The 57,671-nt window shown below is 43.9% G+C and carries 59 protein-coding genes and 1 tRNA gene (2 of these 60 cut by a window edge); 11 read left to right on the top strand and 49 right to left on the bottom strand.

The features are described from left to right. The 33 genes from H729_RS02200 to H729_RS02040 all read right to left on the bottom strand — a co-directional run. Nucleotides 1-1,096, bottom strand: partial view of a hydantoinase/oxoprolinase family protein gene (locus tag H729_RS02200; protein WP_020448369.1) — the 5' portion only. 914 nt of this gene lie to the left of the window's left edge; only the first 1,096 of its 2,010 coding nucleotides appear in the window; it begins with the start codon at nucleotides 1,094-1,096; its stop codon lies off the left edge, out of view. 7 nt (nucleotides 1,097-1,103) lie between these two features. Beyond that, on the bottom strand, nucleotides 1,104-1,418 hold the full coding sequence (locus H729_RS02195) for a hypothetical protein (RefSeq protein ID WP_020448368.1): 315 nt from the start codon (nucleotides 1,416-1,418) through the stop codon (nucleotides 1,104-1,106). A 49-nt stretch (nucleotides 1,419-1,467) separates the two neighbouring features. Next, on the bottom strand, nucleotides 1,468-2,553 hold the full coding sequence (locus H729_RS02190; protein WP_020448367.1) for a uroporphyrinogen decarboxylase family protein: 1,086 nt from the start codon (nucleotides 2,551-2,553) through the stop codon (nucleotides 1,468-1,470). A 1-nt stretch (nucleotide 2,554) separates the two neighbouring features. Beyond that, nucleotides 2,555-3,205, bottom strand: a complete 651-nt coding sequence (locus H729_RS02185) for a cobalamin B12-binding domain-containing protein (protein ID WP_048134245.1) — start codon at nucleotides 3,203-3,205, stop codon at nucleotides 2,555-2,557. Between the two features lie 379 nt (nucleotides 3,206-3,584). Further along, nucleotides 3,585-4,541 carry an RNA-guided pseudouridylation complex pseudouridine synthase subunit Cbf5 gene (locus H729_RS02180; protein WP_020448365.1) on the bottom strand — a complete coding sequence of 319 codons (957 nt, stop codon included), beginning with the start codon at nucleotides 4,539-4,541 and terminating at the stop codon, nucleotides 3,585-3,587. 2 nt (nucleotides 4,542-4,543) lie between these two features. Next, nucleotides 4,544-5,068 carry a (d)CMP kinase gene (cmk, locus tag H729_RS02175; RefSeq protein WP_020448364.1) on the bottom strand — a complete coding sequence of 175 codons (525 nt, stop codon included), beginning with the start codon at nucleotides 5,066-5,068 and terminating at the stop codon, nucleotides 4,544-4,546. Beyond that, a complete protein-coding gene (locus tag H729_RS02170) occupies nucleotides 5,065-5,700 on the bottom strand; it encodes a DUF106 domain-containing protein (RefSeq protein WP_020448363.1) in 636 nt (211 codons plus the stop codon). Before H729_RS02170 ends, cmk begins: the two co-directional genes overlap by 4 nt. Before the next feature lie 71 nt (nucleotides 5,701-5,771). Beyond that, nucleotides 5,772-7,349, bottom strand: coding sequence for a preprotein translocase subunit SecY (secY, locus tag H729_RS02165; protein WP_048133814.1), 1,578 nt, complete (start codon nucleotides 7,347-7,349; stop codon nucleotides 5,772-5,774). A gap of 16 nt (nucleotides 7,350-7,365) precedes the next feature. Further along, nucleotides 7,366-7,794, bottom strand: a complete 429-nt coding sequence (locus tag H729_RS02160) for an uL15m family ribosomal protein (protein ID WP_020448361.1) — start codon at nucleotides 7,792-7,794, stop codon at nucleotides 7,366-7,368. A 10-nt stretch (nucleotides 7,795-7,804) separates the two neighbouring features. After that, on the bottom strand, nucleotides 7,805-8,269 hold the full coding sequence (locus H729_RS02155; RefSeq protein ID WP_020448360.1) for a 50S ribosomal protein L30: 465 nt from the start codon (nucleotides 8,267-8,269) through the stop codon (nucleotides 7,805-7,807). A gap of 5 nt (nucleotides 8,270-8,274) precedes the next feature. Then, nucleotides 8,275-8,964, bottom strand: coding sequence for a 30S ribosomal protein S5 (locus H729_RS02150; RefSeq protein WP_020448359.1), 690 nt, complete (start codon nucleotides 8,962-8,964; stop codon nucleotides 8,275-8,277). Between the two features lies 1 nt (nucleotide 8,965). Further along, entirely contained in the window at nucleotides 8,966-9,466 is a 501-nt protein-coding gene (locus H729_RS02145; protein ID WP_020448358.1) for a 50S ribosomal protein L18, read from the bottom strand. After that, complete coding sequence (locus tag H729_RS02140) at nucleotides 9,467-9,925, bottom strand: 50S ribosomal protein L19e (RefSeq protein WP_020448357.1); 459 nt, start codon at nucleotides 9,923-9,925, stop codon at nucleotides 9,467-9,469. 2 nt (nucleotides 9,926-9,927) lie between these two features. Then, nucleotides 9,928-10,410 (bottom strand): 50S ribosomal protein L32e, encoded by a 483-nt coding sequence (locus H729_RS02135; protein WP_020448356.1) that lies wholly within the window; start codon nucleotides 10,408-10,410, stop codon nucleotides 9,928-9,930. Beyond that, the gene (locus tag H729_RS02130) at nucleotides 10,407-10,961 is read right to left on the bottom strand and encodes a 50S ribosomal protein L6 (RefSeq protein WP_020448355.1); all 555 of its coding nucleotides are present in this window, start codon (nucleotides 10,959-10,961) and stop codon (nucleotides 10,407-10,409) included. Before H729_RS02130 ends, H729_RS02135 begins: the two co-directional genes overlap by 4 nt. A 9-nt stretch (nucleotides 10,962-10,970) precedes the next feature. Next, a complete protein-coding gene (locus H729_RS02125) occupies nucleotides 10,971-11,360 on the bottom strand; it encodes a 30S ribosomal protein S8 (protein WP_020448354.1) in 390 nt (129 codons plus the stop codon). Nucleotides 11,361-11,370: 10 nt separating this feature from the next. Then, the gene (locus H729_RS02120) at nucleotides 11,371-11,517 is read right to left on the bottom strand and encodes a 30S ribosomal protein S14 (RefSeq protein WP_020448353.1); all 147 of its coding nucleotides are present in this window, start codon (nucleotides 11,515-11,517) and stop codon (nucleotides 11,371-11,373) included. Next, entirely contained in the window at nucleotides 11,514-12,029 is a 516-nt protein-coding gene (locus H729_RS02115; protein WP_020448352.1) for a 50S ribosomal protein L5, read from the bottom strand. The genes H729_RS02120 and H729_RS02115 overlap by 4 nt, the downstream gene beginning before the upstream one ends. Then, a complete protein-coding gene (locus H729_RS02110) occupies nucleotides 12,026-12,736 on the bottom strand; it encodes a 30S ribosomal protein S4e (RefSeq protein ID WP_020448351.1) in 711 nt (236 codons plus the stop codon). The genes H729_RS02115 and H729_RS02110 overlap by 4 nt, the downstream gene beginning before the upstream one ends. Further along, nucleotides 12,733-13,107, bottom strand: coding sequence for a 50S ribosomal protein L24 (gene rplX, locus H729_RS02105; RefSeq protein WP_020448350.1), 375 nt, complete (start codon nucleotides 13,105-13,107; stop codon nucleotides 12,733-12,735). Before rplX ends, H729_RS02110 begins: the two co-directional genes overlap by 4 nt. Nucleotides 13,108-13,116: 9 nt before the next feature. Beyond that, nucleotides 13,117-13,515: a 50S ribosomal protein L14 gene (locus tag H729_RS02100; RefSeq protein ID WP_048134242.1), complete on the bottom strand. Its 399-nt coding sequence runs from the start codon at nucleotides 13,513-13,515 to the stop codon at nucleotides 13,117-13,119. 5 nt (nucleotides 13,516-13,520) lie between these two features. Beyond that, nucleotides 13,521-13,850: a 30S ribosomal protein S17 gene (locus tag H729_RS02095; RefSeq protein ID WP_020448348.1), complete on the bottom strand. Its 330-nt coding sequence runs from the start codon at nucleotides 13,848-13,850 to the stop codon at nucleotides 13,521-13,523. Nucleotides 13,851-13,855: 5 nt separating this feature from the next. Continuing rightward, on the bottom strand, nucleotides 13,856-14,092 hold the full coding sequence (locus tag H729_RS02090; protein WP_236608647.1) for a ribonuclease P component 1 family protein: 237 nt from the start codon (nucleotides 14,090-14,092) through the stop codon (nucleotides 13,856-13,858). A 20-nt stretch (nucleotides 14,093-14,112) separates the two neighbouring features. Next, nucleotides 14,113-14,412, bottom strand: a complete 300-nt coding sequence (gene yciH, locus H729_RS02085) for a stress response translation initiation inhibitor YciH (RefSeq protein WP_020448346.1) — start codon at nucleotides 14,410-14,412, stop codon at nucleotides 14,113-14,115. Beyond that, nucleotides 14,412-14,615 carry a 50S ribosomal protein L29 gene (gene rpmC / locus H729_RS02080; protein ID WP_020448345.1) on the bottom strand — a complete coding sequence of 68 codons (204 nt, stop codon included), beginning with the start codon at nucleotides 14,613-14,615 and terminating at the stop codon, nucleotides 14,412-14,414. The genes yciH and rpmC overlap by 1 nt, the downstream gene beginning before the upstream one ends. Beyond that, nucleotides 14,615-15,406: a 30S ribosomal protein S3 gene (locus H729_RS02075; RefSeq protein ID WP_020448344.1), complete on the bottom strand. Its 792-nt coding sequence runs from the start codon at nucleotides 15,404-15,406 to the stop codon at nucleotides 14,615-14,617. The genes rpmC and H729_RS02075 overlap by 1 nt, the downstream gene beginning before the upstream one ends. Nucleotides 15,407-15,408: 2 nt before the next feature. Then, nucleotides 15,409-15,855 carry a 50S ribosomal protein L22 gene (locus H729_RS02070; RefSeq protein WP_020448343.1) on the bottom strand — a complete coding sequence of 149 codons (447 nt, stop codon included), beginning with the start codon at nucleotides 15,853-15,855 and terminating at the stop codon, nucleotides 15,409-15,411. 10 nt (nucleotides 15,856-15,865) lie between these two features. Continuing rightward, nucleotides 15,866-16,330, bottom strand: a complete 465-nt coding sequence (locus H729_RS02065; protein WP_020448342.1) for a 30S ribosomal protein S19 — start codon at nucleotides 16,328-16,330, stop codon at nucleotides 15,866-15,868. Between the two features lie 4 nt (nucleotides 16,331-16,334). Beyond that, a complete protein-coding gene (locus H729_RS02060; RefSeq protein ID WP_048133810.1) occupies nucleotides 16,335-17,033 on the bottom strand; it encodes a 50S ribosomal protein L2 in 699 nt (232 codons plus the stop codon). Between the two features lie 8 nt (nucleotides 17,034-17,041). Next, nucleotides 17,042-17,323: a 50S ribosomal protein L23 gene (locus H729_RS02055; RefSeq protein ID WP_020448340.1), complete on the bottom strand. Its 282-nt coding sequence runs from the start codon at nucleotides 17,321-17,323 to the stop codon at nucleotides 17,042-17,044. 2 nt (nucleotides 17,324-17,325) lie between these two features. After that, entirely contained in the window at nucleotides 17,326-18,090 is a 765-nt protein-coding gene (gene rpl4p / locus H729_RS02050; protein WP_020448339.1) for a 50S ribosomal protein L4, read from the bottom strand. Between the two features lie 5 nt (nucleotides 18,091-18,095). Then, nucleotides 18,096-19,094, bottom strand: a complete 999-nt coding sequence (locus tag H729_RS02045; protein ID WP_020448338.1) for a 50S ribosomal protein L3 — start codon at nucleotides 19,092-19,094, stop codon at nucleotides 18,096-18,098. A 288-nt stretch (nucleotides 19,095-19,382) separates the two neighbouring features. Further along, nucleotides 19,383-19,703 carry a DUF5611 family protein gene (locus H729_RS02040; protein ID WP_020448337.1) on the bottom strand — a complete coding sequence of 107 codons (321 nt, stop codon included), beginning with the start codon at nucleotides 19,701-19,703 and terminating at the stop codon, nucleotides 19,383-19,385. Nucleotides 19,704-19,917: 214 nt separating this feature from the next. Between H729_RS02040 and H729_RS10200 the strand changes: the two genes are divergently transcribed. Both H729_RS10200 and H729_RS02035 read left to right on the top strand, forming a co-directional pair. Further along, the gene (locus tag H729_RS10200; protein ID WP_256365363.1) at nucleotides 19,918-20,052 is read left to right on the top strand and encodes a hypothetical protein; all 135 of its coding nucleotides are present in this window, start codon (nucleotides 19,918-19,920) and stop codon (nucleotides 20,050-20,052) included. Between the two features lie 49 nt (nucleotides 20,053-20,101). Further along, entirely contained in the window at nucleotides 20,102-20,521 is a 420-nt protein-coding gene (locus H729_RS02035) for a hypothetical protein (RefSeq protein WP_020448336.1), read from the top strand. A gap of 246 nt (nucleotides 20,522-20,767) precedes the next feature. Here the strand turns inward: H729_RS02035 and H729_RS02030 are convergent, their stop codons facing one another. Next, complete coding sequence (locus H729_RS02030; protein ID WP_020448335.1) at nucleotides 20,768-21,763, bottom strand: archaeosine biosynthesis radical SAM protein RaSEA; 996 nt, start codon at nucleotides 21,761-21,763, stop codon at nucleotides 20,768-20,770. Nucleotides 21,764-21,867: 104 nt separating this feature from the next. Between H729_RS02030 and H729_RS02025 the strand changes: the two genes are divergently transcribed. The 6 genes from H729_RS02025 to H729_RS02000 all read left to right on the top strand — a co-directional run bounded on the left by H729_RS02025 (nucleotide 21,868) and on the right by H729_RS02000 (nucleotide 27,890). Then, a complete protein-coding gene (locus tag H729_RS02025; RefSeq protein ID WP_020448334.1) occupies nucleotides 21,868-23,217 on the top strand; it encodes an FAD-dependent oxidoreductase in 1,350 nt (449 codons plus the stop codon). Next, nucleotides 23,218-23,499, top strand: a complete 282-nt coding sequence (locus H729_RS02020; protein ID WP_020448333.1) for a MoaD family protein — start codon at nucleotides 23,218-23,220, stop codon at nucleotides 23,497-23,499. Between the two features lie 334 nt (nucleotides 23,500-23,833). Then, nucleotides 23,834-26,080 carry a vitamin B12-dependent ribonucleotide reductase gene (locus H729_RS02015; RefSeq protein WP_020448332.1) on the top strand — a complete coding sequence of 749 codons (2,247 nt, stop codon included), beginning with the start codon at nucleotides 23,834-23,836 and terminating at the stop codon, nucleotides 26,078-26,080. A 10-nt stretch (nucleotides 26,081-26,090) separates the two neighbouring features. Beyond that, a complete protein-coding gene (locus tag H729_RS02010; RefSeq protein ID WP_197736782.1) occupies nucleotides 26,091-26,315 on the top strand; it encodes a hypothetical protein in 225 nt (74 codons plus the stop codon). Continuing rightward, nucleotides 26,296-26,607, top strand: coding sequence for a YbjQ family protein (locus H729_RS02005; RefSeq protein WP_020448330.1), 312 nt, complete (start codon nucleotides 26,296-26,298; stop codon nucleotides 26,605-26,607). The genes H729_RS02010 and H729_RS02005 overlap by 20 nt, the downstream gene beginning before the upstream one ends. 233 nt (nucleotides 26,608-26,840) lie before the next feature. Next, nucleotides 26,841-27,890 (top strand): tyrosine--tRNA ligase, encoded by a 1,050-nt coding sequence (locus H729_RS02000; RefSeq protein WP_020448329.1) that lies wholly within the window; start codon nucleotides 26,841-26,843, stop codon nucleotides 27,888-27,890. 102 nt (nucleotides 27,891-27,992) lie between these two features. Here H729_RS02000 and H729_RS01995 read toward each other — a convergent pair whose 3' ends face one another. Together H729_RS01995 and H729_RS01990 are read right to left on the bottom strand one after the other, a co-directional pair. After that, nucleotides 27,993-28,283 (bottom strand): hypothetical protein, encoded by a 291-nt coding sequence (locus H729_RS01995; protein WP_020448328.1) that lies wholly within the window; start codon nucleotides 28,281-28,283, stop codon nucleotides 27,993-27,995. Nucleotides 28,284-28,298: 15 nt separating this feature from the next. Next, nucleotides 28,299-28,787 carry a hypothetical protein gene (locus H729_RS01990; protein WP_020448327.1) on the bottom strand — a complete coding sequence of 163 codons (489 nt, stop codon included), beginning with the start codon at nucleotides 28,785-28,787 and terminating at the stop codon, nucleotides 28,299-28,301. A gap of 222 nt (nucleotides 28,788-29,009) precedes the next feature. On the opposite strand from H729_RS01990, the gene H729_RS01985 reads away from it, so the two are divergent. Continuing rightward, nucleotides 29,010-29,816 (top strand): C15orf41 family protein, encoded by an 807-nt coding sequence (locus H729_RS01985; protein ID WP_020448326.1) that lies wholly within the window; start codon nucleotides 29,010-29,012, stop codon nucleotides 29,814-29,816. Here the strand turns inward: H729_RS01985 and glmS are convergent. From glmS to H729_RS09875, 3 genes are all read right to left on the bottom strand, one after another. Next, nucleotides 29,813-31,606, bottom strand: coding sequence for a glutamine--fructose-6-phosphate transaminase (isomerizing) (gene glmS, locus H729_RS01980; RefSeq protein ID WP_020448325.1), 1,794 nt, complete (start codon nucleotides 31,604-31,606; stop codon nucleotides 29,813-29,815). The two genes, H729_RS01985 and glmS, sit on opposite strands and share 4 nt — an antisense overlap. After that, the gene (gene glmU / locus H729_RS01975; protein WP_081633085.1) at nucleotides 31,606-32,781 is read right to left on the bottom strand and encodes a bifunctional sugar-1-phosphate nucleotidylyltransferase/acetyltransferase; all 1,176 of its coding nucleotides are present in this window, start codon (nucleotides 32,779-32,781) and stop codon (nucleotides 31,606-31,608) included. Before glmU ends, glmS begins: the two co-directional genes overlap by 1 nt. An 86-nt stretch (nucleotides 32,782-32,867) precedes the next feature. After that, nucleotides 32,868-33,080: a hypothetical protein gene (locus H729_RS09875; RefSeq protein ID WP_147554365.1), complete on the bottom strand. Its 213-nt coding sequence runs from the start codon at nucleotides 33,078-33,080 to the stop codon at nucleotides 32,868-32,870. 127 nt (nucleotides 33,081-33,207) lie between these two features. Between H729_RS09875 and H729_RS09870 the strand changes: the two genes are divergently transcribed. Further along, nucleotides 33,208-33,429 (top strand): hypothetical protein, encoded by a 222-nt coding sequence (locus H729_RS09870; protein ID WP_147554364.1) that lies wholly within the window; start codon nucleotides 33,208-33,210, stop codon nucleotides 33,427-33,429. Nucleotides 33,430-33,432: 3 nt separating this feature from the next. On the opposite strand, the gene H729_RS01965 is transcribed toward H729_RS09870, so the two are convergent. The 5 genes from H729_RS01965 to H729_RS01945 all read right to left on the bottom strand — a co-directional run bounded on the left by H729_RS01965 (nucleotide 33,433) and on the right by H729_RS01945 (nucleotide 53,687). Continuing rightward, the gene (locus H729_RS01965; protein ID WP_020448322.1) at nucleotides 33,433-34,410 is read right to left on the bottom strand and encodes a (Fe-S)-binding protein; all 978 of its coding nucleotides are present in this window, start codon (nucleotides 34,408-34,410) and stop codon (nucleotides 33,433-33,435) included. Continuing rightward, a complete protein-coding gene (locus H729_RS01960) occupies nucleotides 34,407-35,408 on the bottom strand; it encodes an FAD-dependent oxidoreductase (RefSeq protein WP_020448321.1) in 1,002 nt (333 codons plus the stop codon). The genes H729_RS01965 and H729_RS01960 overlap by 4 nt, the downstream gene beginning before the upstream one ends. Before the next feature lie 2 nt (nucleotides 35,409-35,410). Further along, nucleotides 35,411-36,871, bottom strand: a complete 1,461-nt coding sequence (locus tag H729_RS01955) for an FAD-dependent oxidoreductase (RefSeq protein ID WP_020448320.1) — start codon at nucleotides 36,869-36,871, stop codon at nucleotides 35,411-35,413. 79 nt (nucleotides 36,872-36,950) lie between these two features. Next, nucleotides 36,951-37,025 (bottom strand) — tRNA-Met (locus H729_RS01950). Nucleotides 37,026-37,193: 168 nt separating this feature from the next. Further along, complete coding sequence (locus tag H729_RS01945) at nucleotides 37,194-53,687, bottom strand: InlB B-repeat-containing protein (RefSeq protein ID WP_020448319.1); 16,494 nt, start codon at nucleotides 53,685-53,687, stop codon at nucleotides 37,194-37,196. 684 nt (nucleotides 53,688-54,371) lie between these two features. Between H729_RS01945 and H729_RS01940 the strand changes: the two genes are divergently transcribed. Continuing rightward, complete coding sequence (locus H729_RS01940; RefSeq protein WP_020448318.1) at nucleotides 54,372-54,632, top strand: hypothetical protein; 261 nt, start codon at nucleotides 54,372-54,374, stop codon at nucleotides 54,630-54,632. 74 nt (nucleotides 54,633-54,706) lie between these two features. Here the strand turns inward: H729_RS01940 and H729_RS01935 are convergent, their stop codons facing one another. From H729_RS01935 to H729_RS01920, 5 genes are all read right to left on the bottom strand, one after another. Continuing rightward, a complete protein-coding gene (locus tag H729_RS01935; RefSeq protein WP_020448317.1) occupies nucleotides 54,707-54,946 on the bottom strand; it encodes a hypothetical protein in 240 nt (79 codons plus the stop codon). 1 nt (nucleotide 54,947) lies between these two features. Next, nucleotides 54,948-55,082 (bottom strand): hypothetical protein, encoded by a 135-nt coding sequence (locus H729_RS10195; protein ID WP_256365362.1) that lies wholly within the window; start codon nucleotides 55,080-55,082, stop codon nucleotides 54,948-54,950. Nucleotides 55,083-56,320: 1,238 nt separating this feature from the next. After that, complete coding sequence (locus tag H729_RS01930; RefSeq protein WP_020448316.1) at nucleotides 56,321-56,653, bottom strand: SCP2 sterol-binding domain-containing protein; 333 nt, start codon at nucleotides 56,651-56,653, stop codon at nucleotides 56,321-56,323. Between the two features lies 1 nt (nucleotide 56,654). Next, nucleotides 56,655-57,302: a ribonuclease HII gene (gene rnhB / locus H729_RS01925; protein WP_020448315.1), complete on the bottom strand. Its 648-nt coding sequence runs from the start codon at nucleotides 57,300-57,302 to the stop codon at nucleotides 56,655-56,657. 74 nt (nucleotides 57,303-57,376) lie between these two features. Further along, nucleotides 57,377-57,671: the end of an InlB B-repeat-containing protein gene (locus tag H729_RS01920; RefSeq protein ID WP_020448314.1), read on the bottom strand. Its footprint extends 3,794 nt past the window's final position; 295 of the gene's 4,089 nt are visible here — the last part of the coding sequence; the start codon falls outside the window, past its right edge — the gene reads right to left on this strand; it ends in the stop codon at nucleotides 57,377-57,379.

Below are 57,671 nucleotides of genomic sequence, written 5' to 3'. Positions count from 1 at the left end.
CAAAAAATTCAATATCCTGTACAATATTATTTACATTTATACTTTCTAAATTGAAGAAAAAACACCTTTTTGAGATCTCTTCCAATCGTGGAAACAGCTGCGGCCATTTAGTCGTGGCTATGCAAAGCGGCATTACTCTGAGAGGAGTTAAAGAGAATTTATTTCCTTTTACAACAATTCTGCTGTCTCCGCCTATACCAGAGGTATATATTTCAGCGGCCAGAACTCTTGTTCTCTTCCCTCCAATCATAGCACCTTCTTTTTCAAGTCTTGGCTGCCCGTTTCTCAGTATTCCTATGTCTGTAGTAGTGCCACCCATGTCCATGACGATTGCATCGTTGAGACCTGTAAGGGTCTTTGCGCCAATCATACTCGCGGCAGGTCCTGAAAGTACGGTTTCTACAGGTCTTTCTACAGCGATTTCGTCATTCATAAGAGAGCCGTCACCTTTTACAATCATAAGAGGCGCGTTAATATCATATTCCACCATCGCGCTTTTCATAGAATTGATTAATTCTTTTATAATTGGAATTAATCTTGCATTCATCACAGATGTAATGGTCCGTTCATTAAATCCAAGACTTGATGAAAGTTCATGACCGCAAACCACTGGAAGATTCAATATTTTTGATGCTAGATCTTTCAATATGAGCTCATGTTCAGGATTTCTGACACTTAAGTAACTAGTTATCGCTATGCTGTCTACTTTGCTTTTTATAGAATTCATAAATTTTTCAGCAGAGTCTATGTCAAGAGGATTTAGCTCCGCACCATTAAGATCGTGTCCTCCAGAGATCGTTATAGATTCATCGGCGACTATCGAGCTGTCAAAATCTCGCCCTACTGAGATCACGCCTACGCGGCAGCCTTTCCCTTCCACGACCGAATTTGTTGCCAAGGTCGAAGAAAGAGATACCATGCTTACTTTTTTCAGCAAGGATCTGTCAAACAGTTTCATAGAATTTCTTATGCCGACTGAGAGATCGTCCCTCGTAGTCAACGCTTTTGCCTTTGAGATTATACTGTTTGATTCAAGATCTATTAAAACTGCATCAGTATATGTTCCACCAGTGTCTATCCCTAGCCCAAGCTCCATTTACAAATCACCGATTATGCACATATCCCATATCATCATTATATTTCTTTACAATACCAGAGATGTGTTGAGCTAAATCACGCTGCTGATAATCATTGTATACATTAGGCATTTCTTTGATCCAGAATTCTGTATCACATTTGGCACACCTTACTTTTGGACAACTCTTATTTGCTTCTGAGCAGCCCTGACAAGCAAACGTTCTTGCGTAAACTAATGAGAATTCAAATCCACAATATGGACACTTGAACTTTCTAACTGAACTTGTTGTGTTGTAAGAGAAACCTTTTGCCCTCATTGCCTCATAGAAACCATTGGTCATTATGATCACCTGCCCGAATGAATAAAAATAAAAAAAGGGTTTTTGGCATTTACATGCGGCCTTCGACTTTTGCTGTATCTACCATTGCCTGAATGTTCTCTAACCTGCAGTTAATATCTGGAGGAATCTCACAACCACTTGATATGCAGTATGTAGAGTTTAGACCGCGTTTGCAGAGGGCAGTTTTAACTTCCTGACATAAATTCGAAGTTATTTTTGCCACATCTTCTGCTGAAGATCTAATGAATACCTGAGGATCGATCTGACCTGCAATCAGACAGTTGTCTGCATATCCCTGCTCAATAACTTGAGATGCTGTGGGAGAATCACTGATTAATGGATAATATGCCATGGAGTAGATGGAAGGCTTGTACTCTTTGATCTGCGTGTTTAAATGTGGTAAATCTGCACAGTTGTGAATGCACATGGCCATTCCATTATCCACTGTCATTTTATTAAGTTTAGATGCGTACTTATCTGCCTCAAACTCATGATATTCTACATCACCGAGAACAGCGTAGTTTCCCCAAAGATAATCCCAGCAGAGACCTTTCACACCGGTTTTAGCAAAACCTTCAATCATCTGTGCATCGTATTCTGTCATTACTTCCAGTGCTTTATGAACTGCAGATGGATTGGTGAACATATCCATGAATAATCTTTCTGCACCAGCTGACTGAGATAGGGCAAGAAGCGGTCCTTCAATGAAACCGGCTGTAATTATCTCATCATTTAGTGCATCTGCGAAGATTTTTGTACCTTCTAATAATACAGCAGATCGGCCTTTGGTTATGTCTGGAACTTCAAACTTCTCATAATCCTCTAAGTCATTTACAATATGTTTCTCAACAAATGGAGTATTCTGTTCATCCATACGTACTCCAGCTCCAAGATCGCCGGCCATCACAGAGAGGTCCATTAATCCGATCGCAAAGTCGAGTCCAAAATATTTTTGTATTTCGATAAAGGCCTGCGCAAATAGCTTAGGATCATTGACCCATTCTCTATATGTGAGGGTTCCATCACCGATTAACTTTCTGCCAACACCGCAGGCAATTGGGTAGATCGTCAATCGGTCTACTTTTTCATTAGCTAATGCAGCTGCACCTCTTTCCATATATGTCATATCAGCCATATCACAACACCTCTTTCAGGTAGTTAGCTGCATCCTGTGCGTTACCTCCCCTGTAGTCAGCACCGATTGTTTCTGCAAACGATGGAGAGGTTGGAGCTCCTCCAATTATAACTTTACATTTAGAGCGGTATCCACTTTCTACTAATCCATCAATAGTTGCTTTCATACTATCCATGGTTGGAGTCATTAAGGTACTCATAGCAACAACGTTAGTCTGGTCTGCTTCTGCTGTTTCCACGATCTTCTGCGAGGGAACGTCTTTTCCCAGATCGTTTACATCAAATCCTGAAGCAGTGATCATTGTCTTGACTATGTTCTTTCCGATGTCGTGAACATCCCCTTCAACAACTGCAATCAGACATTTCTTCCTGTTTGCTACTTCTGATTTAGGTATAGCAGGCAGCAGAATGTCAAGACCACCATACATCGTATGGGCAGACATTAATACCTGAGGAAGGTAAACCTGATGTGCAGCATATTTGTCACCAACAATAGACATTCCTTTTACAAGGCCTTCATTGATTGCATCAAGAGCTGTTACTACATCATTTCCAGCAGCTAATACTTCCTGAGCCCCTTCCTTTGCTAAATCTACCTTCCCGCCTACTACAGCGTTCGCTAATTTATCCAAGAGTTCCTCTCTACTACTCATATATTTTTCCCCCTGATGAAGGTCATAATCTCTCTGCATAACTCATAATTATGACCAACTAGCTTATCCAGTAAGCCACCTTAAAATTGAATAATAAATTCCATTGTCTATTATTCATATTTTAAGTTAGAGGGTATTTAGTTTATGAATATATAATAACAATGATCTATAATGTGGATGGTAGATCCATCCATAACTTTAAGTTAAGTATGAATAATAAAATAAAAATACTGTTAAAATAAATAAATACGAGTAATTTAAAAAGAATTTTGTGTTAAATCAGACATCTGGATAAAAAGTATAAAAAATGATACGATTCTGATTATAAATTAAATTTCAATAATTACGATTAATTTTAAGAATTGTATAATTTGATTACCTACCAAGTTTTTGGGTAGGTGCTTGCTGGCATGTAAACGCGTTCGGTCTTTACGGCGATGCCTTCTTTAGCTTTCATCATCTCATCGCAGGACATTTTTGCCGATCCGACTCCGATAGCTTCACCTTTGAGTGTAAACATTGCCACTGTTGCTTCTTTCTGAATTGAAGAATCAATCTGAGCTATGCCGACTGCTGCTAAATCAGCACCATGACAAACTGCATCAACGGCGCTGTCTTTGACAATTATTTTAGGAAGGGGATCGAACAGAACTTCAAATGGTTGAATGATGCTGCGCAACCAGCTCTCATCATTCTCATCTTTCCACATAACATATGCATCTTTGATATCCTGCAGGGTGACAGATTCGCTTTCCAGCATGGAACCAGATTTAGTTCTTCTCAGATCTTCCATAGTTGCTCCAACACCTAAAGCATCGCCTATGTCTACACACAAAGTTCGTATGTATGTGCCAGCATCACATCCAACTCTAAAAAGAACATCACGACCATTGATATCCAGGATGTTTATGTAGTGAATAGTCCTGATTCTCAGTTGCCTTTTCACTGCAGATCTCACTGGTGGAACTTGATAGATTCTTCCTACAAAAGTGGAGATTACATCTCTAATCTCAGTTTCATCCGCATCACGATGAAGTCTCATTATACAGACATATTCTTTTTCAGATTTTAGAGTGAGATTTACAGATCTGACTGCCCGGCCTGTAGCGATTGGCAAGACTCCTGAAACTTTAGGATCAAGAGTGCCGCCATGACCGATCTTATCAACACCAAGAATTTCTCTGACCCATGCAGTGGCTTGATGTGAAGTGGGGCCTTGAGGTTTATCCATGTTTATAACGCCAGCATCCAAAAGCTCCTCGATTGTGCGTTCGGTTGGTTTTTTTCCTGCATTTAGTGGAAGAGGACTCTTGTCACGGATGAGCATTTCGGACATGGTTAAGACACCTTGGATACTATCATTTCAACTATTTCCTCGGGATTTAACATAGAAGAATCGATAACCAAATCATACACAGATGTATCTGTAATATCGATATTGTAATAATTTTTATATCTCAAAGCTTCACATGCTTCTCTTTCTACAATCTCTGCTTCGCGCTGTTCTATTGAGCCACCTTCCCGATTGACGACTCTTGCAGCCCTAACCTCCTTGGATGCATAGAGATAAATTTTGAATGCAGAGATGTTGTTTGAAGAAAGCATATACGCAGTGAGTCTTCCTTCTAAGATGATGTTATCTGCAGACTTTGCAATATCTACCATTTTAGAATCAAGCTCTTTGTCAACTTTAGGATCTACAGAACAGAGAGATCCAAAGTCTGATAATGACATGTTACGTTCTTTTGCAAGCTGCCTAAAAATATTTCCGGAGACGACTACATCATAATGGAGTCTCTCTCCGAGAAGAGTGCAGACCGTGGTCTTTCCAGACCCAGGCGGTCCGCTTATTGTGATTCTCATTGAGCTGCCTCAGATTCAGCGCGCTCAATCTCCTTGAGTCTCTTCCTAAACATCAGGAATCTCAAGAGACGAGACAGCAGCTGACCAAACGGTATGCTTATCGCAGAGTATAACAGCATCCAGTTGAAGAACGGACCTACTCTACCATTTAGGTTAACTACATCCGCCCATGGAACACTGATTAACTCAGAACCATCGGTCAAACCTGAACAGAAGAAACCGATCCATGCAAAGAAAGGAACAATGATAATCATGGTAACAGGCATGATTTTCATCTGTCCTGTTGACATATCCATTGATTTCTGCATCATTTCCTGCTGCATTTCGGTCATTTTTTTGATTTTATACTTGTTGTTCTCCTGATATGCAGCTCTCAACTCTTTGTTGAATGCATTTGTAATCTTCTGAGTCTCAGCTTGTTTGACATAGTCTGTTGCAAAATGTCTGATGACTGTACTTAATCCAACCATTAACATACCAGTCAAAAATAGAGCTGGCACTGGATCATTTTGTCCCAACGCACCTAATGTAGGATCTAAAACATATCCCACTACACTTCCGAGCCAGTTACGAACTGTTTGATCGAAGAGAATAAACATGGCCAGGACAAAAACCAGCATTGTAAGCATCATGCTGTTTGTCTTCTTCGAATTAGGTGCTGGGGTATAGGAAGGGGTTTGGATAGGGGAATTAGCGGGAATGATCACTCACCCCCGAAGAATCCCCTTAGCATAGGATGCATTTCCATCATCTGTTCGCGACCCATTGCTTCGTAGAAGTGGATTAAGATACCCACCGCAAGCAACACACCAGTACCTGATGCATTACCTACCGTACCAATGAGATCAGCTCCAGCTGCAAGTGCTCCCACAATTGCACCAGATAGGACCGTTACTACCGGGATATACCTTTCCAGCACACGTTTCAGAACTCTCGGATCTCGTCTGAAACCTGGGATTTGCATACCTGATGATTCAATCTGTCTTGCGACTGATTCGGGACCCATGTTTGTTGTCATGATCCAGAACTTGGCGAACAATATGGAACCAAACACCATCGCTCCGAAGAAGATGATTACTTTGGCAATAACCTGCAATGGAGTGTGTCCATACGCATAGCTACCATACTGCGCCGGATCCAAGATCGGTAACAACCAACCTGAGAGACCATTAGGCGTTGACAGATACCACGCCAGACCACCTTCTGCCGTCGTTGTGCCATCCGGATACATTCCAATCCAGTCGTTGTGACCAATCAGAGGAATTCCTTCCAATGTAGGGTTTGTATACAACAGTAATGAAACGATACTGAAGTTGGCTAAGAGAGCGGACATTAAGATGACAGGTATGTTTGAAGCATAGAGTAATTTGATTGGATATCTGCCTCTTGCTCCACGAGCTGCTCCATGTGCTAATGGCAGTTCGATCCTTGAAGATTCGATGTACGCCACGAATAGGAAGATGATTATCGTACCTATCAGAGCTATCATCGGATTAGGCGGCTGCAGCAATATCGATTCATAACCACCACTTGCCATCTGCGCCGAAGACATGTTGAATATGTAATAGAACGTCTTCGGAATCGTTCCGGCTGGCGGATTACTCAAGCTCAAATCTCCGCCGTTTACAGAATTCCAATTCAACGTACCCGTGAATATGGCTTCCGCAACTCCTGCGGCGATGAACAGCGATATACCACTGCCTATTCCCCATTTAGATATCACTTCATCCATGAGGAATACAAGATACGAACCTATACACAATTGCAGCACGATTATAAATGCTGCCAGTGTGCCACCACTGATCAGACCCGTTGAGCCTACAACACCATCCAGACCTGAGACTAAAGATGGTGAAGGAGTAAGGTATCCAAACACTTGCGGTACAGATTCAATGATGATCATTACGATTACCAGAAGCTTTTGGGTGCTCTGGTAAACAGATTTGTCCTGATCATCAGTAAGATCTAATTTGATGATTTTTGCACCTACGAACAGCTGCATGATAATTGATGCAGTAACTATCGGACCAATACCCAGGTGCATTAAAGATCCTTGGGAACCAGCAAGGATAGTTCGGTATGGACCAAAGATATCAAGGATATTTGACTGATCCAACCCATACAGGTAAATGTTAGTCATTATAAAGTAGAGGACGAGCATCAGAATGACCCACATAATCTTGGTCCTGAAGTGGACATGCCCTTCAGGACGCTTGATTGCGGGGAGCCTATCTGAGATCGGCTTCAACTTATACAGTATACTCTTCTGTTCATAGGCCATAGTATCACTGGATGGTTTAGAGTTCTTCTACGATACTGCCACCGGCAGCCTCAATCTTCTCTCTAGCAAGAGCAGAGGTCTCGGCAACAGTTACATCATAGGATTTTGAGACATTTCCAAAGCCCAAGAGTTTATCAACACCCATACTGGTGAGATTTATCTTGACTTTACCGTCTTGTTCCACGGCGAAGCCTTGTTTCATATAGTCTTCAAGCTGCTCTTCCATTGTAGCCAAATTCATGGATATTTTGGCAGAGACCATTTTCTGAGGACGTTTGAAACCATGACGACCAAAGTGCTGGGGATCGTTTTTGAGCACCCACATGAATTTGTGCTTGAGAAGACCGGCATTGCCGTGTCCACCCATTTTACCTGCTCCCCTTCCACTTTTCTTACCGCGACCGTGTGTCCTTCTGCCTCTGAATTTATTTGTTCTGCTTGGCATTTTTTTCACCTCACAGCATTTTCTCGATAAGGACGTTGATGCTCGCTCCGCGGTATCCCAAGGAACCGTGGGTTTTGACATCCTTCTTTACAGCTTCATATCCCTGTCTTGGGGGATGGAGCCTGAAGATAGGTTTAACATCCTTAAGTGAGGCGTACTTGACCTCATCGTTCACTACACTCTTTGCAAATTCATCTACTGAAGAGAACTGCGAATTTTGTGACACGTATTCATCATCAATCGGTTTGTCACCCATGAGTTTACCGCGGACTTTGATCATCTTGGCAAGAGTCTCTTCAGAGACTTCTCCCCAGGTAATGAAGTCTTTGCTTTTCTGAAGCATTCCTTTCATTACAGCGTTTTCTGGGATGATCACGCAGTGGTTGATACGGGTGAGACGGAGCATATTCATAGTGTCCTCAATATCCTTGTTGATGTTTTTGTGTCCACGGACTCTGATTACAGCAAATGCCATCTAAATCACGCTCCCCTCTCTTGAAGGTCCTCTGCAGAGATAACATCTTGATGAATCTGTGCTGGTCCGCTGATGATTTTGAGTGCTTTTTCCTGAGTTTCAGATACACGGATTTCTGAGGTTCTCTTAAGAGCGTCAAAGACTGCCAGGGCATAGTTGACTGTGGTCTTTGTATGTCCACGGGCAAATCCCCATGAGTCTTTTACACCTGCTAGATGCAGGATGCTCTTTGCAACATCTCCTACAGCCAAACCAATTCCTCTCGGAGCGGGTTTGAATGTAACTTCCACAGATCCGGACTTGCCTGAAACTGTAAATGGAAGAGAGTGTGCTGAACCGCAGGCACATTCCCATGAACCGCAGCCCCTCTTAATTTCAATTACGTTCAATTTCGCATTATCGATAGCCTTGCGGATGGTCGGACCGACTTCTTTTCCTTTAGCACGGCCTATTCCAACAAATCCATCTCCATTTCCTACTACACAGGTTACAGCGAATTTTACTCTACGACCAGAGTCAGTCATTCTCTGAACCATGTTGAGATCAAGAACCTCATCTTTAAGATCTGGAATGAGAGCATCTACGATCTCTGGTTCTCTCAGAGGGAGTTTTGTAGCAAGAGCTTGGCTCATGGTGGTGACTTCACCGCTGAAGACCATCTTTCCCAATCTTGTCTTTGGAGTCCATTCGGCCATTTTAATCAGCCTCCATACGGCTCTTGACTTCCTCGATCATCGCTTCGAGATCGTCACTGATGTGCTTACCTGCGAGTCTGTCCTCGGAAGGAATTACTTCGTCTCCATGAGGTACATCTACACCAGCATCAAGCATTCCTTTTAGAGCGGCGAATAAGTTGCCTCCCTTTACTGGCGTTCTGAGACCTATATCGAGCACTGCTTCATCAGCATCATTTTTAACAGCTCTGAGACCGGCTAAATAACCAGTAAGATAAGCTGCTGGAAGATTTCCAGTTGGTGCTGTCCATCCAAACTTTGTAAGTTCTTTTGATGAGGCTGAAGCGAGAACTTTGTCTCCTATTTCGTCGTAAGCGATGAACTGAATGTAAGTGTTCTTGGATGACATGCGTACAACTGCCCTCGGGATGCGAGAACGGAGAAGACGCTGTCTCTGTCTGTAATCGGTTTTGCCTTCCCTTCTTCTGCGGAAAGCTACCCTGTATCTTGGACCGGTTGCCATTTACTGTTCCTCCTCTTGTAAATATCCAGAGGCTTTCATGTGTGACAACAGGTGGTTACGGCTTTTGAACTGACCTCCCTTAGCTTTCCTATAGAACAAACGGTAGGTCTGTTTGGAAATCTTGCCTGTGTCTCTTAGTTCTTTTAATTCTGCCCTGATCGGACGTATCGTCTGAATCCAGCGTCTCTTCCTTGGGGATCTGGCTCCAGATCTACCTTTCCTGCTTCCAGGACCGCGCTGTCTTCCTTTTTTACGCTGTGCAAGGTTGTGCCTTATACGGCCACGGGAGTTTCCGCGGACTGGAAGAGCTTTGATTGTTCCGGATTCAATGGCAGTGCGTATGTCTGCACGAGTAATTGCATCGGACAGTTCTTCGATTTTATTGGGATCGATCCAGACACGGTTGACACCGCATCCCAGGATATCAGCAGCCATGCGTTTTTGGTTTTTGAGATCCATATTTACACCGTCCTGTTCAATACTCTGATGCCAAGAGTGTCGGCTTTTGCCTGAATGGCTGTTCTTTTCTTTGCCCCAACACTTCCTCCGATCCTGATGGCTTCGGTTGCCGGGTCGATACGGTCAAGGTCATCTGTATTCCAGATAAGGACTTCTTTAAATCCAGATGGGTGGTATCCACGGACATCACGGGGACCGCGGTATCCGATACTGACCACATTTGGACGATATTTGTAATGTCTGCGCATTTTGCTGTGAATACCGCGGGGGCGCCTCCATTTCTGCCCGAGACGGGAGAAACGGAACCATTCCTGACGGTAGAACTTCACACGCTTGTGGCTCATATCATAACGAAGGTCGAGCAGCTCTTTTGTACGAGCGTCGAGCTCAGGCTTTTTGTTGACAACATAATCGCCGGACTCAACAACCTGAGATTCGACAACTTCTGCTTCAACTGCCTGCTGTTCTTTGTCTTTCTTACTCATTGGCTCACCTTCTTTGCTTTAGCGGTTATGTATATTCCATCCTGGAACACCCTGGGGTCGTATCCCTTGATGTGAGTGGCTCTCTCGATGTTAGCTGCAGTCTGACTGACGGCTTCTAACTCGATTCCAGTTACGGATACATCTGCTCCCTTAACCTGGACTTTGACGCCAGGGTAGATTTTAGCGCTACGCGGGGAACGCTCTCCAATGAAATTCTCAATGATAAATGTGTCTCCTTTGATGGATGTCTTCATAGGGAAGTGAGAGTACACGATTTTCATCTCATACTCGAATCCAAGAGTTACACCTTCGATCATATTCCTGATGTGTGAAGCAAAAGTGCCTACCATGGCCTTGTCCTTCACTTTAGGGAATTTGCAGCTGACTACAATGTGGTCTCCATTTAAGGCCACCTTAGTCTTAGGATTGAAGAAATCCCTCTCCAATTTCCCTTTGGGTCCATTGATTGTCATGACAGCTTCGTCACTGATGGAAGCGCTGACGCCCTTTGGCAACTCTATTGTTTCTTCAATTATTCCAGCAAGTGTCATTTTACTCCCTCAGTATACGTAGGCCAGAAGTTTTCCGCCTACACCCATCTCTTTGGCTTTAGTGTGACTTACTACACCAGCTGTGGTTGTAAGTATGAGTACACCAAAGTCCTGAGCGGGCAGGTATCTGGACTCGAAGCGTTCTAAATCATTCTTCTGCACTGAGTGCCTTGGCTTTATTACACCGCAGTCGTTGATTTTACCATCTAAGCTAATCTTAAATAATCCAGCCTTTCCGTCTTCGATGAACTCAAACTGGTTGATGTAGCCGTATTCCTGCATAACTTTGAGGACTCTTCCGATTAACTTGGAAGATGGGCAGATGGTGCATTCGCTCTTACCAACTGAGGCTGCGTTTTTGATGGTCGACATTGCGTCGTTAAGTGGATCGCTTTGCATTTATATCACCTCAGCTATATTTTTTAAATCCAATCTCTGGTGCAACCTCACGGAAGCATTGTCTGCAGAGATGCATGCCATAGCGGCGCACGATACCGCGCTTCCTTCCGCAACGCTGGCAGCCTTTCTTTCGTCCGAACTCTTTCTTTGTCTTCATTCGACCACCTCAACGTTGTATTGGGTTTTCATGAAATTGATGGCCTCATCCCTAGTAACACGATGCTGTGCTGGGACCTTTTTTGGCATGATATGCCTTTTGGACACCCTGTAGCCTGGCTTCATAAATACCACGCTAACATCCATTCCAAAGATTCCGATTTCAGGGTCGTATTTCATACCCTCAAAGTCAGTATAATCTGAGATACCAAAGGACATGTTTCCCTCTTTATCAAAAGAGTAAACTGCAACTCTTCCTTCGCGGATAGCTAATGCTTTTGATAAGAACTCTGAAGCAGCTTCTCCTCTGAGAGTGACCTTGCATCCTATTGGCATTCCATATCTTACACCCAAATCACGGTTTGTGACCTTGGCTGTTGTAATCACCGGGGTCTGCTCTGTGACCATGCTGAGAACTTTCTGAGCTTTGTTCAGACGTTCTCCGGCTTCGCCTACGCCGATATTTACAACTACTTTTTCAATACGAGGTACACGCATTACATCGCTGCTCATAGAACTGCCTCCTCAGGCAGCGTGATTTCGGATGTTTTGTTTCCGACGATGAACACGTTGCATTTTGTGGTGTACTTTCCATCTGTGAACTTTACAAGATTCTCAGAAGGTAGTCTTGTTATCTCATATTCCTCAACAACAGCTACGTTTCCTACATTTGCACCAGATGTGATCAGTGCAGTGTTTCCCTTCTCAAGAGAGTAGGATGCAAGTATTTTCTGCTCAGGAATTGTGATCTTTAATACATCACCAGTCTTGTATTGGTTAGCGTCCAGCACGATATTTCTTCCATCGTGGAGGTTTAACTGTGTCTTTCCGCCTGCAATGGTTTTCTTATCGTCAATGCGAGTAAGTTTCCAGCCGGCTTCCTCTTCAGAGATCTTTACCATCTGGAGTTTTCCCCTCTTATCGAGGACCATGCGGTAATATGAGTTAATTGTTGGAAGACCCAGGACATCCATCAGTCCGATTCCCTGTTTTGGGCTGCGAGCGGTCTTACCGTCAATTTTCAACATTTTTTTCTGAAGCATGAGACGAACTTCTTTAGCAGTCCCTGCAAGACCAAGCATATCCCTCATAACGACGGTTATGGGTATGCTCTCTTCAAGTGAATGTGCACCGGGAGCTGGTTTTGTAATCCAGGTAGAAGTTTTCCTCTTTACTGGCCAGCTTCTAGGTGCGGTTAATCTTTTCATTTCATTGCTCATTGTGAAACCTCCTTCTTGGAGAGAGTCTGCTTGCGCATTGGGTCAGATAGGTTAAGTTTTGTAATTTCAACCTTGGAAGCGTGGATTGGACGTGCAACTAATGTACCATCTGCTTTAGAGATGGTTACATTTTCAATTACGAGCCTGCCGCTCCTAGTATCGACTTGTGTAACCTTTCCTTCAACATCTACAACATCCTCGTCACCACGCATTACTCTTACAGTGTCACCTTTGACGACCTGTGCAGCATGGATTCCAAAATCCTTGCGTAGTTCGTCACTGAGGTGAGAAGAGACCATCTTTCTGCGTATGTGAGCAGGTGCGTTGTAGAAGGCCTTTCTTTGTTTACGGGTTTTGCTACTCTGTACCATAATTTCACCTCAGATGATCGTTGAGGCTGTGGCAGCAATACGAGGCCATCTTTCTGCGGCTTCTCTTGCTACAGGCCCTTTGATATCTGTACCTTTAGTCTCGCCTTCCTCCGTGGTGATGACGGCGGCGTTGTCTTCGAATGAAATCATTACCCCGTCTGCACGGCGGAATGGCCTGCGCTGACGGACAATGACGGCATATACAACCTGACGTCTCATTTCTGGAGTACCTTTTTTCACGGACGCGATAACTATGTCACCCACACTTGCCTTCGGATACCTGCGGCTTGTACCGTGGTACCTAGGGACTGTGATGATCGCGATCGTTTTAGCGCCCGTGTTGTCGATAACGTTGAGAACGGTTCCTGTTTGGGATCCGTGAGTCTGTCTTCCGGCAATACCTTTCATTGTCATTACCTCTTTTCAACGATCACGAAAGAGACAGTCTTGCTCAGCTGACGGCATTCCATGATTTTTACATGGTCGCCGACTTTCACATCCAAACATGGAGGATTGTGAGCTGAGTAACGGCTTGTTCTCTTTTCATATCTTTCATACTTCTCTACATAATTCAGATAGTTACGCTCCACCACCGCAGTTTTGCCCATCTTTGTTGAGACGACAACCCCTTCGATGATTTGACCTCTGAGTGATAATTCGCCGTGGAATGGGCAGTGCTTATCGCTGCAGGTAGCCTCTGGAGATTTAACATCGATTCCGATATCCTTGACTTCGTTAGCCATTGGGATCACCTTATCTTTTTAATCCGATCCTCAGGTCGGTACTGGATCTCCGATCCATGAATCAGGACGGATTCGCCCTGGTATGTGAACAGGAATTCGCTACTAGACTTAGGAACAGTAATTTCCCTGCTGTCTTTGCGGATGGTGAGTGTATTCTTAGATTCGTCTACAATCGCACCGCAGAAATTTCCGCAGCCGAGTGACTGAATCTCTACATCCATGCCAATGAATTCCGACCTCATGAGATTCCTCTTATTCACTTTCATCTTACGTCCGTTTTGAAGCCCATCTGTTCAAGGACTTCCTTGACCTTTTTCTTATGGTCACCCTGGAGCTCGATACGTCCTTCTTTGACTGTACCGCCTGCAGCACACTTACTTTTTAGCTTCTTAGCCAGATCGTCCATGTCAATATCATTCTCATCGATGCCTTCGACAACGGTGACGATTTTTCCATAACGCCTGCTATCTGTGCTTATTCTGACTGTTTGCTGCTCGCGTGCGATTTCTTCACACATGCACAGCTCTTTGGGTAGCCCACATACCGGACAAATTTCCGCCATTAGTTCTTCTCCTCCTCCTTCTGGATGGTTTGGATCCTAGCAATGTTTGTCCTAAGGGCCCTGATTTTTCCGGGGTTGGCGGGAGCGCCACCCATGGCGGCTGTCCCACGTTCATGCATTAGTTCGCCTCGGAGCTCTGCTAGTGTTTTTGACCGCTCTTCAGCAGTCATTTCCCTGATCTCTGAAGTCCTGAGAAGTGCCATTACTGCTCACCACCCTGGTTTTCATCTTCTTCAATCTTGGGCTCTTCTGCCTCTGGAGCCTCTGCCTCAACTGGTTCGGCTTCTGGTTCCTCGACAGGCTCTTCCACAACCACTTCACTCTTGAGTTCGACTGGACGGAAGTCATCTTTCTTTTCCATGAGTGAAGCTAATTCTGGGAATTTCTCTGCTGCTTCGACTGGCAGTGTGACGTCAATCTCATCAGGCAGTTTAGAATTGGGACGCATAATTTCAACTGTGACACCAATTACACCAGGCTTGAGTTTTGCTACTGCGTAGCCTTTGTCAACATCCTGGATCTTTGGTTCTCCGCAGAATTTTATGTATCCTTCTTTGAATTTTTCAGTTCTGTGTCTCTGACCAGTAAGCTTACCAGCAATAATTATGTGGCATCCCCTAGCACCGTTATCCATTACTCTGCGGATGGTGGAGTGTCCTGCACGTCTGAAGTGCCATCCGCGTTCCAATGCAAATGCTAGTTTTTCAGCCATAATCTGAGCGTTGAGATTGGGGTTGTCGACTTCCTGAACTTCTACTTGAGGATTGTCGAAGCTGAAGTCTTCCTCAATAGCACGAGTAAGGTTCTTGATAGCTGCACCACGGCGTCCGATGATGATACCTGGACGCTCTGTGATGAGTGTGACCCTTGTACCCATAGGGGTACGTTGGACGTCAAGACCTCCGAAACCTGCTCTTGTAACCTCTTTCATCAGGTATTCCTTGAGAAGAACCCTGCGTGTATTCTCAGCGATAAATTTCCTTTCGCTTGCCATGTTCACTCAACCTCCTCAAGAATTACTTCGATGTTTACAGTCTGGTGGTTCCATTGGGTGCTGCGACCGTGAGCACGTGGCATATACCCAGGAATTGTGCGACCGAGAGTTGCTGCAATCACAGTAACTTTCATGTTGTCTGCGTCAAGTCCTTTGTATTCTGCATTGTGCTTTGCACTCTCAAGGACGGCAAGTATAGCTTGTGCAGATTTTTTAGGATATCTTCCAGGTCCCACGTTTGGTTTGTGGGCAATGCCGGAGTTATAGCGCTTGAAAGGCACAGGCCTTTTCAAGTCTATTACTTCTTCCAGCATCTGGATAGCTACGTTTACCTTCTTGCCCCTGATCATGCGGCAAATTTCTCTTGAGTCTTTAGGAGAGATTGGCATTTCTTTGCCGATCGCCTTGGAGGTTACATCAGGGTTAGCATATTGTGTATATCCAGCCATTTAATCAACCTCACTTCAGCGGCAAGAACTTTGAACCTCTGGTAGCACCTACACCAGGTCCGGAGTGCTTGACATCTCCTCTAGTCATACTGAATTCACCAGTGAAATGTCCGATCATCTCGGGTTTGATTTCAAACTCAATGAATTCTTTTCCATTGTAAACAGAAACTCTCTTGCCGACAAACTGTGGCACAATTGGAACATCGCGGCGGTGAGTTTTTATGACTTCTTTGTCGCTTGTTCTGAGAGTCTCAAAAGCAGTGCTCTGCTCATCGTTCATTCCCCTTGCAAGGGTCCTGCGGATTCTGCATGGCAGCAATGATACCATCTCATCGAAAGGCATCTCGAGTAACTCTTCCATGGAATATCCACGGTAGGTGAACTCTTTCTTCCTGCGGGCGGTAATGCCTCCCTTCTTCTTACGCTGCTTTCTGCGTGCAGATTTTGGATTGCCATATTTAGTAGCCTTTGCCATATGATCACTTCCTCCTTCTCTTAGGAGACAGGCGTCCTACCTTACGTCCAGGAGCAGCGTTCCTACTTACTGTGCTCGGGACACCAACGTGTGGGTGACCTCCACCACCATGTGGGTGGTCTACAGCGTTCATGGCGATACCTTTCACCTTGAAATAGGCCTTACTCTTGCTGCGGTATGCGTGATATTTGTTACCTGATTTAGCGAATGGTTTTTCTTTCAAACCGCCGCCTGCTACAACACCAACTGTTGCGCGGCAACGGGGATCAAATGATTTGAATTCACCAGAAGGCATGAGGAGAACTACTTTGCTTCCTCTGCTTACGACGGTTGCAGAAGTTCCTGCTGTGCGCACAAACTTTCCACCATCTCCGGGCTGCCCTTCAATATTGTAAACGAAGCTTCCTTCAGGAACGCTTGAAAGTGACACAACACTTCCAGGAGTACGGTCTGCAGAATTGTCACCAAATGAGACATTGTTTCCGACCATCATTCCTTCAGCTGCGATCATAAGGACCTTCTCACCGTTGAAATCGATTTTTGCCAGAGGTCCGTTTCTTCCTGGGGCATGAATGAAATCTTCAATCTTGCCGGTAGAAGCATCCAATCTAGGATACCTGATGTCACCGACGTGCCTGTGGCTTGGGGAGCGATATTGGGATCCTCCGCGTCCACGTCTTTGTTGTCTGAGTTGCTTACCCATATTATCCCTCAGAACACTCCGATTCTCATGCCGATGTCTTCTGCCGAGTATCCCTCAGCGAGTTTAATCGTAGCACGCTTTCCGTTCTTTGTGATCCTCGTCCACACCTTCTCGACCTTTACATCAAAGTGACTCTCGAAGTCTGCTTTGATTTCAGCCTTGGTGGCATCCCTTGTAACAAGGAATTCGAGCTTGTTCCCGTCTTTGAACTTCTGGGTTGGTGTTCCACTCATGAAGTTCATCGTCTTTTCTGTGACGTATGGATGAATTAAAACTGAATCTTTAGGCATGATTACCAGCCTCCAGTCTGTTCGAGTGCAGACTCAGTGAATATAGTCAAGCGACCTGCAGCTCCGCCGGGAGCGAGTTTTCCTGCACTTAGTCCGCTGGTACATACGACTTCGACACCAGGGAGGTTGTGTACACCCTTGAAAATAGGAACCTCATTCTCAGAGACTACCACGAGGATGCTTCTGGGAGTGCGGTATTTTCTGCCTCTCATCTTTCCTCTACCAGCACGGATTTTCTTTCCATCCTTTGCTCTGAGAAGATCATCATATACACCTAAGCTCTCGAAAACTGCAATTGCTTCTGCAGTTGTTGCAATCTTCTCAAAGTCGTTCTCAACAACTAAAGGAAGAGTTACATTTTCGTCAAAGCGGTGTCCCCTGTTCTTTACAATCTCAGGGTTGGAAACAGCGGCCAGTGCTGACAACTTTGCAAGCTGCTTCTCTTTCTTGTTCATCTTTTTAGAGTAATCTTTCTCCGGCTTTGGTGGGAATGCACGCCTTCCTCCTACGTTGTTAGGAGACTCGGCAGCTTTGTTGCCCTGTGTAAGCCTTTGAACACGTGAAGTTCCACGGCCTTTTCCCCACTGAGAAACTGCATGTCTCATACCAGCTTTTTCACTTGGTCCATAAGGCTGGCGTTTGTTGGCCTGTTCGGCTACAACAGCTTTGTGGATGAGGTCTGGACGATACTCTGTTGAAAATGCTGCGGGGAGCTCCACACTTTTGACGGTTTTTCCGTCTACTGAATATACATTTACACTTGCCATTTAGTTCAAGCCCCCTGCTTGGATTCGGTTGAGATGTAAACAACGTCAGGTGCATCTCCAGAGACTTTCGAAGGCCTTACTGGATCCCTGATGCGGATCAGTCTCTTTGTGGGACCTGGCACAGAACCATAGATAAGGAGATAATTATTGCGGACTGAACCGTAGTGGAGGAATCCTCCCTTGGGGTTGACTTCTTCTCCGCTTTCTCCGATCTTAATAATACGCTTGTTGAATTCTGTACGCTGGTGGTAACCCATCTGACCAGACTGAGGCACGGTTGGACGAACAAGTCCAGGCCTCTTTGGACCGAGGGTACCGATCATTCTGCGGTGCTTTGAGTTCTTGTGGGACAGAAGCTTTACTCCCCATCTCTTGACTGCACCCTGGAAACCTTTTCCCTTGGTGACTGCAGCCACATCAACTAATGCACCACTTTTTGCAAAATCAGAAATTGATACTTCTTTGCCCAGGATTTCTTTTGCGTAGGCAAGTCTCTCGTCGATAGTTCCTCCACCAATGCGGGTTTCCATAAGTTCAGGAACTTTTTTAGGAACACCAGTCACTAATTTCGGCTGTGTGTATGTGAGCACGCGGACATCAGCTATGTCCTTTTCTGCCAGCTTTGCCCAGGATTCTTCAGCATTGTAGTTCTTGGGAATCGGCAAGCGCCTCTTGAGGAGCGAATCCACAGATGGCGCCCAGGCTTCTCCGACAGTGCGGAGCCCGTAGCGGGTATTCTCATATACTCTTACAGCCGCCACTTTCATTGGTGGCACTTCTAGAACAGTAACTGGGATCTGTATTTCTTGTTTAGCGGTGAGACTTGTTTTGCGGTCATCGACCATGAACGCATGAGTCATTCCGGCTTTATAACCGGCAAAGCCCTGAAGTTTAGGGCCTTCGCTAATCTCTGGCCAAGTATCTAATCTAGGTGTTTGGCTAACGGCTCTTTTTCGTGGCGAGTACGCCTTCGAGCCTCTTCTTGGACGTCTTTTGTTCGGCATGGTTCTCCCTCTCGTCTATTGAGAGAATCCACTCTCTGTTGCTAGCGCCCTCTGACATGACACATAGTGCGAGTCAGCACCTCCGACCGTGGCGCGGTATTCACCCCCCGAGAATGGAAATAGAGGGGAAGTTGGGATGATAAGACATTGCCCATAGCGTCTGGTCGAACGTCCTCAGCGCGTTCAGCTTAGAGTCCGATAAGACTTCTTGTATATAAACATGATGACCTGTTATTCAAAGTACTGGCTACCCCATAAAAAACCATTTGGGGCAGCCGAAAAGTAGTGTTAAAGTTTACCTTCTTTGGCTTTTTTCTGCATCCTTTTAGAACGCTCTTTTGATGAAAAACCTGTGGCTTTCAGCATAAAATCGTTATATTTGCGGTTAGATTCGATCATCGCTTCTTCAGAAGCATTTTTATCAGATTCTGTGCTCACTTCAAGCTCAGACTTGCTAATGAACTTGACTTCGAATTTTGTTGTTGCCCCGAATGAAGTGACATATGCACCGTTTTCCTCCTTGACGTCTCCAAACATTTCGACCATCAAGTTTTTCAATCCATCTCCTTCCAACAGTGCTCCGTGTCCTCTCTTTATATCGAATTTCAAGTATGTTGCCTCCTGATGCTAAGTCAGCAGAGTTATTCCCAAACAATATGTCATATAATATTGCTTTGCCTCCTTTGCTAGATATAAAGCCAAAAATAACTAACTCCTGAAAAAGAGAGTGCAAAATTTACGTCACCTCTGATAATTTGTTCAAAATAAATTTTATAAGATAGATGGTGGAAAGATGGATGATAAAAAATCGAGGTGGCTGTAAATGAAGTTAGCAGAATATGAAAAAGTCAAAGATTATACGTATCTAGAATATTGTGATTATCTGCAGGATAAGTACGGCATCGGCCTGTGCGACTATATGACACAGTCATGGAACAAAAATACCAAAAGTAACTAGAACAAACGAAGGACTGCTGGCACATCATAAGTATGAAGACCATGCGATAATGCTGTCGAACAAAGAATATGCCAGGAACAATCCCTTTGAATGGCAGCTGGCAGAAAACATTGTTTATTGTGATTATCTGGAACATTTACTGCTGCATATTTTGATCTGTGAGCATCCGGCAGCAGACAAAAATATATTGGAGGCTGTTGGCATCGGCGGCGTTATCAACTACATAGTGCCGGAATTGAATGATGTCTACAGCGGCTGGCAGACTGGTAAAAAATGGCAGAAAAACTGCCATGACGCAATAATGGATGACAAAGATACATATCTGACATTATTGAAGAGATTCAAAACAACCTGCAGATCATATCCGCATTTCAAAGAAGATTGCCTGTACACAAGCTTCAACGAACATTATGGATTATGGTCAAAAGAGCAGAATCAGGAATTATTTAGTGAGATAGAGTCACTGTGAGCTCATAGAACAGCTCTCTCATTCATGTTTCTCACTAGGCGGGAGATATTCTATGCGCCCGTCTGGATGCTCAAGATAAATTTTACCATCTGCATCGACACGGGTCACGGGTATGCCCATAATCTTGTCTCTTTCTATGGCCAGCCTGAACGAAACGCTCTGTTAATTCGTCATCCGTTAGACCAAACGTCAGATCGTAATCGTTACTCTCTTCCCTGGATTCCATTTTGATCACTGCTGATTTTCTTATTCAACAATGTTTTCCGAGACGTGTTTTTTGACATCTACGCTGGTAAACATCAGATCCTGAAGCTCAAGCAGAGCCTGCCATTCGCCGCGGCACTCGCAGTCAACTTTCTCGAATTCTGCCGGATCCTGAGAATATGAGAATTTTTCTACTGCTGAAAGCAGGGCCTTGTCACATTTCCCGCAGTTGTGGACTCCCCTTGCAGCTCCTCCGCCTGAAGGCGATGAAAGCAGTCTGCAGCCTTCCTTGCCGGAACCGTCCTTTAGGACCTCAATTAAAGACCAGATCATCGGCGGGGCGTAGCTTCCCCTTGACCACAGAGACTCCACCAGCGTGCTGCGCTGCACATTGACCGGGTTGACGCTGACGCTTTCTGAGAATTGAGCCGCATATTTCACTGAAGCCTTTGCATCCTCGATTGCCGCCCTTTCAGTCAAATAAGGAGGCTTAAGAAGCAGATAGGTTCTCAAGGGGATGTTAAGCTTATTCAGAACTCTGGCTGCCTGTTCGTAGTCTCCAACGGTGAATCCTTTGCGGATGCATTTTCTGAGAATCTCATCATTCGCACTCTCCAGACCGATGGCGACTGCTGACCTCTCTTTGACTACTGAAGCTAAGTTTTCCTCGGTGACGAATTCAGGACGGGACTCGAAGAGAATCCTCTGTGCCGGAGCAAACATCTGAAATATATCCTTCCTGACTGCACCGGGAATCTCCTTGTCATCTAAGAATGAACCGGAAGTATAGATCTTGACCATTTTTTCATTGCTGTATTTTTCCAAGGCCTTTGAGAGCTGAACTCTGAGATCCTCTTCTGTCACCGGTGCGCTTACAGTGTTGTATCCGCACATGGTACAGCCCTTTTTATGAGCCCACCAGCAGCCTGTTGTACGCAGGATGATGACGAAAGCATCTACCTTTTCTGAATTGATCATGTCCTTTTCCCGCCATGTGCTGACGGGAGTCTGGAGATCTTCCTTCCTTAGTTTAGCCATAATCTAATCGCTGCAAGACAGCCGACTAACATTAATTACCTTTCGGCCCGATTGATGGTAAGTTTATAATAAGGTCACCATATGCCTAGATTAAAGGTATACGTATGGCTAGAAAGATCGTTGTGATCGGGTCTGGAGCGGCAGGCATGACTGCTGCCTCCTCAGCAAGAGCGACTGACAAAGAAGCTGAGATTACAGTATTCACTGAAGAGGAATATGTCTCCTATTCACCGTGTGCGATTCCCTTCGTTCTCGAAGGAAAAATAAAGGACTTTCAGTCAATCGTGATGCACGATCCAGCATTCTACAGAAACGAGAGGAATATTGACGTCCGGGTAAAAACAAAAGTCGCCTCTGTCGATTCAGAGGCTAAGACCGTTACACTTGAAGACGGCTCTTCGATACCTTATGATTCTTTGATTTTAGCCACAGGCGGCACAGTGTTTGTCCCGCCGATTGAGGGCGCCGACCTTCCAGGAGTCTTCAAAGTCCGCTTCATAAATGACGGCATGATGATCCAAGAAGCAATGAAGACCTGCAAGACAGTTGTTGTCGCAGGCGGCGGAGTCATCGGCCTGGAGATCGCTGTGGCACTCAAGCACGCCGGACTGAAAGTCATCGTTGCCGAGATGTTTCCGCAGGTCATTCCAAGAATCTGCGACGCTGATATGGCCGCTAAAGTTCAGTCTGAACTTGAAAGGGAAGGTGTCGAGTTCCTGATGGGCAAGCCCCTCGGCGCCATCAAGGGCAGCGGAAAGGTGGAAAGCGTCATTGTCGGAGATAAAGAGTACAAGTGCGACATGGTAATCATGGCCACTGGAGTCAGGGCAAACCTGCAGATCCCCAATCAGCTTGGTTTTGAGATCGGACCCCTCGGCGCAGTTCATGTTACATCCACACTGCAGCCGTACCGCAGAGGCAGAGTCGTCAAGGACGTATACCTGGCAGGCGACGTTGTCATGTGCGAGAATGCCGCTGCTCCCGGACCTACCATGAGCCAGCTTGGCGCTACTGCAGTGAGACAGGGCCGCGTAGCCGGAATCAATGCTGCCGGAGGATATGCCACATTCCCAGCTGTTCTCAGTGCCTGGATTTCTCAAGTCGGCGAGATTCAGATTGCCGGAACCGGCCTCTCTAAAGGCCTGGCAGACTACTACGGCCTGCAGGTTGTCGAAGGCTGCGCGGAAGGTCTCAGCCGTGCAAGGTACTACCCCGGCGGAACCGAGGTCATAGTAAAGTTACTGGCTGAGAAGGAAAGCCGTCGCATCGTCGGTGCTCAGATCCTGGGCAGAGAAGATATAAACGGGAAAATCAACTGGCTTACTGCTGCAATTATGAAAGGAGTCACAGTCGATGAGTTTGTCAGCTCCTTTGAGAATGCTTACTGCCCCCCGACATCAATGGTCAGAGACGTAGTATGTGTAGCAGCTGAAAATCTGATGAGGAAACTGTAAATGACTTCGATAGTCTTCCGCACCTTCGGCAATATCTCTGCCATCACCAAGCAGAATCAGATGAACATGGAGTTCGAAGGCTGCACTGCTGAAGACTTTCTCAACAAGCTTATTGAAAAATTCGGGGAAGATATGAAAAAGATCCTCTTCCCCGGCGGTTCTCTCTCAGACTTGATATTTATATTAATAAACGGTAGAAACATCGAAGGCCTGGAAGGATTGGAGACTAAGATCAAAGACGGCGATACAGTCTCCGTTCTGCCAATGACCGCTGGTGGATGATATTAATCATTCTTCAGCATTTAATTTTTAATTATCAGAATAGATAATTTATTTTCAATTAATTACATAAATTGTCCTAAGTTTTCAATATTATTTTTGATTTTTGCAGATAAATATCAGATGTAGTTGACATATCATCCAGTAATGCTAAAATTTGTGTTTTTATCTTTGATTTTACAACAAAATAATCATATTGTATACAAATATATGCAATGAAATTCGTAAACAAATTCTCTGATCGCGTCATAGATAAGGAATAAGATTTATAACGATGAATGCTACACTCACCCCGATTCAAGGAATCATAATCCAATTTTAAAAATCGGTGAGTCTAATGGGAATTTCAAAAAATGCACAAGTTGTCCTTGAGAGAAGGTATCTGATAAAGGACAAAGACGGCAATACAATCGAAACTGTCGACGAAATGTTTCACAGAGTCGCAGATGCGATTGCCTCCAGTGAAAAGATGTATGAAAACGGCGAGGACGCTGGCAAACTCGCTGAAGTGTTCTATGACATGATGACAAAACTGGAATTCTTGCCCAACTCTCCGACATTAATGAATGCCGGCAAAGATCTCGGCCAGCTCTCGGCATGTTTTGTTCTGCCTGTTGATGACAGCATGGAATCGATATTTGAGGCCATCAAACAGGCGGCTTTGATTCACAAAAGCGGCGGAGGCACAGGGTTCTCATTCTCCAGGCTTCGCTGCGAAGGCAGTGTCGTCAACTCCACCGGGGGAGTCGCCAGCGGACCTATAAGCTTCATGAAAGTGTTCAATGTTGCCACTGAAGCTGTAAAACAGGGAGGTTCGAGACGCGGCGCCAACATGGGAATACTCCGCATAGACCACCCAGACATTTTGAAATTTATCGATTGCAAATCGAATAACAAAGAAATTACCAACTTCAACATTTCAGTAGGACTCACTGAAGCGTTCATGAAAGCGGCTGAGAAGGGAGATGATTACGATCTCGTGGATCCGCATACCAAGGAGACTGTGGGTAAACTCAACGCTGCAAAGGTCTTTGATAAAATTGTCGAGGCTGCATGGCGCAACGGAGAGCCCGGCATTATTTTCCTCGACAGGCTGAACCGCGACAATATCGTTCCTTCCCAGGGAGAGATTGAATCTACAAATCCCTGCGGAGAACAGCCCCTGCTGCCTTATGAAAGCTGCAACTTAGGCTCAATCAACCTCACCAAGATGCTGAAAAAGAACGGTGAATCCTGGGAGTTTGACTGGAAGAAAGTGGAGAAGACAGTAAAGAATGCAGTGCACTTTCTTGACAACGTCATAGATGTCAACAAGTATCCCATCGAAGAAATTGACTTCACCACTAAACAGACGAGAAAAATCGGCCTCGGGGTCATGGGATGGGCTGACAGCCTGCTGATGATGAAGATCCCCTATAACTCTACAGAGGCAATTGAACTCGGAGAGCGCCTGATGAAGTTTATCAACGAGGTCGGACGGGAGAAAAGCCAGGAGATAGCAGCTAAGAGGGGAACATTCCCGCTGTTTGAGGAGAGTATACTGCCCAAAGATAAGCCGCAGAGGAATGGAACGATTACAACTATTGCACCTACCGGAACTCTCTCCATCATTGCTGAATGCTCATCAGGAGTCGAACCAATCTTCGGTTATGTGTTTGTAAGAAATATCATGGATGGAACAGAGATGCTTGAAGTGAACTCTGTTCTCAAAGAAGAGCTGGAAAGAAGAGGCCTTTACAGCGAAGCTCTGATGAAACGCATCGCCAAAGAAGGCAGCATTGCCCACATCGAGGAAATTCCTGAAGACATCCGCAGAGTGTTTGTTTCCAGCCATGATATCAGTCCTGAGGATCATATCAGAATGCAGGCTGCTTTCCAGAAGTACACAGACAACGCGGTTTCCAAGACAGTAAACTTCAGCCATGCAGCCACTGAGGAAGATGTGGCGGAAGTCTACAAGCTCGCCTTCAGGCTGGGCTGCAAAGGAGTAACGATCTACAGAGACGGCAGCCGTGACGAACAGGTGTTGAATATCGGCAAAGTCAACAAGGACGAGGAGATCCCGGCAGAAGAGCTGACTGGAAGAATTGTTCCCCGCGGCAGGCCTGATGTTGTGTCGGGTGTTACCGAGCGCGTGCAGATCGGCTGCGGCAAACTGTACATCACTGCCAATTATGACGATAAGGGAATCTGCGAGATATTCACCAACACCGGAAAGGCAGGAGGATGTCCCAGCCAGAGCGAAGCCACTTCAAGACTTGCCTCGATTGCCCTGCGCAGCGGTATTGATGTAAAAACCATTGTCAGCCAGCTCAAGGGAATCAGATGTCCTTCAACTGTCAGGCAGCCCGGATTGAAATGCACTTCCTGTCCTGATGCCATCGCCAGAACTATTGAGAAAATATACAACAAGCATATTGAACTCGGTTACTGGGATCCAGATGCCATAAGCGTCAGCAGCCTGATGGAAGACGATCATGTACTGACTCATATGATCAAATTCTGCCCCGAGTGCGGAGAAGCCGTTGAACATGAAGGCGGCTGTGTTATATGCAGGCAATGCGGTTACAGCAAATGCAATTAAAGGTGATTATTTGGATAAAAGAATGATAGCGCCAGTTATAATTACAGTATTATTGCTGCTGTACTTTGTAGCATTCGGCGCTCTGTGGATGGCGCTGGAGGATGGAATGCCTCTCATCGTCACCATCATGGGGCTGAGTATACCTGCGATATGTATAGTTGCATCAGTGTATGTACTGATAGAACGCATTAAGGAAATCAGGAGCGGAGTCGAAGATGATCTTGACAAATATTGAATACCTTCCAGGCAAAGAAATAGAAATAATCGGCATTGTAAAAGGCAGCACAATCCAGACAAAAAATATCGGCCGCGACATTACTCAGGGATTTAAGTCGATGGTCGGCGGAGAGCTTGTCGCTTACACACAGATGCTGAACGAGGCCAGAGCCCTTGCCACCAAGCGCATGGTGGAAGAAGCTGAGAGTCTGCAGGCAGACGCCGTGATTAATGTCAGGTACACCAGTTCAATGGTGGCCGCCGGTGCTGCTGAAATCCTTGCCTACGGAACTGCAGTAAAAGTTAAATGATTTTAAACGGAAGCATTCAAGCTTCTACTTTCTTTTTTATTTCATCTGGCAGTCTTGTATTATCGCTTGATATTTTTCTCAAACAGAATCAATGATAAATCAAAGCTTCAGTTTATCTTAATTTAAGTATTCTGCTTCATACAAAAATCATCCATTTAACAAGCAGTACACATGCTAGACAGTGTGTAGCGGAATAGCTTTATACATTCTTACGATACGCAAGAACGATCAAAATGAATGCCGAAGAAAGATTAAGCCTGCTGTTACGCAACACAGAAGAAACTGTGACAGAAGAGGATCTGAAAGCTCTCCTGTCCAAAAAAGAGAAACCGCGGGCATATATCGGATTCGAGCCTTCTGGGCTTGTGCATCTGGGCTGGGCCCTGTGTGCCAGCAAGATGCGCGACTTCATCGATGCAGACTTTGAACTTACTATTTTCATGGCTGACTGGCATGCCCGTATCAATGACAAGCTCGGAGGAGATATTGAAAGAATCCGCCTCTGCGCCAAGTATATGGGAGACTGCTTTGCCGCTCTCGGAGTCCCGATGGACAAAGTCAACTTTGTTCTCGCCTCTGAAATCATGGAGAAGAACAGTTACTGGGAGACTGTAATCAAAGTAGGAAAGGTAACTTCTCTCTCAAGAATAAAGCGCGCCATGACCATCATGGGCCGCAAGGAAGACGATGCTGAATTGGACTCTTCTAAATTCCTCTACCCGCTCATGCAGGCTGCCGACATTTTTGTAATGGATATTGATGTGGCATATGCCGGCATCGACCAGCGCAGGGCACATATGCTCGCCAGAGAGGCAGCTGAAAAACTTGGATGGAAGGTTCCGGTAGCTATCCACACTCCCTTAATTCCAGGTCTCAGCGGCATGAACAGGATGGATCCCATCAGCGGAAAAATGTCCAAGTCACATCCAGACAGCAATATTCTCATTCACGACAGCGCAGAAGACATTCAAAGAAAAATGAAGAAAGCCTTCTGTCCGCCTGAGGCTGAAGGAAATCCTGTATTGTCTGTATGCAAGTACATCATATTCGGCAGGGGAGGAAAGCTTGTCATTGAGAGACCAGAAAAATTCGGCGGCAATCTCGAATTCAATTCTTACGAAGAACTGGAAAAGACATACCTTGCTCAGGAGCTTCATCCCCTAGATTTAAAGAACGGAGTCGCCAAGGCACTGAGTGACTACCTCGCTCCAGTAAGGGAATACTTCGAGAAACACCCTGAAAATCTTGAAGCTTTAAAAGAGTCAATGGCTAAGATGCAATAAGCATCTTCCATTTTTTTATATTTTTAACCAAGTTGGATTTAATACTGTTTTAGATTAAATATATATTGTTATTTTTAGAAGATAAGGAATAATCTTTCCTCTTCAGGCATAGATTATTGAGTCCGGTTCCCTGCCTTCACGCTCGATCCTGCGGTTTCTCACCCAGAGGCAGGTGTCGATCAAGACCATTACCAGATTGAGAATGTAAAGATAGATCACGGCGTCATAGCTGTAGTAAAGCTTGTTGATGATACCGGCGACATATCCGATCATCAGAGTGATCAGGAAAATTACGCTTTTTCCTTTGGTAGACTTGGATCTCCAGGAGTTAAGTATGGAAAAAGGCCACGCTGCTCCGAAACAAAGCAGCATGATTATCTCAAAAATGCTCAATAATGTTCCTCCAGCTTACTTCTTTGACATGACAAATCCCTCTTCCGGGGACATTTCTTCGCCTTCGGTTACATTTGGAGGGTAGCTTCTCGGCCCCTCATAGTAGTTGGTTGGATAACGCTGAGTCTGAGGCTTAAAGACCGGCTGTATCTTTTTATAAGCAATGTAATAGAAGAATCCAGGGAAAATCATACAGAACAAGGAGATCACTGTAAAAAATTTCAGGTATCTGTTGGCCTGCCCGAACCGGCCTTCATTCATGGACTTCATGATCAAGGGATTTGTCAGCAGAATAAGAATCACTGAAACTGCTGCCACGCATAGAAGGACCTCACCCAGAGGCACTCTGCCGCTGAATAAGAAGTAAAATCCGAAAATCAATCCCAGCGGGAATGAAACAAATAAAGAAGATTTAGCATAACACATCCAGCACTTTGAATCGTTGATCGCCGGCGGAAGCCAGGTCGATGGAGCTGGGGTACATACATATTTAGTTTTAGCCATGTCAACACCGCAAGGATGCTTTTGCCCGCAAGCGGGACTGAGTCATCCATGGTCATTAATGATTTAAATTTTTTTGGATATATGTGCAGCATGCATATTTTGAACAAATAATATTTGTACTGATTACTGCTAGATATGTCAATTTGAAAAGCGAAACAAAAACGATACGTTTAAGATTGACGCTTCCTTCTAGCCTCTAACCTGTCAAAAAGGGTCAGAATCATGAAATTAGAGGATTACAAACGTATCTACGATGAGTTGGAGACGGAATCTGATGTTGACAGACTAGCTGCCCAAAGCGGTTTGGACAGAGAGCTTCTGAACGTCATCTACACTCAGCGTACCGTACGTAAAACGATGAAACGCCATCACATAATCAAAAGAAATCTTCCCAGAATGCTGCGGGAATGGAAGTCTGGAAAAAGTATTTTGAGTATAGCGCAGAAATGGGATTTTTCTCCAATCCTGACCGGTTTAATGCTGTTCCAGCAGAACGGGTATTCTAAAAAACAATACTGGAGTTATGTGAGAGAGCCTGAGACAATAGCAGACCAGAAATTGAAAAAAGAGATTTTAGACATCGTGAAGGAAGACAGCATATATTCTCCCTGGGGAAATGACATTCAGGTCAAAAGAGGCCAGTGGGGTGAAGAGATGCTTCAGAACTGGCTTACCGAGAACGAACTCGGATACCGCACAGAAAACGATCTCCGCGGAAAGTTCTCCAAGACCCCTGACTGCCTGCTTAACGAACCTGTCAAAATAAACGGTCGCATTGTAAACTGGATTGAATCCAAAGCTTCATTTGGAGATAAAATAGAATTTAATAAGAATTTCAAAGGCCAGCTTTCAAAATATGTTGAAATGTTTGGCAACGGCATTGTCGTCTACTGGTTCGGTTTCATTGATTCCCTCGAATATCCGCCGGGAATTGAGATTATGGACAGGAATATCTGCAGTCTGCCGATTGAAAAATGTCCTGACGATGTGATTTGTCCGGAAGAAATTCCCAACAATGTAAGGGTCTAATCGACCGTTACGCTTTTAGCTAGATTCTTAGGCCTGTCGATCGGGCAGCCGCGTTTTCTGGCCGTATGATATGCAATGAGCTGCACTGCCACTGTGAGCGGAATGGGAGATAAAATCCCTTCCACTTCAGGAATGGAGATTATTCTATCCACAATTGCTTCTAAGTCTCTGTCTCCTTCTATTCCTATGCCCAATACAGGACTGTCCCTTGCCGCCACTTCTGAAATGGCCGAGAGCATTTTTTCATAAGACATGTCCCAGACACATGCCGCCACTGTCGGCGTATTGCTGTCCAGTAATGCCAAAGGCCCGTGCTTTAATTCTCCTGCTGCATAGCCTTCCGCATGAATATAAGAGATTTCTTTTAGTTTTAAGGCTCCTTCGAGCATTGTCGGGTAATTGATATGCCTGCCTAAGAAGAAGGCGCTCTGAGCGTTTGTCAGCATACCTACCGCCTCTGAAATCTCATCTGATTTGGCAAGAACATTGGATACTGTTCTCGGCATCGATTTCAGGCCGTGGGTGTAACGATGGATTTCATCCCTTCTCAACGTTCTTGATTTTCCCAGTTTCAACGCCAGCATATACATGGCCATCAACTGAGTGACGTAGGTCTTTGTTGCTGCCACTCCGATCTCAGGCCCTGCCTGCGTGTAAAGAACGTTGTCTACCTCTCTTGTGATTGTTGATCCCACTACATTTGTAACTGCCAGAGTTCTGTGTCCTCTTTTCTTGGCCAGCCTCGCAGCTGCTAAAGTATCTGCCGTTTCTCCCGACTGAGTCACTAAGATGACCAGCGGATCCTCCCTAGTCTCGCTGGAATATCTGCATTCCGATGCCAGTTCCACCGTGACGGGAATGCCTGCAAGATACTCTATCGCGTATTTTCCTACCAGAGATGCATTGTAGGATGTTCCGCAGGCTATCAACTTCACCGATGAAAAATCCTGAGATGACAGAAAGTCGGAAGACATTATTTTGTCGAAGTTTCCCAGCAGCGAGTTGTGAATTGCCAAGGGCTGTTCAAATATCTCTTTCAGCATGTAATGCTCGAAGCCTCCCTTCTGAGCATCTTCCGCCGTCCATGGGATTGTTATGTAATCTTTATTTATTTTTTCTCCTTTATCATTAAATATCTCTACGCCTGAAGGTGTCAGCGTCAATATTTCTCCGTCTTCAATGTAGATAACTTTGTTAGTATAATTTAAAACCGCTGTCACATCTGAAGCAATGAAGTTCTCTTCCGACCCCAAGCCAACAATCAGAGGATTTTCTTTCCTCGCAGCAACTATTTCATTGGAGCCTTTTCTTACTGCTGCTACGGCATAAGTGCCTTTGACATCTTCCAGCGCCCTTGCCAGTGCAGATCTTAAGTTTCCGTCATAGTATTCTTCTAAGAGATGCACCAGCACTTCCGTGTCTGTTTCTGAAGTGAATATGTGACCTTCATTTTCCAGCCTGTCTCTCAGTTCTGCCCTGTTCTCAATAATGCCGTTATGAACTAGAGCAATGCAGTTTTCACAGTCAATCATGGGATGAGCATTCTCTTTCGAAGGTTTGCCGCAGGTAGCCCATCTTGTATGACCGATGCCTATATGTCCTTCGATCACCGGCATGCTGCCTGTGAGCTTTGTCACATCTCCCTCGTCTTTGAAGACCTGCAGACTCTCCTCTTCATTTACTACAGCAATTCCTGCAGAGTCGTAGCCTCTGTACTCCAGACGCTGCAGTCCGTCGATGAGAACCTGCTGAGCGTCCCTCGGTCCCGCATAGCCTACAATTCCGCACATTATACCACAATGCTCCTGTTTTCCAAACTGCTTCTGACTGTCGAACCGCTGCTGATCCTGCATTCCGAGCCGACGATGACGTTAGGAAAGAATACTGTTCCCGAGCCGATCCAGGAATCCTGTCCGATCATCACTCCTGAACGGTCTCTCCCCCTTGCCACACCGTCTGCCAGGACTGCTGAGCCGATCTCGACTCCGCAGTCCACCGCCGACCGGGAAATGTGGCAGTGCGTTCCCACCGCGATGTTATCCATCAAAACGCTACCTGCAATGCAGGAATAAGGACCGATCTGCACATCATTGCCGATGCTTGTGAATGCTGAGATAGTCACATCAGGCCCGATGTCGCAGTTCTCGCCGATGATCACCGGCCCTTCAATGTAGCATCCTGACCGGATTCTGCTGCCTTCACCGATGTGAACGTTTCCTTTCAGAGTTACACCGTGTTCAATCGTTCCCTGCGTGAGACTGCTGACATTTTCTAAAGCCATGTCGTTTAATTTTACTAAATCTTGAGGGTAGACAGCATCCACCCAGCCGCCGTCCGTCTTGACTGCTGAGAGACATATTTGATGTAAGTGAGAGGAAAGCACTTCTGAAATTCCAAGGGCTGAGACCTCTGAGGCGCTGCTGAAGAAATTTAGTGTTTGTTTATCAAATAAGTATATTCCAGTGCTGATTATGTTGCTGAAGTTTGTTTCTGGTTTTTCTACAATGGAGGTGATCCTGCTGTCCTTCAGAGACACAACACCGTACTTTGAAGGCATGACGCTTTCAGTAACTACTGCTAAAGGAGGTTCGCCGTTCAGCGCTGACGCTACTGTATTTTTATCAATAAAATTGTCACCTGCCAGAACGATTACCTTGTCCTCGTCTTTCAGAATATCCCATGCTGAGAAGACTGCATGTGCTGTGCCGATCGGCCTCGACTGAGATACATATGTGATCTTAGCCCCGAAGTTACGCCCGTCCCCGAAATGAGACATGATCGTATTCTCAAAGTATCCCACGACAATGACGATATCTGAGATGCCGTTGGCAACTAACGAATGCACTATATGCTCCAATACCGGCTTGTTCCCTATAGGAATCATCGCCTTAGGCCTTGACATTGTAAACGGACGCAGCCTTATGCCTTCGCCTGCAGCAAGGATTACTGCTTTCAAACTCCCCACGGAGTACTACTTTTCAGCAGGTAGGAAATATAGTTTTAGAAAAAACTTCGAAAAATCATCGGAGGCGGGTACTCCGCGCTCCTCACTTATTCTACATCATTAGGGTTTATTTTCCCATAGAGCGCTGCTTTCATGCTCTCTACGTTCTTTGCTGTGGCCTTGATGTAAACTTCGCATGAGGTCTTGGGGCGGATTACCAGCCTTTTTTTCTGACAGTAAAGGAGACCTCCCTGCATTGTAGACTCAGGCCTCTTATCCATATACACGCACGATATGCAACTAACAGGTTCTGTGTTCACGATTTCACACACGGTAGAGGACTATTTGAAGATTTGCAGATCATAGTCACATGCTATAATTATGAAAAACATGCTGGCCTTGCAAAAATATAACTAAAAAATACCTCACAGAAAAAAGCTCTAGAATATGAGGCAGAATAAAAAATCACTTTATTGCGTCAAGACTCTGATTGAACTGATAATACCAAGAGTAGAATTATACAATCTACTGAATGCAGTTGAACCGACTCCGCATCTGCAGACCTTCTCTGTGAACAAGATTGTTCCTGTTATGCCGGCCTTGAGATTCAGCCTTTTAATCTGCACCCTTTGTGAAGCAGACGTTGTTTTGATCATATCGTCAACGTAAGGATCACTTCAGCCTTGAACAGAGAAATTCTGACATCTCCACGGCTTTCAGCCTCTTAGGCCTTCTCAGATTCACTGCACAGAAGGGGCATGGTGCCACAATCAGGTCTGCGCCTGCTTCCTGAGCCTCTCTAGCCTTCAGATCCGCGGTGGCATATGCTTCCCTTGGGTAAGCAGCGAGAACGCCTCCTCCGCCTCCGCAGCAGTCTTCCTCGCTGCCGCAGTCCAAGACTGTCACCCCGGGAACCTTTTCCAGGATATTCCGGGCAATGTCCATCACATGCGGCCCGACGCCTCTTGACAAGTGGCACGGATGATGCAGGTAAATGCGGACATTATCGCCGTCAATGAAATTCAATTCAGCATCTTCTAAAAATTCCAGGATGTGCAGAGCGTTGATCCCGTAGGATTTATTGATCATCGTTGTGCATCCCGGACAGATCGTAACGACCTGCTCTGCTTCAGCCAGTATAGGATAGTTGATGTTTTTCAGCCGCTCTACCTCTTCCACGGCACCCATCTTAGAAAGCGGAGAGCCGCAGCAGACCAAGCCGGGATTGATATAAGGCTCAGCTCCGGCGGCGGCAAGCAGTTTCAAGACTTCCTCCGGCTTCCCCGCCAGCCGGCCTTTGCCGACACATCCCGGGAACAGCAGAGTTCTTCCTGTTGTTGGAGCATTGTACTCTTTCGGCTCTACAGCATGATTGGTTCTTAATGCCAGATCCAGAACTTTCTGCTGCCCTTCATTCTGCGGGGGAAACATCTGCGTCCGCATGCGTACGATGGCCTGCGTAAGCGGCAGATGTGCAGGGCATACCTCCTCACAGTAGCCGCAGGTAGTGCACATGAAAGCTTCTGAGGAAGTATCATTGAAACGTGGATACTCAACGGCCAGACGGCGCGGGCCGGAGAATTCTCCCTGCAGGTGCTTGTAGGCATGGCAGACCGCCAGACACTCGCCGCATTTGATGCAGTCGTTCATAAGGCCGCCTCCTTGATCGTTTCAGCTGTTTTCCAGGCACTGAGCATTACATCCCAGAGACCCTTGCTGAGAGGATATGAGAGCCCGGCTACGATTGAACCGCAGGCATAGACTCCTGCTGCTGCCCGGCAGCCGTGAGCGCAGATGCCTGATGACAGAGCTTCGGTGAGAGCCGCCGAATGCAGCCTGGGAGTGTTGATCTCTGTAACGTTGATGCCCAGCAGAGGCTCCCTTACTAAATTGCCGTCCAAGGAAAGACCGCCGCTCACCAAATTTCCGCCTGCCAAGAGCAAAGCACTGTAAGTTATCTCCTGCTCCCTGATGCCTGACTGAACCAGCGCCGACTGTGCTGTAATATCTATAACTTTTCTTCCAGTCATGACCTGTGCACCTGCTGTCTTGGCAGCCTGCAGCAGACATTCGCTTAACCTTCTCCCAGGCAGGGAAAGGGGCGTCACAGCCTCCCGCAGCCTGCGTCCTGACAGTTTTTCCAGATTGTCCATTGAAGCAGCATAATGCCGCAGGTCGAAAAGCGGCGGAATCATAATTGTATCGGCAGGAATTTCCTGCATTGCTTCTGCCATTTCATCCATACTGCCTTCTTCAATCCAATAAGGCGTCAGCTCTCTGCCCGTCTGAGACAGTATCCTGCTCACCAGTTCGGGATTGAGATCTTTGAAGCCTTTGATTCCCGCTGCAGCCTGTGCTGCTGAATTATCATCATATGCAGACAAAAATGACTGCTGATACAGTGTTCCCTTGTTGGTGAAGTTCTCAGTCTTTTCTTCTTTTGTAAAAAGACCATAGGGTCTGCCTGCCTCCATCAGAAATTTCTTCAGTTCTTCCGACTCCTGCGAAACTGTGATTCTGCCGGGAGACATGGCGGTAGCCGGAGTGCCTGAAGACACCAAGACTACGTTTGCCCCTGAGTTGGCAAGCCTGTAAGCTGCCGTGCTGCCTGCTGCTCCGCCGCCTACTATCAGAATATCGCAGTCCATTTTCAGTCTCCTCCCGTATGGTCGATACCGTAGACTTTGAAAAGGTGAGCTTTAAAGGCCTCCTGCCGCAGCTGCTGATCATAGAGGACTGATTCCGCTCCTTTCCATCTCTCTGCCAGAAATTCCTGCAGCTGCTGCCGGGGATCTCCTTTCAGACAGGAAACTATATCAAAAGCACATAGTCCCGACTGGCAGAAGCCCATGCCGGCCCTGCTGCGGCGCATAAGATCGGCTGCGCAGGTCACGTCTGCCGACTGAGCAAGATTACGAAGAGTAGCCTGGGAGACCATTTCGCAGCTGCAGATCTCCTGTGAAAGCGGCAGCTTTGTTTCTGGTGCCGGCAGCTCGTCCTGAGCAGTTTTGCAGACTGAATGAAGCCCTAAGTAGGAAGAGACCGCATCAGCCGTCTTCTCGGCTATCAGGCGGTAAGTGGTAAGTTTGCCTCCCACGACGCTGAACAGATTTTCTGCTCCCTCAGTATGCTGGGTGATAGTGAAATTTCTCGAAGCATTTCTGCCTCCCGCCGCGGCTAAAGGTCTGATTCCCGCATAAGCTCTGACCGCTCTCATAGAATGCAGTCCTATGATCATCTTAGAAGCTTCTCTCAGCAGGCTTTCGACTTCTTCGGCTGTCGGATGGACATGATTGAGATTTCCTGGAGAAGACGTTGTGCCGACGATTGTCGCTGAGCGGTGCGGGACGAGGATGTCGGCATCTGCCGGTTTTCTCAGCCTGTTGATCAGGCGGGAAGCTGCCCTTCCGTCTATGACCGCCATTGTGCCTTTGTCGACTCCCACACTCAGAGACTGATCGGCCATAGCTGCAACCTCTGCCGCCCAGGAGCCTGCTGCGTTGATGACTGCTTCCGGCTGCACTGTGCATCTCTGACCTGCCCTTTCAAGTGTGACCTGCTTGATTTTTCCTTCTTCGATATCCATTGAAATTACTTTTGTGTAATTGACTGCTGCCGCCCCGAACTCTCTGGCTGCTGCAACGTTGGCATTGACAAGCAGAAAAGGATCAACGGCGGCATCTCTGACCTCAAAGGCTCTGGTGATCTCCGGATTCAGCAGCGGTTCGGATTTTAGAGCTTCCTGCAGAGACAGTTCCCTGGAGTAGACTCCTGCCGCCTGACAACTAGAGTTAAATTTGTCTGCGAAGTCCTCATCATCTTCCGGAAGTGAAACGAATAAACCGCCTGTGTCATCGATGCAGAAAGGTGCTATCCGCTTGAGAATTTCATTTTCTGCAGCACACTCCCTGGCGCTGTCTTGATCAGAAGAAGCATACCTTGCTCCGCTGTGCAGCATGCCGTGGTTGGAACCGGAAGCACCTGCACAGAAATCTCCTCGTTCGACAAGGATGACGCTGGCTCCTCTCATAGCCATATCGCGTGCGATGCCTGTTCCTGTGGCTCCGCCGCCGATAATGAGAATATCAGATGAAGAAGGAAGGTTAATCATTGCAAACAGGAGTGTGTATCCACGCTATTTTATATCTTTCGATAGTAAAAAGATACCTGATACTGAGAATTAAGAAAAGTAGCGGGGAGTCGATTTGAACGACCGGTCTCCGGGTTATGAGCCCGACGGGATATCCTGGCTACCCTACCCCGCTATGTATCTAGAGTATCATAGATAGATAGTATTTGAATGTTACCATAGAGCCTCGTTATAAAATCAGCAGAAAATTGAGGTAAAAATAATCCCGTCTATTGTTTTATTCTATTCTTCTGAAGAGTTTTATCTGCATATATAATAAAGATAATAAGAAAGAGGTTTGAGATCACTCATTCCAGTGAGCATAGACTTTCATGCTCTGAGTGATCTCTGATTCTTCTGTTATCAGTTCTCCTGATTCTGAGTACCAGCCTGAGAAGTTTTGACTGTCAGGAATCTGAGGAAGTCTGTCTCCCAGAGTTCCCTTTCCGAACATGATTACTGATGCATACTTCTCTTCGTCATTCTCATTGATGAAGAATGACACTCTCTTTGCTGATGCTATCACTGCTGCCATGAATGCTGCGAAGAGTATGAAAATAAACCAGATCATTACATTCTCGTCTTGTTTCCATTCAGCATAGAGTGTTATGTGATCCTCTGATACTACTGAATCAAAACTGAATTTGTTCTGTAACTCTTTGTCTGAATACCATGCATTCAGTTCCTTTCCTAATCTGTAAGGGATATTAGGTTCCTGAATGTTGTCTTTCCTGCAGACTTTCTCCAAGTAAATTTCGTTATCTATAACGAAAGTAACTATGACGTAGTCCTTGTTTAATTTGAAGTCTGCATAGACTGTCATGTTACTGCTTACTATTGAATCTGCTGTGAAGACCTGATCGTCTTCTGTATACCATCCTGCGAAGTCATATCCCTCTTTGACAGGATCAGGCTGCATTGATTCTCCTAATGCTGTGTTGATATGAGTCTTTGATTCTCCGTAGAAAGCGTTGTCTACTACGAATGTGACTGTGACTTCTTTTCCAGGAGTAGGAGGACTGCTTTCTTCCCATACTGCTGTCAGACAGACATTTCTGTTAGGCATTCTGAATTCTTCATCAGGCAAGTATGTCTGCTGAGTGAATGAGTCGCACCATCCCTTGAAGATGTATCCATTCTTTGACAGCTCTGACGATTTGACAGTTACAAATTCGCCTGAGAAGTGAAGTTCCGACTTCGGAACTTCCCCTTCTCCTCCGTTTGCATTGTATTCTACTTTGAAGTAAGTAGGTCTGTCAGGGTCCTTTGTTTCCCACTTGGCGTATAAGGTTATGTCTGCTGTGACTACGTCTTTATCGAAGTCCCATTCTATTCCATTTTCTGTGTACCAGCCTTTGAATGTGTAACCTGATCTTGTTGGGTCTACTGGTTTTGTAATCTTGCTGTCTTTTGCTACATCTTCGATTTTAGGTACAAAACTGCCGCCGTTGCTGTCAAATGTTACGGTGTACTTTACAGGCTCATCGTCCTTTTCCCAGATTGCATAGAGAGTGATTGTTCCGCTATTGATGTAGTCTGTGATATTTTGTGCTGTGAGATTTGTACCTGAAGCAAGTACATCGTCTGCACTGCCTGTGCTTGTGAATGCCCAGCCTTTGAAATTGTATCCTGTGTTTGTAATACCGTCTGGAGATGCAATAGGAATAGCTTCACCGATTGAGACTTTACCGTTAGAAATAGTTCCTGAAGCACCGTTCAGATTGTAGACTACTGTGTAAATGTCCTTTTCCCAGATTGCATAGAGAGTGATTGTTCCGCTATTGATGTAGTCTGTGATATTTTGTGCTGTGAGATTTGTACCTGAAGCAAGTACATCGTCTGCACTGCCTGTGCTTGTGAATGCCCAGCCTTTGAAATTGTATCCTGTGTTTGTAATACCGTCTGGAGATGCAATAGGAATAGCTTCACCGATTGAGACTTTACCGTTAGAAATAGTTCCTGAAGCACCGTTCAGATTGTAGACTACTGTGTAAATGTCCTTTTCCCAGATTGCATAGAGAGTGATTGTTCCGCTATTGATGTAGTCTGTGATATTTTGTGCTGTGAGATTTGTACCTGAAGCAAGTACATCGTCTGCACTGCCTGTGCTTGTGAATGCCCAGCCTTTGAAATTGTATCCTGTGTTTGTAATACCGTCTGGAGATGCAATAGGAATAGCTTCACCGATTGAGACTTTACCGTTAGAAATAGTTCCTGAAGCACCGTTCAGATTGTAGACTACTGTGTAAATGTCCTTTTCCCAGATTGCATAGAGAGTGATTGTTCCGCTATTGATGTAGTCTGTGATATTTTGTGCTGTGAGATTTGTACCTGAAGCAAGTACATCGTCTGCACTGCCTGTGCTTGTGAATGCCCAGCCTTTGAAATTGTATCCTGTGTTTGTAATACCGTCTGGAGATGCAATAGGAATAGCTTCACCGATTGAGACTTTACCGTTAGAAATAGTTCCTGAAGCACCGTTCAGATTGTAGACTACTGTGTAAATGTCCTTTTCCCAGATTGCATAGAGAGTGATTGTTCCGCTATTGATGTAGTCTGTGATATTTTGTGCTGTGAGATTTGTACCTGAAGCAAGTACATCGTCTGCACTGCCTGTGCTTGTGAATGCCCAGCCTTTGAAATTGTATCCTGTGTTTGTAATACCGTCTGGAGATGCAATAGGAATAGCTTCACCGATTGAGACTTTACCGTTAGAAATAGTTCCTGAAGCACCGTTCAGATTGTAGACTACTGTGTAAATGTCCTTTTCCCACGAAGCAGTGACAGTTACACTTGTGGTTAAGTCTCTTCCAGATATTGTGTAGTTTCCATCCCCAAGAGTGCCGGCATCTGTAGGAGTTGTACTGAACACGATGTGGTGTCCTACTTTACTTCCGGTTGCAGTTATTACAACAGTTTCGGTTGGAGAAAGCTCAAACGGATCAGTATATTCTTTTTCATTCCCGCCATCTATAGAATATTTGAATAAAATATCGCCGTCTGGCTGACTCAGAGTGATGACGCTATTGATTGTCAGTTTACTGTTACTGCTCAGAGATACATTATAGCAATTCTTTCTATCGTCGGTTCCTCTTTTTATCTCAATACTGGCATAGTTCAGAGTGTTTTCTGTTCCATTTTTTGTATATATCCCTACATGTGTAGATGATGTTTTTATTACAACTTCTGTAATAATATCACCTCCACAGAGGCTAGAACTATCAGGAGTAATGATAATATTGTTTGAGGGATTGGTTGAGAAGTAGTTGAATTCAACGTTACCATTATATTGAACGGATCCGCCGATTGTAATTTCTAACGATTTTGGAGTGATTTCATATGATGTGCTACCCTCTGCTCCTTTCGTTTCACTAGAATTATAATAATTCTTGGAATCAGCCTTAGCAGTCAAGGTAAAACTGTAGCCTCCTACAGTGACTGGAGCAGTGATTGATTCAGTAGAGCCTGATTTGTAATAAGTAGTTTCAAAATCTAAAAGATCGTTAGATGTTAAGGTATACCCACTCGTAAGTTTTGCAATAGCACTTGCTAAAGCCGATGTGATGGGATTATTACCATCATATTCAAATGATGAACCGATTGTGATATTAATTTTACCTGTATAAGGAGAGACTATGAAGTTTGCCTCGCCAGTGTAGAATATACCATCATCACTAGTAAATGAAAGTGTAAGATGGTATGTTGCTGCATCTCTCATTTCTGACACTGCATCGGTCTTACCACTAAGCGTCCATTTGAGAATTGCATCGTTGGGTATATCAATATCAGTTCCTCCGCTAGCAGCGCTTATCAGTATTTTGATATTACCGCCTGATGCTAATCCAATCCTTTTTAACCAGTCATCTCCATCAAATGTTACACCATCATTAGTTAATACACCACTACCACCATCACTAAATGTGATCGTTAGAGTAGGGCTTACCCAGACAGCATATAATTCTAAAACTACATTAGGTATTGTAGTCGCTCCATCACCAGGTGAAGAGGATGATGAGTTGCTGAGCAGGTCTGATGTTATTTTTATATTTTCTGAAAGATCGTATGTTTTACTACCATCAGCAGTCAACGACCAACCGGTTTGTATCATATCAGTGTTAGTAAACTTGGACGTTAGTGTTACCGTAGAATTAGACTCACCGTATGTGAAAGTCTGATAATACCAATCTTTACCGTCATAATTGCCGCCGTTTCCATGATATATGATGTTATATTGTGCGGGAGTCCACAGAGCATAAAGGGTTTGCGGGGAGGTTGGATCCGTCACGTCTGTGTCAGAAGTTACTGGGGATCCATTAATTAGCCGAGTAGACCATCCTGCGAAAATATATCCGAGTTTAGTAGGATCGCTTAAGCCTGCATATTTTTCTCCGAATGTTACATTTATTGAATTTGTTCCGTCACCACTCTCAAGTGTTCCTCCATCAAGCACTAAATTTACAAGTATAGACTTGCCCGTGAGGCTTAATGTCACTGACTTATCACCAGTTACATTTTCAATTGTGAGTATATCTTCCTTGCTTTCAGCACCATCATATGACCATTTTTCTAAACTATATGCACCATCACCTGAATATCCAGGAACAGTTACAGAATACCTGAGATAAACAGTTGAGCTATCTGAAACTGAAAATGCTCCATTAGTGATTTTATCCCATGGTGTACCCTCTACTGGATCTATATCTCCACAATAATACTCAAAATTAACATATTTTCCAGCAGTGATAGGATCAGTGGTGACTGTTATCGTATGCATCGTAGATTTCTGCCAGACAGCATAAAGCGTTATGGTTGCAGTACCATCACCATTATCTTTTGTATTATCATCTGTGATTAAATTAGATAGAGCTATAGAACCAGTGTATCCAGTAAGAGCATTAGGTGATGTGCCCCATCCGACAAACGTGTACACATCGGTAGAATCTTTTATCTTTAATTCGATAGTACTGGGTTTGTCGAGATTGACCGGATCTCCCGCCACAGGTATGGTTTGGGGCAGGCCTATATCTCCTGGATCAATTGCACCATCTGGAACATTTTTATCAAATTTAATATTATAAGTTAGCTTATCCCATTTAGCATAAACTATTGTGTTCTTATCAATCGGGGTATCTTGATTAAAGAGTTTAGTAGAATCGGCTTCATCAGAATCCTTATACTGTTCAGTATACCATCCCTTGAATAGATACCCTGAACGGACGGGATCTTGCACAAACGACATCTTTTCTCCAAGTGCACCGCTTTTGCTATCTAGGCTGATTACTATAGCAGATGGAGAACCGTCATAATTATTATCGAAAGTTACATTAGAAACCCATTTACCATAAAGAGTTGTATCTCCTGTGATTTTATCCTTCGCTTCATCTTTACTAAATGAGTAATAGTTAGAGTAACCTGTATCAGAATTATATTCGCGATACCAACCGCTGAAGGTATATTTCCCATCTAACCGTGTGGGAGTCGTAGGCTCTTTTGCTACTCCTCCATATGAAATTTGCTGAGTCATTATCGCTCCTACACCTGCATCGCTTTCACTCGGTGCTGGAACGAAATCAACATTGTACCAATCTTTCTTTTCTCCTAAATTAATTATAATTTCAATCGTTCCCGTATCAGCAGCTACATCTGTACCGGCAGCCAATAGTGGATGTTCATCAGCTTTGCTTGAAGCAGATATTTTCTCATATGAAATCTTCAGAATTATAGTTCCAGTTGCATATCCATCCATCACACCTTCGCTTACCAGGTTGTAAATTGTGAACTTAAATGAGGTGTTGAATCTGCCGTCTGTCTCTCCCAGCATGATGTTATTAGTATCGCTTGTGAGTATGATATCATTAAACGAGAAACCATCCCAGCCCTGAGAATAATCATTGTTAATTTTATAACCCATAACAATTTTGTATTTGTCTTTGGAAGCAGGATCTGAGTTAGTTAAGAGATGTTTATCACCGCTTACACTTGTTAATTTAAATCTATATTTGTCTTCATTATTATTTGAAATCGAGAGGTTCCAGTCATCCATACCTTCTCTTGTGGCGTAGAGATTCATGTTGTTTGTATAATTCTTATTGTCTATTGTAGCACCGAATCCGTCTGCCTGAGTCTCGATGTTTATAATTGCTGATATTTCGTTTCCCGGTTTGTATTGTTTATTATTATCATCGTCAAGCACAGGTTTGCCATCTGCACCAAGAACTGGAACTGACTCCTGAATTAGCAGCACTACATAACCCGCTGTAGTTGTCTGCGTTACCCCGTTAGAATATAATTCTACATTGATTTCTGGAAGGGTCGTTCCTCCAAGAGCTTCGAATTCCATATCGCTAATTGAGGATTTCTCTCCGCTCGTGAGCCATATCTCTGAATTCTCGTTATCCTCGAAACCTTCTCCAAGTGAAGCTTTTATTTTAAAAGATTTATTAACATCTAAGTTACCAAATGAATCAGTTTCGCCTAGCAGGTACAGACTTGGATTGGGATCACTAAGGCCTGCAGACTGCGCCGGATAAATATTGTAGCCTATGAGAGTATACTTGGCACCTTGTTCAGTCATAGGCATGACCACTTTACCAGTGTTCATGTATACTCCCCCTTGAGAATTACCCTTCTTATCGGCTACAATTGTTGAAGAAGCTGAAAGATGGCCTCCTCCTACAGGATGCCATACCCTATAGCTGTTTATAAGGTTGTCTTTATCTGTGAAATCCTCATAGGTGATCTCAGTATTTCTGAGACTTCCGAAGGTGTTTCCATATACGAAGCCTCCTGCAGAGGTTTGATGTCCGTACACGTATGATGTATAGTATGAAGCGTCACTCAGATCAAGGAAGAAGTATCCGGTAACCTTTCCGAATTTTTTGTCAGGCCAGAGTTCTTCTGAGTTATTGCTTAAGATATTCTCTGGCGAGGCGACAGTCTCTGCATTCTTTTCTGTTTTGATTGTTAATGTCATACCGTTGTTAAGCTTGATTGTGTTCAGTGCGCTGCCTGAGGATGTATCAGCACCTGTACCGTCTTTACTGTAAATGCTTCTCAGATCCTGCACGACTGAGTCTAAGATGATCTCGCTGCCGCTCTGCAATGTAAGATTTGCTACGTGATTCAGAGAGTACAATGCAGTCTTGTCTAAGTTGGAACCGTCAGACCTGCCTGGCAGCCTGAGTCTTGAATTAATTAATGTGACTTCTGTTGCTCTTTGAATCGAATATATGATGTAATTATCCAATTCGTTGACTGCATTATAATTAGTAATTGTAATGAAACGCGAATTACCTTTGTCAGAGTAAAAAGTAGTGCAGGAATTACCTGAACCGAAGATGCTGCCCTGCAGATACATTGCATGCATTACTGTTCCATTTTCATCAACTGGCTGATTGCTACCTGTATTGTAGCCTGTACCGTTGAGAATAATATGTGATGTGCCGTAAACGCTGATATAGTCATAACTGACAGTAGTAGCACTAGGATCGCCTCTGTCTCCTCCTGCATAAACAGTACCGTTGATGAGGAGATCATGAACTGTTTTGTCTTTCTCTAAAGAAACAGCATCTTTTGGACTTGTCGAGGTTGTTGGATCCTTATACTTTACAGTTCCATCTGGGTTACGTTCAACGAACGGCAGAGGACGATTACCGTATTTGATGTCACCTGACCCTGAGTCGCTATCATAATCATTGTAGTAATGACAGTCACCTTTGACTTCCTTATTATCAATCGTATCAGGCATCATCGCATTCCAGCCGATATGCACGTGAGTGTTGCCGTGAATTGCTCCGAAATATCCTCCTCCGAAGACATTACCGTGAATTGTTCCGCCGACGATGTTGACGAATGCAGAGCTGAATTTTGATAAGTCTGCTGTCTTGCCGTCACCATATCCATTGTCTCTGACATCTTCAGGAATGTCACTGGGAGCACCGTTTTCTATCTTACCTGAAATCGTGCTGGCATAGGCCCAGTAGTTTGTAGTGAACTTACGTATTTCTTTGAGAATTGTCAGGCTGCCGACTTCTCCGTTCTCACTGCCTCCATAAACATGTTTGTAAATGATTCCATTTGAAATGTTTACTTCTGTCCTGCCGAAGACTGAGAGCTTGTAATATGCAATTGCTTTGTCTCCTCCTGACGATCCTCTGCTGAATTCATAATTGCATTCTTCTCCCTTGCCTGCTCCGAAGACGCTGCCGTGAATCAATCCGCCTCTGATATTGACGACTGTGTCAATATCATTGAATTTGTCAAGGTCTTTGACGCCTCCTTTATCATAACTCGTATAATCATTTATGTTGCTGATATGAGAGGTATTTGTCACTTTGACCATAGGAGATGTGCCTTCTCCAACGATGAGTGTTATAATCGATCCTACGATTCCTAACTCCCCTCCGCCGTAGACTGATCCTTCGATATCTGTTCTTGAATTATTATCAGAAGTGTCTTCAATTGTAACTACTGTTCCTCTGCCTACTGCTCCCGACAAAACGTTGATTTCTAATCCTTTGCCTCCGCCGTAGACTGATCCGCTTATTTTTGAATCTTTAACAGTAACTGCTGCAGTTCCACGTCCGTAGTAAGCGTTGGCACCATAGCTATGAGTACCATCAGTTGCAGAAGTAAGATCATCGCTGCAGTATTCTCTGCTGATGATTAATATATTAGATTTGAGGGGATCTGCATTGTTGTCTACAGCACTCTGATTTGCATAGATATTATAGCGGCCGTTTTTTGGTTCAACATATTTGATGACTGCTTTAGGATAGTATGTTCCATCTATAACAAGTCCGACTTCTGTAGATTCACCAGCACTGATTACATCTTTATCAATGAACTGACCGATGATTCCTAACTCTCCTCCGCCGTAGACGCTGCCATTGATTGTTGCTGATGAAACATTTACGACAGTGTATCCGTAGACTTTTGCATAGTGCAGAGCATAAGCATCGTTCTGCACTCCTTTGCCTCCTCCGAAGACGCTTTCTTTGATAAACACGTCAGAATAATTTGAGGCATTTCCCTCGATAGTTACTGTCGTGTAGCCTCTGACCATTGCCTGTCCTAAAACAGACCGTTTGATCAGAGTGCCACTGCCGTCACCTTTGTGGAGCTCGATCGTAACCTGTACGTTTAAGACACCTTTGCCTCCGCCGAAGATATCTCCTTCAATCGTGATAGTATTGCTCTTGTAAGATACTGAGACATTCGCAGAAACATGACCTACTGAGTCTTCAAGCAGCTGCCCATTCTCATCTGTACCGTTTAGAAGTGTTGTCGTACCGACAGAGCCCATTTCCCCTCCGCCGTAGACGCTGCCATTGATTATGAGATTATCATCCGCAATGCTATCAGGGACTGTTTTCTCTATGATTGCAGGAATGCCGCCAGTGCCTATTCCTGCTGAATAATCTCCTATCCATACATGAGTGGAACCTGCGATGGTAGCGATCGGGGAGAATCCTCCGCCGTAAACACTGCCTTTGATTGTTCCGCCTGTGATTATTACATCTGTACGGGAAGTGTTGTAATTCCCTGTAACTGGATCGACATCCTCAGGACGATACATATCCCAGAGGTTCTTGAATTCAAAGTTTCCTGTGATGCTCAGACTTCCTCCTCCGTAAACGTTTCCGCTGGAGATCGGGAGCCCGATAGGACTGACTACTTCCAAGTTGCCTCCGATTTCCGCACTGCCGTCAATAATCACTAAAGTATCTTTCACTGAACCTGAGACAGCTCCGCTCGCATGTCCTTCTCCTCCTCCGAAGACGTTTCCGTTAACATTTCCAGAGATGTGCACGACTGTTGCTTTTCCTGTGAATTTTCCTGTGATTTCATTTCCATTCTCAATATATTCAAATCCGCCGAGAATTGCCAGCTTTCCTCCGCCGAAGACAGAATCTGTTACTGTTACGTCTTTTCCGATCGTCACATATGCTGCATTGCCTTCTGTTGTGATCTGATCGTTTCCCTCAGTGTTTTTAGATAAAGTTCCTACAACATCTCCGAGAACCTGTCCGTATCTGACACTGGCGATGATTGATTTTTCTGATATTGAAGAACGTGAGTCAAACGTTGTTTCTGAATCAGTATTCTCAGAGTTAGAAGAAGTCGGTTTATTCAGCTCTAATTTCTGTCCTTTAAGCAGACCTTCTCCTCCGCCGTAGACGCTGCCGTGAATTGTAACTCCTGAGGTTATTATTCCTGAGATATCTATGTGTGATATACCGTATGAGATTGCATAACCTTCAAGCGGCGGAAATGTCGTGTCAAATATAGCAAGGTCATCAATTACATTCTGAGGAAGATCTCCTCCCTGTCCTCCGCCGAAAATATTGCCTAAGTGATTACCGTCATCTTTTGAGCCTATTGTTATGGTGCGACTTCCTTCTTGTTTAATAGAAATATTTGTTGAGATTTTAGCAGTGCGGCTTGTCGCATCATATTCACCATGATTACCAGTATTATCGTATGTGTAACCGTCACCGTAAACGTGATCAGCATAATCGATAATGTCTCCGTAGCTTTTTTTATCAGTATCATCTGTTGGATGAGTACTATTATAATAGATGTGAACTGGAACACCTACAGCTCCCATTTCTCCTCCGCCGTAGACGTTGCCGTAGATAGTAATGTCTTTTGACTGAACAGTAGAAGTGCTGATATCGATGTGAGTAGAACCTGCTACTGGTGCTCTCGGTCCGTAACCTCCTCCGTAAACGTTTCCGGTTGAGATAGATCCTGCATTTCTTGAACCGATTTCACCGCCTGTGATGTTGACTACAGTCTGAGTGTTGTTTGGAGAGTCAATTACAGGACGGTTTCCTTTCAGAAGAATTGTGACATCGCCGACTAAAGCGTATGCTCCTCCTCCGTAGACGTTTCCGCTTGCAGGTCCGAGAATGGCATAAACTGCAGTGTTGCCTGAAACAGTCATCATCGCAATATCTGAAGTGTTTTCAGCCTGCAATAAATCGTAAGCAGGAGAGACTATCCACTTAGCTACATAGAATATACTGCCTTCTTTTTCATCAACAAACTCGAAGGCAAGTTCTGCTCCATATGCTACAGTATAGTATTGGAAATTGTCAGTAATACTTGGTTTAAGAGCAGTTGTAAGATCAGAAAGATAGTATACTTTAATAGATCCGGGTTTATCCTGTCCTGCAGACTGAATTGGGATTTTAACAGCTACAGTGTATTCATTAGATACACTCGTTGCATCAACGACAACTGCGTTTCCGTTACCTGGTGCATCGAATCTCAGTGAGGATTCTGTTGGAGCTGCCTTATCTGCACCAACACCGATTATCTGCCACTCAGTGACATGATATCCATTCTCTGCAGTGAACTCAACAATAACAGAGTTGCCGCCAACAATGCGGTAAGCATCATATATCTCTTCCCAACCGTCAAGTCCAGTGACTTCGATAGAATCATTAACTAAAGTGAGAATCGATCCAGAAGCATCTCTTGCGGTTAATGTACCAACTTCTGTAGTCCCATCAGCAGATGAAATTGATTTTTTAACAAATATGTATGAATAATGATTAGGATCAGACGGAGGCAGCGAGTTGTCTTCAACATTAATTGGGTATGTTCCACCAGGGGTGACAGTAGCGCCTGAGAAGTCTGGTGTATTGCCTTGACTCATACCGCTGCTGTCTGGTCCGATATGTCCTCCTGAAATGTTTACTTCTGTTTTCCCGACAGCACCTGAGAGATTGTTTATTCCGCCCTGTCCTCCGCCGTAAACATTTGTATGAATGTTACCGCCGCTGACAGTAACCTTTGTCGGTCCTCCTTCAAATACAAGTTTGTCAGCGTTGCTTGGATTAATGTCATCATTTGAATGATATGTACCGACAAGACCGTACATTCCTCCGCCGTAGATGCTGCCTTCGATTGTTCCGTTTTTCACTTCAACTGATGTATCTTTACTGACGACTCCGAGAATGAACAGTGAATAATCGATTGTGTAAACTCCCTGTCCTCCTCCGTATACGCTGCCTTTGATAGTAAGCGCATTACTAAGGATAGTATCGTCACCGATAATTACTGAAGTTCTGCCTCCTCCGTAGTTTGAATGGACGTCAAGATATGAGACTAAACCTAACTCTCCTCCTCCGTAGACATTACCGTTGATTGTTCCGGCAGTTACTGTTACATTAGTGTTAAACTTTGCAGAATCAGTATTTCCAGAAGCAACAGTTTCAGTATTAGTGGATTCAGCATTACCAGGGTCTTGATAGGATGCACCGACTGATCCGAAGATCAATTTAGAAAGCTGAGTTGAAGTAAGAGCAGTTCCTTCCTGCTTATCTTTAGCAATATCATTAAATTCAGTATATCCACGGCCTCCGCCGTAGACACCGTTCATCTCTCCGCCTTTGATGTCAACGTGCGTATAGCCATCTTTCAGACTGGCAGTTACTCCTTGAGCTCCTGTGAACTGTCCAACGCATCCGAAGTCTCCTCCTCCGTAGACATTACCGTAAATTAGTCCACTGGAGACTGTAACGTTTGTTTCTTTAGTCACAGTAGCATTGGCACCCTTGCCGCCTCCGAAGACGTTTCCATGCAGTTCTTTCAGAGTTGATAGTGTTGGCTCTGCACCATTAGTACCTAATAAAGTATTCAGAGTCTCATCAGTTAAACCGATTGTTCCGCCGGAGATGTTGATTGTTGTAGAGCCATTGGTAACTACATCATCTCGTATACTCAGACCATAGCACCAGGTAGTGGTAGTAGTTTTAGAGCCTTCTGCAGTTCCAGTAGAAGTTTCAGTATCTGTGTATTCTATAGGAGACATATCTTTAGAAACATCAATGTCGACATTTCCAACGAAACCGTTCTCTCCTCCGCCGTAAACGTTTCCATTGATTTTCCCACCGCTGATTACAATTTTTGTTGAATCACCTATCGAACCTGATGTCACCAGATCAGGCTCGCCCATTCCTCCTCCGAAGACATTGCCTCCCAAGACATCTTTGTGAATCTTATAAACACCTATTGAGTCTAAACCGATTTCACCACCTGTGATAGTAACGTTAGAAGTTCCTCCTTCAATGTGATGAGTGAAATTATAAGTGTTATTACTTTCAGGTGTACCACCTGTGATTATTCCGACAGCACCGTAACTTCCGCCTCCGTAAACGTTTGTGTGAATTGCACCTCCTGAAACAGTCACGTTTGTTCCATGAGAAACTATCCCAAACTGAATCATCAGCCTGTCATATCTGGCCCAGGATTCAGGAGTAAGATTGCTAGCAGTATCACTTGTATCAATTACATTGCTGTAAAAGTCTTCAGTACCGATAGTATCGTTTCCAACAACTACTTTCAAACGAATATAATTCTTGTAGTTAGTTGGTGAAGTTAAGCTATTTTCGGTATGATTCTCTATTTTTTCAAATCCAGAATTAGGATTATTTGATTCCTGCCATTCATATGATTTTACAACACTGAAATTCAATCCGTTTTCTTCAAGAGCCGTCTTATGATCTAAATCAATCACATTGTAAAGTCTTGAATTGATTTCATTACCATTCGAATTCAATTCAATAAATACAGACTTGCTGAGACCTTTTCCTCCTCCGAAAACATTTCTGTGAATTTCTCCACCAGAGATCTTCACATTTGTTTTCCCTACAACAAGTCCTAACTTTCCTCCTCCAAAGACGTTGCCGGCATCCTCGCTGTCATACCATCCGTTATAGTCACCTGTCAGAGCTGGATTATCAAGATATCCAATTTTACCTCCAGAGATTTCTACATTAGTATCTCCATAAACATTTCCTTTGACAACGCTGTTATAGATTGTTTTACTATCATCAGATGTGGGATTTGTTCTATTGATGTCATTCTCATCGCCTCTGCCTCCACCATATACGCTGCCGGCGATTTGTGTATCATCTCCACCAGAGATTATAATGTTAGTTGCAAATGAAGTTTCAGCTGAAGGTACATCGGAAGTAGTTGGAGGAGCGATTGTATCAATTTTAGTTCCTACATACCCGTAGTTTCCGCCGCCGTAAACACTGCCTTTGATGATTCCTTTCGAAATATTTACATTTGTACTTTCAGAAACATTCCCGGCCCAGTCGCATTCAAATGATGCTGATCCTTCTCCGCCTCCAAAGACCCTGCCGCCGATTGTTCCGCCGTTAATTGTAACATTTGTATTGCCTACAGTACTGCCCTCTGCAGTACTGTCCCCTTTTACAACGCTGTAACTGCCTCCGCCGTAAACGTTGCCTTTAATTGTTAGTGATTTATTATTTTCAGTTAAAACATTAACTGTTGTAGTTCCCTGCACCTGAGCGATTTTATCTAATTCATTAGTCCAACCATCCCATATTTCTTCAGTGAAACCAGAACCAAGTAAGACACTACAATCAGAATTACATTTTACAGGATTACTGTAAATTACTTCACCATCTAAGTTAACTTCCAATCTCAAAAATCCCTCATCGTATGATGTGTTTGCATATTCAAAATGGGTTTCATTCTCAATCGATTGATAATTAAGCGTTGATGCACCTGAATGATACCATTGATATTTTGCACTCTTTTTTTCAGTCTCTGTAAAACCATAAAAACTAGGACTGATCGTCGCATTAGAATCAGTAGCTGGTATGAAAACTGATCTACTGACTCCCTTACCACCACCATATACATTACCAGTAATATTTGCACCGTCTTGAACCTGCACCATTGTATTTCCAAAAACTGTGGCTACATCATACTTCTCAGAGGTGTCCGTAATAATTTCTGGACTATTTACACCTCGAATATATGAAGAGTTGGCTAGTCCTTTTCCACCACCATAGACATTACCATAAATATTTGAATTGCTTATGATTATATTAGTATTACCATAAATGTATGAGCTGCCAGTTGTATCTTCTCTATCTCCACCATTTGATTGGTCTGTCCCGCCTGATCCTCCACCATAGACATTACCATAAATACTAGGATCAGTACTAGAGTTTCCACCAATGTATATGAATATATTAGTAGACTCATAGGATTCGCCGTTTTTAGTTCCGGCTACTGATCCCCTATAGCCGCCACCATATATCCCTGGATCTATAGAGTAGTAGTCATCTGATTTACTGGCAGTACTTGGTAAATTTCCAATATATTCTTTAAAACAGACATTGAAAGTTTCTGGATTATGTCCAATTTCTCCCCCAGAAACAATAATTTTTACTTCACCGATTACTCCTGGATGGCTGGACTTTGTAAAAAAATCATAACCGCCGCCAAATAATCCATATATCTTACCTTCAGACACAAGAATTTTTACATTCCCATAGATAGGAGCCGTATCTAAATTTTTACTATTTCCATCTTTAGCTCCACTGAATAAGTAGTCAACAGTGCCGCCATTTACTGCAATCTGCACTGCGTCATTATGGCCATTGCCTATTACAGATTTACCTGCTCTGGAACCTCCGTTGATATAACTTACATAACCGCCATTAATTTCAATTGAAGTAGAATTTCCATTCAGATGGCGGCTTCCACCGATTATTTCCATTATTGTACCATCATTTATGACGATGTGAGAATTTCCACCACTAGAGTTATCAATATTATGTTCATGATCACCACCATGCACAGATGCAATGCTGGGCCCACTATTACTTGCCAAGTCTATATTGGAAAGATTATCAATCGAACCTATGGAAATGTATGAATCTTGAATCGATTTATCATTTAAAGATGCACCAGAAATAATACCATAAGTTCCACCCAATACAACTATATGTGATGGGATTGAATTATTAGAAGCAAGTATGTTGAAATATTTTATTAGATTAAGATCACCATAAGCTTCATTTGTTTTACTGAACCATGGATATACATTATTAGTGGCTGTATCTACATTCTCACCCATAATCAAACGGTAACCGGTAGTTAATTTTCCACCATCATCTGCCTTTAATTTAATATTATCAAAATAAGTATCACCGGTTAACGTGGTTGCATTAGTTAAAACATAATTCTCGTTTGCACTAGTGATTTTAGCAGATCTGTTTTGAGAATTATATCCTGGTGTACTCCATGTAAATGATTTTGATATCTCAATAATATTTGTAAATAAAGTACCGTCACCAGTTGCTGGATCAAAGTTATTTAATTGTGCATATGCTTCAGCCATACCACCGGTTGATATTTTTGTAGCAGTACCCCAATCCGCAGTAAATGTGATGCTTGTCGCAGAAGATGGTATTGTCAAAACACCATTTAATGAATTATATTTTAGTGTTGTCTCAGCTTCACTGAAGACTATGCCGTCTCCAGGCATTATCCGGTATTCTACTTGAATGGGATTACCAGAATTATCCTTAAGTAAATTAGAAGCATCTGGATCAGATGTCGCTTTATAAGCTCCTCTTTCATTTGGACTCGCATCAGCATCTCTATCTAGATAATACAATTTAACAAGATTACCACCAATAATTACAGAAACATGCCAGCCGTTGAAAACTTTGCCATCTTGAGGAATACACGTACTGGGAAACATCTGCACAATCGTTGTATCCAGTGCAGTTTTGACTGTTGTTTCGACTCCATCTCCCACATACGATATTTTTTTAGTATCTATGATGGGCATCGATATAGGCGATACAGCATCCCCTTCGGTCTGATTGGATGCACCATTCAAGACAATTTTAGAATGATCAATATCCTCAAACAAAGAGGAAATTGGTACAATTATCATCATGAAAACTACAGCTAACGTCAGGAGAACCGTCAATCTTCTGCCGTGTTTCATGCAGAAGCCTCCTGATGAACATCAATATGATCTCTAAAAAGTACTTGTGAAAAAAATCTGAGGGTATTCCGCAGGTTGTGGTCAGAGGATATGGATAAACTTAGCCTTTGGGCACAACGTACAACGTCATACCCCCCCCCCCCAGACTTGCGAGTTGTCTGGTGAGCATGTTCTGCTTTACAGCGTAACCGAGTGTTTTGCAATGGAGTCATTATCATCGCTGCCCCTTGTTTTGCATGTCCATCTGATCTTATCTTCAGGTATCTACAATTCTGCTGGTAGCTTAAAGCAGATTGTGCAGACTCTCAGACTGGATAGCGAGAGCAACAGCAATCTGAAGATAGAGTACCCGCAATATCTTCAATTACCTTTTCTAGTCTAAAATGCTGATTGGAGACCGATCCTATATATAGACTGTCACTAAATATTAAATAAAGGATAGTTTCATTTTAAGAATTGAGAAAACATATAAATAGTCGCCTATATGGGAGGTCATTTCTGCACGCCGGAAAATGCTGCTGAAGCAGTATATCACCTAAATAAAAACATAGATGGATGATACTATCCAGTAGGATATACTGCATGTATTGAATGTCTGAAATACATATTATAAATATTTATGAAATTCAATAAAGACACATCAGAAAAATCGAGAGTAAAAAGAGAGAATGTTTTGAAGAAGAAGTGATTGAAGAAGAAGTGATTGAAGAAGAAGTGATTGAAGAAGAAGTGATTGAAGAAGAAGTGATTGAAGAAGAAGTGATTGAAGAAGAAGTGATTGAAGAAGAAGTGATTGAAGAAAAAATGATTGAAGAAGAAGTGATTGAAGAAAAAATGATTGAGCGAAGTTGCTTGTTTAAAACATGCAGAATTTCATTTATCAAGCTGATGCAGTTTCGCAGTATGAGTGTGAGATCATGCACTCACGAATTATGTATTGATTGATTATTTCTCTCTCGTCGGCAGGAATGATGTTGAGAATGATTGATGCATCATTTTCGATTGATGATTTATTCGATTCATAATGCATGTTGATCAGCCTCTTTTTCTTCCTGAAGTTTTGATTCTAATTCAATCTTATTTTCTGAAACTTCTTTCTTATCAATGATTGATTCTTCAAATGCAGGTATGAGTCCTTCGATTATTTTCGAAAGAGTTCTTCCTGAAATGTTATGATCGCTCATCAAATGAAGTTTCAAATGAGTTTTGTCGCAGAAGTATGATTCTCTGACACATGCAGGGCACTGCCAAAAACTCATTTCAAAAAGCCTCCTTTATCATTTCGTTTGATTCTTTCATTCTTTCTTCTTCTAAGTTGTTTCTTTCTTCGTTCGATTCTTTCATTCTGCCTGTTGCAGATATGCTTTTTATTTCGAGTTTTGAGGTTCTCATCATAATATACATCTCCTGTCAGTGAAAACTGACTTCTTTTATTTCGTTCAATCTTCGATCATTTTATTAGACGTTTAATCATTTTAGTTTTGAATACATCGTCTTGTTTTCACTTGCTTCTTCTTGTTTTTCACTGCTTATTATCTACCTCATTTTCTGTTTTAAATTTCATATTTTTCTGCATGATTTAAACAAGCATGAGATCAGTCTGCCGATTAATATTTATAAATTTGATAGGGGGGTGAGTGAAAGTACCTGCCTTGATTTTTGAAGGAAATTTCAATCAGAATTCGAATGATCAGCATTAAAATAACAAGAAGAAAAATCGCATTAAAAAGCAGTTAAAATGAGGTGAAAGTACCTAGGAGCAAAAATGAGCAAAAACAAGAGGATAACAGCAGAAATGACAAAACATGCAGTTCAAAAGTCTTTTGAGAAAACGTTTAATTTAAGATAACCTAAATCAATAATTATAATATCGATAACGAAATACAATAAAATTAATACTTCAACGTTAAATTTGAGATATATTTAAATATCTAAACGGGAAAATTTATTAAATATGAATTTCCTGCAGTGATCGTTTTCGCAAAGGTTGCTTATAATGTGCGCGCGCGTGCGCATACGCATAGCCCCCTGCCCGTCTTTTTAAGTCAAGTTTGCCCCCTTTTCGCTTTTCGAAATTTTTCAAAAAATCGACGCTTTTTGATGAGAAATTACGCGTATAACCTTTCGAATTTCAAGAAGAAAACAGACAGTAATCTGCCTGCTAAAAACACTTAAAACGCTTCATAAACGCCTTCTCCGCCTGCTTTGCGCGCGTACGCGATAAATCACATATGCAAAGCTTAAACGCGTCATTAAATCGATTGTAACGATCAAAGCGATTGATTGCTTCTCTGCCTTCCTAAGCTTTGCAGGCATGCTCAGAAACGCATCTCATTGATCAAATTAACAACAAGCTTAAAACAGTTCAAAACGGCTTGAAACGCATTGCAGGCAGCATTAGATCGATCAGAAAGCATATGCAGGCATTCGAGGCAGCACATCAATCATCGCGAAATTTCTCGAGACTTTAATTTCATCACATACATGTAAAATCAATCAAAAAATCAAACTATTTTGCTTTAATGCTCATTATTCATTTGACTAAAAAACAAAGAAATTATTGTTCATCGAAAATTATGAGCTCTGATTGAGATCAATATTGAAATCAAAGAAAAAATGTGTTAAAAAAAAGATTAAAAGAGCTTTCTCAAGCTCATGATGTCGCTGATGTCACCTTTAATCTTCACTTTACGAAGGGCAAAGGCTTTCATCGGTTTGATCTTGCCTTCCATGACCCCCATAAACGTCTCAGGATCGGAGGTTATAGTTACATCAGGATTTTCAATTTCTCCAGCAGAGAAATTCTGGATATGCTCATCCTTGAGGGTGAAATTATATTTCTCATCGCCCAAGTCGATAAAAGCGGTTTTGCTCAGACCTTTAAGTTCATCTCTAAGCTTCTCATCGCTGTCGACTTTAGTGTTGAATTTATCGATTAATTCCTGAATCATAGGTTCTACTGACATTTCAATCAATCCAATCTGTGATTTTCGTGATCTTGGCCTGGGAATATAAGTCCTTGGCTGTTTTCCAAGAAGTCCGTGTATGCGGCGGGAAAGTCCCGTTTTTCCTGATCCAGCGCTCGATGAAATTTCTTGTAACCTCATCGCCGGGATAACCGGAACCGATCGGTTCACCGAATTCAGCACTTATTGTATCGATGAGCTCATCACGAAGAGTCTTGGCAACAATCGAAGCCGCGGAAACAACTGGATAGAGCATATCAGCCTTGTGTCTGGCAAAAAGATCTACTTTAAAATCCACATGTTCAAGGATAACGGCGGCAAATCTTTCTTCATTGACATCGGCAGCATCGGCATAAGCTGTCTCAGGCTTTAACCGGTTCAGCAGCTGGGCAAAGGCCTCAGCCTCCAGATCATTAAGGGAACCTGTGAGGCGATAAGAATCGATTTCTGCAGCGGAGATGACTAAAGTCTCAGTCTGAGAACATTCCTTGATTAACGGCAAAAGCTCCTCGCGCTTCTTCTTTGTAAGCTGTTTAGAGTCTTTTACCTGCAGCTCACGGAAGCGCAGATCGTCTTCCGCAGCAACAGCCGCAATTACCAGCGGTCCCATTACCGGGCCCCGCCCTGCTTCATCGATCCCGCAGATCACAGCCGCCGTACTTCAGAATTGATATAATAACTATTGCTGGAAAAATAAAAAAAGAAAAAGACCGCAGAGCGGCCTTAAATGGTTTGTTTCTTGCGCATCATGTAGACAGCAATACCTGCTACCAGGATGATTACCAGTGCGGCGGCCAAGACATAATAAATTATGTCATCGCTGCTGCCGGCTGCGGAATCATAACCTACAGCAAAGAAGGAAGCGTGGTCGGTATCGAAGATCACATATCCGTTCTCATAGGTAGCATCAACAGTCTGGATTTCTCCAGCATCATTGACGTACCAGACACAGATCTTAGAGGCATCCTCGCCCTCTTTGAGGTCGTAGGCTAAGGCCACTTTAATCTTGTTGCCGCCG

Origin of the sequence: Candidatus Methanomassiliicoccus intestinalis Issoire-Mx1, assembly GCF_000404225.1 — an archaeon.
In the GTDB taxonomy this organism is placed as follows: Archaea; Thermoplasmatota; Thermoplasmata; order Methanomassiliicoccales; family Methanomassiliicoccaceae; genus Methanomassiliicoccus_A; species Methanomassiliicoccus_A intestinalis.
The sequence above is the reverse complement of the archived record's forward strand: the minus strand, read 5'-3'. Positions and strand labels throughout refer to the sequence as shown.

What these genes read in the sequence shown, in the direction of transcription:
- H729_RS02070 (WP_020448343.1), bottom strand. Translation starts at nt 15,855, where the DNA reads ATGGCTGGATATACACAATATGCTAACCCTGATGTAACCTCCAAGGCG.
- H729_RS09870 (WP_147554364.1), top strand. Translation starts at nt 33,208, where the DNA reads ATGAGGCAGAATAAAAAATCACTTTATTGCGTCAAGACTCTGATTGAA.
- H729_RS02055 (WP_020448340.1), bottom strand. Translation starts at nt 17,323, where the DNA reads ATGCCTAAAGATTCAGTTTTAATTCATCCATACGTCACAGAAAAGACG.
- H729_RS02020 (WP_020448333.1), top strand. Translation starts at nt 23,218, where the DNA reads ATGACTTCGATAGTCTTCCGCACCTTCGGCAATATCTCTGCCATCACC.
- H729_RS02075 (WP_020448344.1), bottom strand. Translation starts at nt 15,406, where the DNA reads ATGGCAAGCGAAAGGAAATTTATCGCTGAGAATACACGCAGGGTTCTT.
- H729_RS01955 (WP_020448320.1), bottom strand. Translation starts at nt 36,871, where the DNA reads ATGATTAACCTTCCTTCTTCATCTGATATTCTCATTATCGGCGGCGGA.
- H729_RS02160 (WP_020448361.1), bottom strand. Translation starts at nt 7,794, where the DNA reads ATGCCAAGCAGAACAAATAAATTCAGAGGCAGAAGGACACACGGTCGC.
- H729_RS02005 (WP_020448330.1), top strand. Translation starts at nt 26,296, where the DNA reads ATGATCTTGACAAATATTGAATACCTTCCAGGCAAAGAAATAGAAATA.
- H729_RS02115 (WP_020448352.1), bottom strand. Translation starts at nt 12,029, where the DNA reads ATGAGCAGCGATGTAATGCGTGTACCTCGTATTGAAAAAGTAGTTGTA.
- H729_RS02015 (WP_020448332.1), top strand. Translation starts at nt 23,834, where the DNA reads ATGGGAATTTCAAAAAATGCACAAGTTGTCCTTGAGAGAAGGTATCTG.
- secY (WP_048133814.1), bottom strand. Translation starts at nt 7,349, where the DNA reads ATGGCCTATGAACAGAAGAGTATACTGTATAAGTTGAAGCCGATCTCA.
- H729_RS02190 (WP_020448367.1), bottom strand. Translation starts at nt 2,553, where the DNA reads ATGGCTGATATGACATATATGGAAAGAGGTGCAGCTGCATTAGCTAAT.
- H729_RS02195 (WP_020448368.1), bottom strand. Translation starts at nt 1,418, where the DNA reads ATGACCAATGGTTTCTATGAGGCAATGAGGGCAAAAGGTTTCTCTTAC.
- H729_RS02155 (WP_020448360.1), bottom strand. Translation starts at nt 8,269, where the DNA reads ATGGCATTTGCTGTAATCAGAGTCCGTGGACACAAAAACATCAACAAG.
- H729_RS02045 (WP_020448338.1), bottom strand. Translation starts at nt 19,094, where the DNA reads ATGCCGAACAAAAGACGTCCAAGAAGAGGCTCGAAGGCGTACTCGCCA.
- cmk (WP_020448364.1), bottom strand. Translation starts at nt 5,068, where the DNA reads ATGAGAATCACAATAAGCGGACCGCCTGGGTCTGGAAAGACCACGGTC.
- H729_RS02100 (WP_048134242.1), bottom strand. Translation starts at nt 13,515, where the DNA reads ATGAAAGGTATTGCCGGAAGACAGACTCACGGATCCCAAACAGGAACC.
- H729_RS02000 (WP_020448329.1), top strand. Translation starts at nt 26,841, where the DNA reads ATGAATGCCGAAGAAAGATTAAGCCTGCTGTTACGCAACACAGAAGAA.
- H729_RS01930 (WP_020448316.1), bottom strand. Translation starts at nt 56,653, where the DNA reads ATGTCAGTAGAACCTATGATTCAGGAATTAATCGATAAATTCAACACT.
- H729_RS02145 (WP_020448358.1), bottom strand. Translation starts at nt 9,466, where the DNA reads ATGGCAACCGGTCCAAGATACAGGGTAGCTTTCCGCAGAAGAAGGGAA.
- H729_RS02170 (WP_020448363.1), bottom strand. Translation starts at nt 5,700, where the DNA reads ATGATGCTTACAATGCTGGTTTTTGTCCTGGCCATGTTTATTCTCTTC.
- H729_RS01985 (WP_020448326.1), top strand. Translation starts at nt 29,010, where the DNA reads ATGAAATTAGAGGATTACAAACGTATCTACGATGAGTTGGAGACGGAA.
- rplX (WP_020448350.1), bottom strand. Translation starts at nt 13,107, where the DNA reads ATGGTACAGAGTAGCAAAACCCGTAAACAAAGAAAGGCCTTCTACAAC.
- H729_RS02125 (WP_020448354.1), bottom strand. Translation starts at nt 11,360, where the DNA reads ATGCAAAGCGATCCACTTAACGACGCAATGTCGACCATCAAAAACGCA.
- H729_RS10195 (WP_256365362.1), bottom strand. Translation starts at nt 55,082, where the DNA reads ATGATGAGAACCTCAAAACTCGAAATAAAAAGCATATCTGCAACAGGC.
- H729_RS01945 (WP_020448319.1), bottom strand. Translation starts at nt 53,687, where the DNA reads ATGAAACACGGCAGAAGATTGACGGTTCTCCTGACGTTAGCTGTAGTT.
- yciH (WP_020448346.1), bottom strand. Translation starts at nt 14,412, where the DNA reads ATGGCGGAAATTTGTCCGGTATGTGGGCTACCCAAAGAGCTGTGCATG.
- H729_RS02150 (WP_020448359.1), bottom strand. Translation starts at nt 8,964, where the DNA reads ATGGCCGAATGGACTCCAAAGACAAGATTGGGAAAGATGGTCTTCAGC.
- rpmC (WP_020448345.1), bottom strand. Translation starts at nt 14,615, where the DNA reads ATGGCACTTCTCAGGACTTCAGAGATCAGGGAAATGACTGCTGAAGAG.
- rpl4p (WP_020448339.1), bottom strand. Translation starts at nt 18,090, where the DNA reads ATGGCAAGTGTAAATGTATATTCAGTAGACGGAAAAACCGTCAAAAGT.
- H729_RS01965 (WP_020448322.1), bottom strand. Translation starts at nt 34,410, where the DNA reads ATGAACGACTGCATCAAATGCGGCGAGTGTCTGGCGGTCTGCCATGCC.
- H729_RS10200 (WP_256365363.1), top strand. Translation starts at nt 19,918, where the DNA reads ATGAAGTTAGCAGAATATGAAAAAGTCAAAGATTATACGTATCTAGAA.
- H729_RS02030 (WP_020448335.1), bottom strand. Translation starts at nt 21,763, where the DNA reads ATGGCTAAACTAAGGAAGGAAGATCTCCAGACTCCCGTCAGCACATGG.
- H729_RS02060 (WP_048133810.1), bottom strand. Translation starts at nt 17,033, where the DNA reads ATGGGTAAGCAACTCAGACAACAAAGACGTGGACGCGGAGGATCCCAA.
- H729_RS01935 (WP_020448317.1), bottom strand. Translation starts at nt 54,946, where the DNA reads ATGAGTTTTTGGCAGTGCCCTGCATGTGTCAGAGAATCATACTTCTGC.
- H729_RS02095 (WP_020448348.1), bottom strand. Translation starts at nt 13,850, where the DNA reads ATGGCTAACGAAGTCAAGGATATCGGAATCGATGTTAAATCTCCAGAG.
- H729_RS01960 (WP_020448321.1), bottom strand. Translation starts at nt 35,408, where the DNA reads ATGGACTGCGATATTCTGATAGTAGGCGGCGGAGCAGCAGGCAGCACG.
- H729_RS02185 (WP_048134245.1), bottom strand. Translation starts at nt 3,205, where the DNA reads ATGAGTAGTAGAGAGGAACTCTTGGATAAATTAGCGAACGCTGTAGTA.
- H729_RS02035 (WP_020448336.1), top strand. Translation starts at nt 20,102, where the DNA reads ATGCTGTCGAACAAAGAATATGCCAGGAACAATCCCTTTGAATGGCAG.
- H729_RS02110 (WP_020448351.1), bottom strand. Translation starts at nt 12,736, where the DNA reads ATGAGCAATGAAATGAAAAGATTAACCGCACCTAGAAGCTGGCCAGTA.
- H729_RS02120 (WP_020448353.1), bottom strand. Translation starts at nt 11,517, where the DNA reads ATGAAGACAAAGAAAGAGTTCGGACGAAAGAAAGGCTGCCAGCGTTGC.
- H729_RS01990 (WP_020448327.1), bottom strand. Translation starts at nt 28,787, where the DNA reads ATGGCTAAAACTAAATATGTATGTACCCCAGCTCCATCGACCTGGCTT.
- glmS (WP_020448325.1), bottom strand. Translation starts at nt 31,606, where the DNA reads ATGTGCGGAATTGTAGGCTATGCGGGACCGAGGGACGCTCAGCAGGTT.
- H729_RS02130 (WP_020448355.1), bottom strand. Translation starts at nt 10,961, where the DNA reads ATGACACTTGCTGGAATAATTGAAGAAACAATAGAGTTGCCAAAGGGC.
- H729_RS02065 (WP_020448342.1), bottom strand. Translation starts at nt 16,330, where the DNA reads ATGGCAAAGGCTACTAAATATGGCAATCCAAAATCTGCACGCAGAAAG.
- H729_RS02135 (WP_020448356.1), bottom strand. Translation starts at nt 10,410, where the DNA reads ATGAGTAAGAAAGACAAAGAACAGCAGGCAGTTGAAGCAGAAGTTGTC.
- H729_RS02090 (WP_236608647.1), bottom strand. Translation starts at nt 14,092, where the DNA reads ATGAGGTCGGAATTCATTGGCATGGATGTAGAGATTCAGTCACTCGGC.
- H729_RS02180 (WP_020448365.1), bottom strand. Translation starts at nt 4,541, where the DNA reads ATGTCCGAAATGCTCATCCGTGACAAGAGTCCTCTTCCACTAAATGCA.
- H729_RS02025 (WP_020448334.1), top strand. Translation starts at nt 21,868, where the DNA reads ATGGCTAGAAAGATCGTTGTGATCGGGTCTGGAGCGGCAGGCATGACT.
- H729_RS02140 (WP_020448357.1), bottom strand. Translation starts at nt 9,925, where the DNA reads ATGGATCTCAAAAACCAAAAACGCATGGCTGCTGATATCCTGGGATGC.